52 protein-coding genes and 1 tRNA gene (2 of these 53 only partly in view) are annotated in these 56,649 nt (G+C 71.3%); 29 read left to right on the top strand and 24 right to left on the bottom strand.

What is annotated here, in order from left to right; translation table 11 throughout:
• Window positions 1-9: the start of a phosphotransferase family protein gene (locus tag OG538_RS29225; RefSeq protein ID WP_406098439.1), read on the bottom strand. Its footprint begins 1,020 nt before the window's first position; 9 of the gene's 1,029 nt are visible here — the first part of the coding sequence; its start codon is at window positions 7-9; its stop codon lies off the left edge, out of view.
• A gap of 169 nt (window positions 10-178) precedes the next feature.
• On the opposite strand from OG538_RS29225, the gene OG538_RS29230 reads away from it, so the two are divergent.
• The gene (locus tag OG538_RS29230; protein WP_406098440.1) at window positions 179-1,468 is read left to right on the top strand and encodes a glucarate dehydratase family protein; all 1,290 of its coding nucleotides are present in this window, start codon (window positions 179-181) and stop codon (window positions 1,466-1,468) included.
• Window positions 1,469-1,532: 64 nt separating this feature from the next.
• On the opposite strand, the gene OG538_RS29235 is transcribed toward OG538_RS29230, so the two are convergent.
• The gene (locus tag OG538_RS29235; protein ID WP_406098441.1) at window positions 1,533-1,874 is read right to left on the bottom strand and encodes a winged helix-turn-helix transcriptional regulator; all 342 of its coding nucleotides are present in this window, start codon (window positions 1,872-1,874) and stop codon (window positions 1,533-1,535) included.
• 108 nt (window positions 1,875-1,982) lie between these two features.
• Here OG538_RS29235 and OG538_RS29240 point away from each other — a divergent pair, with 108 nt between their 5' ends.
• Window positions 1,983-2,621: an NADPH-dependent F420 reductase gene (locus OG538_RS29240; protein WP_406098442.1), complete on the top strand. Its 639-nt coding sequence runs from the start codon at window positions 1,983-1,985 to the stop codon at window positions 2,619-2,621.
• A 36-nt stretch (window positions 2,622-2,657) separates the two neighbouring features.
• The gene (locus tag OG538_RS29245) at window positions 2,658-3,602 is read left to right on the top strand and encodes an NADP-dependent oxidoreductase (protein ID WP_406098443.1); all 945 of its coding nucleotides are present in this window, start codon (window positions 2,658-2,660) and stop codon (window positions 3,600-3,602) included.
• A gap of 57 nt (window positions 3,603-3,659) precedes the next feature.
• Here the strand turns inward: OG538_RS29245 and OG538_RS29250 are convergent, their stop codons facing one another.
• Genes OG538_RS29250 through OG538_RS29265 form a run of 4 tightly spaced genes read right to left on the bottom strand, consistent with a single transcriptional unit; the run spans window position 3,660 to window position 5,861 of the window.
• Window positions 3,660-3,971: a DUF202 domain-containing protein gene (locus OG538_RS29250; RefSeq protein WP_406098444.1), complete on the bottom strand. Its 312-nt coding sequence runs from the start codon at window positions 3,969-3,971 to the stop codon at window positions 3,660-3,662.
• Window positions 3,968-4,363, bottom strand: a complete 396-nt coding sequence (locus tag OG538_RS29255) for a DUF202 domain-containing protein (RefSeq protein WP_359136038.1) — start codon at window positions 4,361-4,363, stop codon at window positions 3,968-3,970. Before OG538_RS29255 ends, OG538_RS29250 begins: the two co-directional genes overlap by 4 nt.
• 43 nt (window positions 4,364-4,406) lie before the next feature.
• On the bottom strand, window positions 4,407-4,919 hold the full coding sequence (locus OG538_RS29260; protein ID WP_406098445.1) for an NUDIX hydrolase: 513 nt from the start codon (window positions 4,917-4,919) through the stop codon (window positions 4,407-4,409).
• A gap of 48 nt (window positions 4,920-4,967) precedes the next feature.
• Complete coding sequence (locus OG538_RS29265) at window positions 4,968-5,861, bottom strand: DMT family transporter (protein ID WP_406098446.1); 894 nt, start codon at window positions 5,859-5,861, stop codon at window positions 4,968-4,970.
• A 218-nt stretch (window positions 5,862-6,079) separates the two neighbouring features.
• Between OG538_RS29265 and OG538_RS29270 the strand changes: the two genes are divergently transcribed.
• A complete protein-coding gene (locus OG538_RS29270) occupies window positions 6,080-7,735 on the top strand; it encodes an FAD-binding dehydrogenase (RefSeq protein WP_406098447.1) in 1,656 nt (551 codons plus the stop codon).
• Window positions 7,736-7,899: 164 nt separating this feature from the next.
• Window positions 7,900-9,144 carry an FUSC family protein gene (locus OG538_RS29275; RefSeq protein WP_406098448.1) on the top strand — a complete coding sequence of 415 codons (1,245 nt, stop codon included), beginning with the start codon at window positions 7,900-7,902 and terminating at the stop codon, window positions 9,142-9,144.
• A 12-nt stretch (window positions 9,145-9,156) separates the two neighbouring features.
• Here OG538_RS29275 and OG538_RS29280 read toward each other — a convergent pair whose 3' ends face one another.
• Window positions 9,157-9,588 carry an ASCH domain-containing protein gene (locus OG538_RS29280; protein WP_406098449.1) on the bottom strand — a complete coding sequence of 144 codons (432 nt, stop codon included), beginning with the start codon at window positions 9,586-9,588 and terminating at the stop codon, window positions 9,157-9,159.
• A 107-nt stretch (window positions 9,589-9,695) separates the two neighbouring features.
• Between OG538_RS29280 and OG538_RS29285 the strand changes: the two genes are divergently transcribed.
• Both OG538_RS29285 and OG538_RS29290 read left to right on the top strand, forming a co-directional pair.
• Window positions 9,696-10,460: a molybdopterin-dependent oxidoreductase gene (locus OG538_RS29285; protein WP_406098450.1), complete on the top strand. Its 765-nt coding sequence runs from the start codon at window positions 9,696-9,698 to the stop codon at window positions 10,458-10,460.
• Complete coding sequence (locus OG538_RS29290) at window positions 10,444-11,070, top strand: cytochrome b/b6 domain-containing protein (RefSeq protein ID WP_406098451.1); 627 nt, start codon at window positions 10,444-10,446, stop codon at window positions 11,068-11,070. Before OG538_RS29285 ends, OG538_RS29290 begins: the two co-directional genes overlap by 17 nt.
• A gap of 169 nt (window positions 11,071-11,239) precedes the next feature.
• On the opposite strand, the gene OG538_RS29295 is transcribed toward OG538_RS29290, so the two are convergent.
• Both OG538_RS29295 and OG538_RS29300 read right to left on the bottom strand, forming a co-directional pair.
• Window positions 11,240-12,637: a GntP family permease gene (locus OG538_RS29295; RefSeq protein ID WP_406098452.1), complete on the bottom strand. Its 1,398-nt coding sequence runs from the start codon at window positions 12,635-12,637 to the stop codon at window positions 11,240-11,242.
• A gap of 11 nt (window positions 12,638-12,648) precedes the next feature.
• Window positions 12,649-13,158 carry a gluconokinase gene (locus OG538_RS29300; RefSeq protein WP_406098453.1) on the bottom strand — a complete coding sequence of 170 codons (510 nt, stop codon included), beginning with the start codon at window positions 13,156-13,158 and terminating at the stop codon, window positions 12,649-12,651.
• Window positions 13,159-13,337: 179 nt separating this feature from the next.
• Between OG538_RS29300 and OG538_RS29305 the strand changes: the two genes are divergently transcribed.
• Complete coding sequence (locus OG538_RS29305) at window positions 13,338-14,039, top strand: FadR/GntR family transcriptional regulator (protein ID WP_406098454.1); 702 nt, start codon at window positions 13,338-13,340, stop codon at window positions 14,037-14,039.
• Window positions 14,040-14,049: 10 nt separating this feature from the next.
• Here the strand turns inward: OG538_RS29305 and OG538_RS29310 are convergent, their stop codons facing one another.
• Complete coding sequence (locus OG538_RS29310; protein ID WP_406098455.1) at window positions 14,050-14,763, bottom strand: TetR/AcrR family transcriptional regulator; 714 nt, start codon at window positions 14,761-14,763, stop codon at window positions 14,050-14,052.
• 52 nt (window positions 14,764-14,815) lie between these two features.
• Between OG538_RS29310 and OG538_RS29315 the strand changes: the two genes are divergently transcribed.
• The 4 genes from OG538_RS29315 to OG538_RS29330 all read left to right on the top strand — a co-directional run bounded on the left by OG538_RS29315 (window position 14,816) and on the right by OG538_RS29330 (window position 19,909).
• Complete coding sequence (locus tag OG538_RS29315; protein WP_406098456.1) at window positions 14,816-16,387, top strand: APC family permease; 1,572 nt, start codon at window positions 14,816-14,818, stop codon at window positions 16,385-16,387.
• Window positions 16,388-16,435: 48 nt separating this feature from the next.
• Complete coding sequence (locus OG538_RS29320) at window positions 16,436-18,073, top strand: amidohydrolase (protein WP_406098457.1); 1,638 nt, start codon at window positions 16,436-16,438, stop codon at window positions 18,071-18,073.
• A 121-nt stretch (window positions 18,074-18,194) separates the two neighbouring features.
• Window positions 18,195-19,280: an S-(hydroxymethyl)mycothiol dehydrogenase gene (locus tag OG538_RS29325; protein WP_406098458.1), complete on the top strand. Its 1,086-nt coding sequence runs from the start codon at window positions 18,195-18,197 to the stop codon at window positions 19,278-19,280.
• Entirely contained in the window at window positions 19,280-19,909 is a 630-nt protein-coding gene (locus tag OG538_RS29330) for an MBL fold metallo-hydrolase (RefSeq protein ID WP_406098459.1), read from the top strand. Before OG538_RS29325 ends, OG538_RS29330 begins: the two co-directional genes overlap by 1 nt.
• 12 nt (window positions 19,910-19,921) lie before the next feature.
• Here OG538_RS29330 and OG538_RS29335 read toward each other — a convergent pair whose 3' ends face one another.
• From OG538_RS29335 to OG538_RS29345, 3 genes are all read right to left on the bottom strand, one after another.
• Window positions 19,922-20,854, bottom strand: coding sequence for a pseudouridine synthase (locus tag OG538_RS29335; RefSeq protein WP_406098460.1), 933 nt, complete (start codon window positions 20,852-20,854; stop codon window positions 19,922-19,924).
• An 89-nt stretch (window positions 20,855-20,943) separates the two neighbouring features.
• A complete protein-coding gene (locus OG538_RS29340) occupies window positions 20,944-22,155 on the bottom strand; it encodes a hypothetical protein (RefSeq protein WP_406098461.1) in 1,212 nt (403 codons plus the stop codon).
• The gene (locus tag OG538_RS29345; RefSeq protein WP_406098462.1) at window positions 22,152-23,222 is read right to left on the bottom strand and encodes a hypothetical protein; all 1,071 of its coding nucleotides are present in this window, start codon (window positions 23,220-23,222) and stop codon (window positions 22,152-22,154) included. Before OG538_RS29345 ends, OG538_RS29340 begins: the two co-directional genes overlap by 4 nt.
• Before the next feature lie 218 nt (window positions 23,223-23,440).
• Between OG538_RS29345 and OG538_RS29350 the strand changes: the two genes are divergently transcribed.
• Window positions 23,441-24,508, top strand: coding sequence for a rhamnogalacturonan acetylesterase (locus OG538_RS29350; RefSeq protein ID WP_406098463.1), 1,068 nt, complete (start codon window positions 23,441-23,443; stop codon window positions 24,506-24,508).
• 46 nt (window positions 24,509-24,554) lie between these two features.
• Here OG538_RS29350 and OG538_RS29355 read toward each other — a convergent pair whose 3' ends face one another.
• Window positions 24,555-27,440, bottom strand: a complete 2,886-nt coding sequence (locus OG538_RS29355; RefSeq protein WP_406098464.1) for a glycoside hydrolase family 2 TIM barrel-domain containing protein — start codon at window positions 27,438-27,440, stop codon at window positions 24,555-24,557.
• Between the two features lie 212 nt (window positions 27,441-27,652).
• Window positions 27,653-27,737 (bottom strand) — tRNA-Leu (locus tag OG538_RS29360).
• Between the two features lie 181 nt (window positions 27,738-27,918).
• On the opposite strand from OG538_RS29360, the gene OG538_RS29365 reads away from it, so the two are divergent.
• The 3 genes from OG538_RS29365 (at window position 27,919) to OG538_RS29375 (ending at window position 30,542) form a co-directional block, all read left to right on the top strand.
• A complete protein-coding gene (locus tag OG538_RS29365) occupies window positions 27,919-29,253 on the top strand; it encodes a M20/M25/M40 family metallo-hydrolase (protein WP_406098465.1) in 1,335 nt (444 codons plus the stop codon).
• 143 nt (window positions 29,254-29,396) lie between these two features.
• The gene (gene chpH / locus OG538_RS29370; protein ID WP_123528131.1) at window positions 29,397-29,630 is read left to right on the top strand and encodes a chaplin ChpH; all 234 of its coding nucleotides are present in this window, start codon (window positions 29,397-29,399) and stop codon (window positions 29,628-29,630) included.
• A gap of 138 nt (window positions 29,631-29,768) precedes the next feature.
• Window positions 29,769-30,542: a chaplin gene (locus OG538_RS29375; RefSeq protein WP_406098466.1), complete on the top strand. Its 774-nt coding sequence runs from the start codon at window positions 29,769-29,771 to the stop codon at window positions 30,540-30,542.
• A gap of 58 nt (window positions 30,543-30,600) precedes the next feature.
• On the opposite strand, the gene OG538_RS29380 is transcribed toward OG538_RS29375, so the two are convergent.
• Entirely contained in the window at window positions 30,601-30,789 is a 189-nt protein-coding gene (locus OG538_RS29380; RefSeq protein WP_136328229.1) for a DUF5703 family protein, read from the bottom strand.
• Between the two features lie 47 nt (window positions 30,790-30,836).
• On the opposite strand from OG538_RS29380, the gene OG538_RS29385 reads away from it, so the two are divergent.
• Window positions 30,837-31,496 carry a hypothetical protein gene (locus OG538_RS29385; RefSeq protein ID WP_406098467.1) on the top strand — a complete coding sequence of 220 codons (660 nt, stop codon included), beginning with the start codon at window positions 30,837-30,839 and terminating at the stop codon, window positions 31,494-31,496.
• Between the two features lie 81 nt (window positions 31,497-31,577).
• On the opposite strand, the gene OG538_RS29390 is transcribed toward OG538_RS29385, so the two are convergent.
• Window positions 31,578-33,905: a helix-hairpin-helix domain-containing protein gene (locus OG538_RS29390; protein ID WP_406098468.1), complete on the bottom strand. Its 2,328-nt coding sequence runs from the start codon at window positions 33,903-33,905 to the stop codon at window positions 31,578-31,580.
• Complete coding sequence (locus OG538_RS29395; RefSeq protein WP_406098469.1) at window positions 33,902-34,885, bottom strand: aldo/keto reductase; 984 nt, start codon at window positions 34,883-34,885, stop codon at window positions 33,902-33,904. Before OG538_RS29395 ends, OG538_RS29390 begins: the two co-directional genes overlap by 4 nt.
• 140 nt (window positions 34,886-35,025) lie before the next feature.
• Between OG538_RS29395 and OG538_RS29400 the strand changes: the two genes are divergently transcribed.
• Window positions 35,026-36,075, top strand: a complete 1,050-nt coding sequence (locus OG538_RS29400) for an LLM class F420-dependent oxidoreductase (protein WP_406098470.1) — start codon at window positions 35,026-35,028, stop codon at window positions 36,073-36,075.
• Window positions 36,076-36,418: 343 nt separating this feature from the next.
• Window positions 36,419-37,207: a ferritin-like domain-containing protein gene (locus OG538_RS29405; RefSeq protein ID WP_406098471.1), complete on the top strand. Its 789-nt coding sequence runs from the start codon at window positions 36,419-36,421 to the stop codon at window positions 37,205-37,207.
• Window positions 37,208-37,232: 25 nt separating this feature from the next.
• On the opposite strand, the gene corA is transcribed toward OG538_RS29405, so the two are convergent.
• Complete coding sequence (gene corA / locus OG538_RS29410) at window positions 37,233-38,228, bottom strand: magnesium/cobalt transporter CorA (RefSeq protein ID WP_406098472.1); 996 nt, start codon at window positions 38,226-38,228, stop codon at window positions 37,233-37,235.
• A 60-nt stretch (window positions 38,229-38,288) separates the two neighbouring features.
• On the opposite strand from corA, the gene OG538_RS29415 reads away from it, so the two are divergent.
• The 5 genes from OG538_RS29415 to OG538_RS29435 all read left to right on the top strand — a co-directional run bounded on the left by OG538_RS29415 (window position 38,289) and on the right by OG538_RS29435 (window position 45,037).
• Window positions 38,289-39,011 carry a histidine phosphatase family protein gene (locus tag OG538_RS29415; protein ID WP_406098473.1) on the top strand — a complete coding sequence of 241 codons (723 nt, stop codon included), beginning with the start codon at window positions 38,289-38,291 and terminating at the stop codon, window positions 39,009-39,011.
• A gap of 105 nt (window positions 39,012-39,116) precedes the next feature.
• Complete coding sequence (locus OG538_RS29420; protein ID WP_311313320.1) at window positions 39,117-39,707, top strand: DUF3090 domain-containing protein; 591 nt, start codon at window positions 39,117-39,119, stop codon at window positions 39,705-39,707.
• Entirely contained in the window at window positions 39,671-40,510 is an 840-nt protein-coding gene (locus tag OG538_RS29425; RefSeq protein WP_406098474.1) for an SCO1664 family protein, read from the top strand. The genes OG538_RS29420 and OG538_RS29425 overlap by 37 nt, the downstream gene beginning before the upstream one ends.
• A 137-nt stretch (window positions 40,511-40,647) precedes the next feature.
• Complete coding sequence (gene mshC / locus OG538_RS29430) at window positions 40,648-41,877, top strand: cysteine--1-D-myo-inosityl 2-amino-2-deoxy-alpha-D-glucopyranoside ligase (RefSeq protein WP_406098475.1); 1,230 nt, start codon at window positions 40,648-40,650, stop codon at window positions 41,875-41,877.
• A 109-nt stretch (window positions 41,878-41,986) separates the two neighbouring features.
• On the top strand, window positions 41,987-45,037 hold the full coding sequence (locus tag OG538_RS29435; RefSeq protein ID WP_406098476.1) for an NPCBM/NEW2 domain-containing protein: 3,051 nt from the start codon (window positions 41,987-41,989) through the stop codon (window positions 45,035-45,037).
• A 63-nt stretch (window positions 45,038-45,100) separates the two neighbouring features.
• Here the strand turns inward: OG538_RS29435 and OG538_RS29440 are convergent, their stop codons facing one another.
• Window positions 45,101-46,162: a PAC2 family protein gene (locus OG538_RS29440; RefSeq protein ID WP_406098477.1), complete on the bottom strand. Its 1,062-nt coding sequence runs from the start codon at window positions 46,160-46,162 to the stop codon at window positions 45,101-45,103.
• A 257-nt stretch (window positions 46,163-46,419) separates the two neighbouring features.
• Here OG538_RS29440 and OG538_RS29445 point away from each other — a divergent pair, with 257 nt between their 5' ends.
• The 5 genes from OG538_RS29445 (at window position 46,420) to OG538_RS29465 (ending at window position 52,264) form a co-directional block, all read left to right on the top strand.
• Entirely contained in the window at window positions 46,420-47,757 is a 1,338-nt protein-coding gene (locus OG538_RS29445) for an L-fuconate dehydratase (RefSeq protein ID WP_406098478.1), read from the top strand.
• Window positions 47,754-48,533: an SDR family NAD(P)-dependent oxidoreductase gene (locus OG538_RS29450; RefSeq protein ID WP_406098479.1), complete on the top strand. Its 780-nt coding sequence runs from the start codon at window positions 47,754-47,756 to the stop codon at window positions 48,531-48,533. Before OG538_RS29445 ends, OG538_RS29450 begins: the two co-directional genes overlap by 4 nt.
• 118 nt (window positions 48,534-48,651) lie before the next feature.
• Entirely contained in the window at window positions 48,652-49,692 is a 1,041-nt protein-coding gene (locus OG538_RS29455; RefSeq protein WP_406098480.1) for a sugar ABC transporter substrate-binding protein, read from the top strand.
• Between the two features lie 2 nt (window positions 49,693-49,694).
• Window positions 49,695-51,215: a sugar ABC transporter ATP-binding protein gene (locus tag OG538_RS29460; protein ID WP_406098481.1), complete on the top strand. Its 1,521-nt coding sequence runs from the start codon at window positions 49,695-49,697 to the stop codon at window positions 51,213-51,215.
• Entirely contained in the window at window positions 51,212-52,264 is a 1,053-nt protein-coding gene (locus OG538_RS29465) for an ABC transporter permease (protein ID WP_406098482.1), read from the top strand. The genes OG538_RS29460 and OG538_RS29465 overlap by 4 nt, the downstream gene beginning before the upstream one ends.
• Before the next feature lie 83 nt (window positions 52,265-52,347).
• On the opposite strand, the gene OG538_RS29470 is transcribed toward OG538_RS29465, so the two are convergent.
• From OG538_RS29470 to OG538_RS29485, 4 genes are all read right to left on the bottom strand, one after another.
• Window positions 52,348-53,019 carry a FadR/GntR family transcriptional regulator gene (locus OG538_RS29470; RefSeq protein ID WP_356324333.1) on the bottom strand — a complete coding sequence of 224 codons (672 nt, stop codon included), beginning with the start codon at window positions 53,017-53,019 and terminating at the stop codon, window positions 52,348-52,350.
• A gap of 207 nt (window positions 53,020-53,226) precedes the next feature.
• The gene (locus OG538_RS29475) at window positions 53,227-54,840 is read right to left on the bottom strand and encodes an FAD-dependent oxidoreductase (RefSeq protein WP_406098483.1); all 1,614 of its coding nucleotides are present in this window, start codon (window positions 54,838-54,840) and stop codon (window positions 53,227-53,229) included.
• A 5-nt stretch (window positions 54,841-54,845) separates the two neighbouring features.
• Complete coding sequence (glpK, locus tag OG538_RS29480; protein WP_406098484.1) at window positions 54,846-56,387, bottom strand: glycerol kinase GlpK; 1,542 nt, start codon at window positions 56,385-56,387, stop codon at window positions 54,846-54,848.
• 56 nt (window positions 56,388-56,443) lie between these two features.
• On the bottom strand, window positions 56,444-56,649 hold the end of the coding sequence (locus OG538_RS29485) for an MIP/aquaporin family protein (protein ID WP_406098485.1). The gene runs 586 nt beyond the window's last position; the window shows 206 of its 792 coding nt (coding positions 587-792); the start codon falls outside the window, past its right edge — the gene reads right to left on this strand; the stop codon is at window positions 56,444-56,446.

Genomic DNA, 56,649 nt, shown 5'->3' on the forward strand with positions numbered 1-56,649 from the left:
TGGGCTCATCGTGCGCACCTCCGGGGTGGAAAAAGACCGACCGGCCTATGACGTCGGTGTTCATGATGCCGACCAGTCGGTATGTCGTCCAGTGAACTTCCGGAACGGAATGTGTGACTCCGGTCCGAATGGCGGGCGAGCCCTGGCGTTCAGTCGCATGGATGAATAGAGTTCACGTATGAATACAGACTGGCTGATCGACGAAGTCCGGCTCACCCCGATCCTCATCGCCGACCCCCCGCTCCTCAACACCCAGGGCGTCCATCAGCCATACACCCCCCGGCTCATCGTGGAAGTCGTCACCCGGGGCGGCGTGACCGGCATCGGGGAGACCTACGGCGACGGCAAGTACCTCGAACTGGCCGAGCCCCTCGCCACGGCCCTGGTCGGACGGCCGGTCAGCGATGTGAACGGCCTCTTCGCCCTCGCCGACGAGGTGTGCGGCGATTCACGCGCGGCCGACGAGCGGGTCGACGCGGGCGGACTGCGCGGCGTCCAGACCGCGGACAAGCTGCGTCTCTCCGTGGTCTCCGGCTTCGAGGTGGCCTGTCTGGACGCCCTGGGCAAGACCCTCGGCCTGCCCGTGCACGCACTGCTCGGCGGCAAGGTCCGCGACAGCGTCGAGTACAGCGCGTACCTCTTCTACCGCTGGGCCCAGCACCCGGACGGCGGCGAACGCGACGACTGGGGCGCGGCCGTCGATCCGGCCGGAGTCGTCGCCCAGGCCCGGCGCTTCGCCCGTGACTACGGTTTCTCCTCCTTCAAGCTCAAGGGCGGCGTCTTCCCGCCCGACGAGGAGATCGCCGCCGTACGCGCCCTGGCCGAGGCGTTCCCTGAGCAGCCGCTGCGCCTGGACCCCAACGGCGCCTGGTCCGTCGAGACCTCGCTGTACGTCGCCGAGCAGCTCAAGGACGTACTCGAATACCTGGAGGACCCGGCGAGCGGCACGGAGCTGATGGCCGCCGTAGCGGCCGGCACCGACGTACCACTGGCCACGAACATGTGCGTCACCACGCTCGCCGAGGTTCCGGAAGCCTTCGCCCGGGACGCCGTCCAGGTCGTCCTCTCCGACCACCACTACTGGGGCGGGCTCCACCGCACTCGCGAACTGGCCGGGATCTGCCGCACCTTCGGCGTCGGTCTCTCGATGCACTCCAACACCCACCTCGGGATCAGCCTCGCCGCGATGACGCACGTCGCCGCGACCGTGCCCAACCTCGACTACGCCTGCGACAGCCATTACCCGTGGCAGGCCGAGGACGTCATCACCGCCCGCCACGTCTTCGCCGGCGGCCGCCTCACCGTCTCGGACGCCCCTGGCCTCGGCGTCGAGCTCGACCGCGAGCGCCTCGCGGTGCTGCACCGCCGCTGGCTCGACGACGACGGCACGATGCGCGAGCGCGACGACGCCGCGGCCATGCGCAAGGCCGAGCCGGGATGGGCGACGCCCGCGATCCCGCGCTGGTGACGGCCGGCGGCCGAGCGGAGGGCCGGGACGACAGCGCCCGGCCCTCCGCGAGACCCCGCACCGTTCAGTCGTCCCAGCCCTGCGCCGCCGCGAAGGCATCGCCGTATTCGGCCGACCAGCGGCCCAGGGCCCCGATCGGTTCCAGCAGAGTCCGGCCGAGTTCCGTCAGCGCGTAGTCGACCCTCGGCGGCGCCTCCGCATACGCCCGCCGCTCCACCAGGCCGTACCCCTCCAGCCGGCGCAGTGTCTCGGTCAGCACCTTCGCGCTGATCCCGCCGATCCGCGCGCGGAGATCGCCCGGGCGGCGCGGCCCCTCGCTCAGCGCGTGGATGACCACGGCGTTCCACGTGTGCGCGAGCAGATCGAACCCGAGTCTGGCCCGGCAGTCCGCGAGCAGTCGTTCCACGGTTCCCCCTCCCACGGCGCCCGTTGGGCACCGAATGGTGAGCAACGGATCTTCTACCGTCCTGTCCATCGGCACGACGCTACGTCAATGACGGTGAAGGAGACGGACATGCGCATCGGCATTCTCGGTACGGGGAACATGGCGGACGCGCTCGGTACCCAGTGGATCCGGGCCGGGCATCAGGTCATGTTCGGCGGGCGCTCACCCGACCGGGCCCGCGCGTTGGGACGGCGCGCGGGAGGCGCTGCGGGAACCCTCGCGGACGCCGTCGCCTTCGGCCCGGTGATCCTTCTCGCGCTGCCCTTCGACGCGGTCGCCGGCGTCCTCACGGAGCTGGGCGCCCGGGACGGGACGCTGGGCGACCGCCTGCTGATCGACTGCACGAACGCGGTGGGGCCCGGGTTCGTCCTCACCACCGCGGGCGGCCCCGGTGCCGCCCGCACGATCGCCGACGTCACCGGAGCCCGCGTCGTCAAGGCGTTCAATCACCTGCCGGACGCGGTGTGGCGGCTCACCCCGCCCGCCTTCGCCGACGGCCCGGTCGCCGTGCCGCTGTGCGGGGACGACGAGGAGGCGCTGACGACCGTGGCGACCCTGGTGCGGGACCTGGGCTGCGTTCCCCTGACGGCCGGCGGACTCGACCGGGCCGCGTACCTGGAGGCGACCACGGCGTTCCTGATCGGGCTCTGGCACTCCGGCCACGACCCGCGCACCCTGCTGCCGCCCGTCGAAGCCGCCACGGCCTGACTTGCGCCTCCCCCGGCCTGCCTCGATGGTCGGAGGATGAAGGCGATCAGTTACAGCGGGTACGGCGGGGCCGACGTCCTGGAGTTCGGGGAGCGCCCCGACCCCAAGGTCGGCCCCGACACCGTCCTGGTGAAGGTAAGGGCCGCGGCGGTCAACCCGGTCGACCGTGTCGCGCGTGAGGGACACCTCGACGCCGTGCTGGATGCGGTCTTCCCGGTGATCCCCGGCTGGGACGTCTCCGGGGTCGTGGTCCAGCCCGGCATCGCCGTCGACGAGTTCGCCGTCGGTGACGAGGTCATCGGCTACGTGCGGGAGGACTTCCTCAGCCGGGGAACCTTCGCCGAGTACGTGGCCGCGCCCGTGCGCACCCTGGCCCGCAAGCCGCTGAGCCTCAGCTTCGAGGAGGCGGCGGGCCTGCCCCTGGCCGGTCTCACCGCCTACCAGGTGCTCTACCGCTCGCTGCGCATCCGCAACGGCGACACCGTCCTCGTCCATGCGGCGGCCGGCGGCGTCGGCTCGATGGCCGTGCAGATCGCCCGCCACACCGGATGCCGGGTCATCGGAACGGCGAGTGAGCGCAACCACGACCATCTGCGGCAACTCGGCGCGGAACCCGTGGCGTACGGGGACGGGCTCGCGGACCGGCTCCGGGCGCTGGCCCCGGACGGGATCGACGCCGCGTTCGACACCGTGGGCGGAGATGCGCTGCGGGTGTCCGCCGAGACGCTCGCGCCGGAAGGGCGCCTGGCGTCCATCGTGGACGACGAGGTGTTCTCGTACGGTGGCACCTACGCCTTCGTGCGGCCCGATGCCAAGGACCTGGCCCATCTGGCGGAACTGGCCGAGCGCGGCATCGTCTCGGTCCATGTGGACCGGGTGTTCCCGCTGGCCGAGGCCGCCGAGGCTCATCGGCTCAACGCGGAGGGCCGCACCCGCGGGAAGATCGTCGTCACCGTGGACTGGGAGGCACCGGAGGCCTGAGCGCCGGCGGCCGGGTCCCGGCCCGCAAGCCGCGGAAGCCTTACCCGGACTGCCCGTTCAGAACAGCATCGCGGCGGCGAACACCGCCAGCGCGACCGTGCACGCCGCGGCCGTCAGCGCCGCGCGGGGCCCGAGAGGCCGCGGGCGCGCGGTCCCCATGCCCTGCACCCGCCGGTTCGCGACCCGCAGGAAGCCCAGCCAGGCCAGCGCACTCAGTGACAGGGCGATGACCCCGGCCGGGGTGACGCCACCGTGCAGCGCCTGCTTGCCCGCCAGCAGCGCCACCACCGTGCAGGACAGCGTCGTACGCCGCCAGGCCAGCCTGGTCCGCTCGGGCTGCAGCCCCGGGTCGCGCTCCGGCGCGGTCACCGGCCCTCCCAGCCGAACAGGACCACCACCACCATGGCCACCGCCACCACCGCGACCGCCAGACTCAGCAGCGTCGGGAAGCGTGACACCGGCAGGTCCTCCCCGCGCCGCATCGCCCGCTCGCACCGCACCCAGTGGTTGACGGCCCGCAGCGCGCACAGCACACCGGCCGCCAGCAACGCGAGCGCCAGCCCCGCGCGGACGCCCCATGCCAGCTCGGGCAGGAACTGGTCGACCGCGAAACCGCCGCCGATCAGTGCGAGAGCCGTCCGGATCCAGGCGAGGAACGTCCGCTCATTGGCGAGCGAGAAGCGGTAGTCCGGAGTGTCGCCCTCTTCGCGGATCCGCTGCGGCGCGAACCACAGCCGCAGACCCTGCACAAATTCCTTCACGTACGGACCTTAACCGCCGCTTTGGCGCGTATCTCAGCCCGGTTCAGGATGCTGCCCGGTACGCCCGGAGCCGCCGGTAGCTTTCCAGACCGTCCGGCACCCACTGCCAGTCGCCGAGCCGCTGCTCCAGCTCCGCGTCCGTGAGGAACGTGTGCCAGGCGACCTCCTCCACCTGCGGCTTCACCGGCAGCTCGCACCGCACCCGGTAGACGTACGACCACCAACTGTGGCCGCCGCCCTCGTAGAGGAACCTGAACAGCGGTTCCGGACGGGGCAGGCCCGTGACGCCCAGCTCCTCCTCGGCCTCCCGCAGAGCCGCCTCGTCATAGGACTCACCGGCACCGACCACCCCGCCGACGAACATGTCGTAGTGGGACGGGAAGACCAGCTTGGTGGCGGTCCTGCGGTGCACGAAGATCCTGCCGTCGGCGTCCCGCGCCTCGATGAAGACGCAGCGGTGACGCAGGCCCCGCGCGGTGGCCTCACCGCGCGGCGCCTGCCCCACGACGACATCGTTCTCGTCGACGATGTCCAGGATCTCGTCAGAAGGTGTCATACCCCTCATCCAACAGCAGCCCGCGGACACCGAGGTGACGGACTGCCCTCAGTGAGGCTGGAGGCTCTGCGTTCGCCGTCCCCCCACCGGCCCCTCCGGCATCGCGGGGTGCAGGCCCAGCAGTACGATGCCGGCCACGATGGCCGCGAGTCCGGCCGCCTGCCAGGCCAGGGCGCCCGTATCGGTACGCACCTGGTCGCCCAGGAAACCGATCCCGCAGGCGATCCCGGCCAGCGGCTGGGCCGCCGTCAGGGCCGGCAGGGACATCCGCAGCGGGCCCGTCTCGAACGCGCTCTGTACGAGGATCAGCCCCGTCACCCCCAGCGCCAGCACCGCGTACGGCTGCCAGCTGGTGACGAGCGCCGCCCAGCCCCCGTCCGAGAGCCGCTCCCCGCTGACCCGGGTGAGGGCGTCCTGCAGCCCGTACAACAGACCCGCCGCCACCGCCAGCAGCGCGGGGGAGACCCCCGACCGCGACCGTTTGGCGAATGCCGTCAGCAGCAGGGCCAGGCCCACCACCACGCCGATCACCAGCCAGTGCCGCAGCGGACTGGACACCGCCTGACCGCCCTTCGGCTCGCCCGCCACCAGGAATGCGGCGACCCCGCCGGCCAGCAGCCAGAGTCCGGCCCAGCCCTGCCGGCCCAGCCGCTGTCCGGTGCGGTGACGGGACAGGGCCATCGCGAAGAGCAGATTGGTGGCCAGCAGCGGTTCGACGACGGAGACCTCGCCCTTGCCCAGGGCCAGGGCGCCCAGCACCATGCCGCAGACCATCAGTCCGATCCCGGCCAGCCAGCTGCGCACCCGCATCAGGTCCAGCAGCAGCCGGGGCGAGAGGTAGTCGCTCCTCGGGGCGTGGCTGGCGGCGGCCTGCTGCAGCACGAAGCCGAACCCCAGGCAGCAGGCGGCGCTCACGGCGAGCACGAGGACCAGCACCGACACGCTTCTCCACCCCAAGTCAGGCCGGAAGAGGGTGATTTGTTTCGACGATAGCGCCTGGGGGCCGCCGGTGCGGCCGCAGCGCGGCCGACCGGGCGGTTGACGCGGGGACGGCCGGTGCCGAAGATCTGACGCACGAGTAACTTCGCGAGCGGCCGCCCGGGTGACGTGCGGTCTCTCCGCCGGACCGCGGCCCGGTCGCCCCGACAAGGATGGAACCCATGGCGTACGACGCTGATGTGATCGTGATCGGGGCGGGACTCGCGGGGCTGGTCGCCACCGCGGAGCTCGTCGACGCGGGCCGGTCGGTCATCCTGCTCGACCAGGAACCCGACCAGTCGCTCGGGGGCCAGGCGCACTGGTCCTTCGGCGGCCTCTTCCTCGTCGACTCGCCCGAACAGCGGCGCATGCGGATCAAGGACAGCCATGAGCTGGCCCTCCAGGACTGGCTCGGCACGGCGGGCTTCGACCGCAAGGAGGACCACTGGCCACGGAAGTGGGCCGAGGCGTACGTCGACTTCGCCGCCGGTGAGAAGCGCTCCTGGCTGCACGCCCAGGGGATGCGGTTCTTCCCCGTGGTCGGCTGGGCCGAGCGCGGCGGCTACGACGCCAACGGCCACGGCAACTCCGTACCCCGCTTCCACATCACCTGGGGAACCGGCCCCGGCGTCGTCGCCCCCTTCGAGCGCCGGGTGCGCGAGGGCGTCGCCAAGGGGCTCGTCAGCTTCCGCTTCCGTCACCGCGTCACCGGCCTCGGCCGTACCGGGGGCGCCGTCGACACGGTGAGCGGCGAGATCCTGGCACCCAGCGACGCGGCCCGCGGCACCGCGAGCAGCCGGGACGCGGACGGCACCTTCGAGCTCAGGGCCCAGGCGGTGATCGTCACCTCCGGCGGCATCGGAGGCAACCACGACCTGGTACGCAAGCAGTGGCCCGAGCGGCTCGGCACCCCGCCCGCGAAGATGCTCTCCGGCGTTCCCGCCCACGTCGACGGGCTGATGCTCGGCATCACCGAGGAGGCGGGCGCCCACCACATCAACCGCGACCGGATGTGGCACTACACCGAAGGCATCGAGAACTGGAACCCGATCTGGGCCAAGCACGGCATCCGGATCCTGCCCGGCCCGTCCTCCCTGTGGCTGGACGCCCGCGGCAAGCGGCTGCCCGTCCCGCTCTTCCCCGGCTTCGACACGCTCGGCACCCTCGAACACATCATGCGCAGTGGCCACGACTACACCTGGTTCGTCCTGGACCAGAAGATCATCGGCAAGGAGTTCGCCCTCTCCGGCTCCGAGCAGAATCCCGATCTGACCGGTAAGTCCGTCCGGGGCGTGATCGGGCGGGCCCGGGCGGACGTGCCGGGACCGGTGAAGGCGTTCATGGACCAGGGCGCGGACTTCGTCGTCGAGAAGGACCTCGGCGCCCTGGTCCGCGGCATGAACGCCCTCACCGGCGAATCCCTCATCGACGAGGACGACCTGCGCCGGGAGATCACGGCCCGTGACCGGGAGATCGCCAACCCGTTCACCAAGGACCTCCAGATCACCGCGATCAGGGGCGCCCGCACCTACCTCGGCGACAAGCTCATCCGTACGGCCACGCCGCACCGCATCCTCGACCCCAAGGCCGGTCCGCTGATCGCCGTCCGGCTGAACATCCTCACCCGCAAGTCGCTCGGAGGGCTGGAGACGGACCTGTCCTCCCGGGTCCTCACCGCCGACGGCAGCCCACTGGCCGGGGTGTACGCGGCCGGCGAGGCGGCCGGGTTCGGCGGCGGCGGGGTGCACGGCTACCGCTCCCTGGAGGGCACCTTCCTCGGCGGCTGCATCTTCTCCGGCCGGTCGGCGGGCCGGGCCGCCGCCGAGGCGGTCGGCTGAGGCTGTCCCCTCCCCGGTCCGCAGGACGGGGACGGGGGCGGCCCCCGTTCGGATCAGGCGGGGCGGTCGGCCGGGCGTCGTCATTCGGTGCCTGAGCGCGTCCGTCCGGTGGGGTTCGGGGCGAGGAACCGTGCAGGGGCGTCGAATGCGGGCATGGGAAGGAGATGCCAGGAGTAGCCGAGCCCGTGATCAAACTCGTCCGGCGCACCACCGAACCCGTGGGGGCCCAGACCCTGCGTTCCACGGGGGCGGCGGTGATCGCCTATGCCGTGGCGACGGCGACGCTGTCCCAGCCCGCGCCGCTGACGGCCCCGCTCACCGCACTGCTCGTCGTCCAGGTCACCCTCTACGCCACCCTCACCACGGGGATCCGGCGCGTGAACTCCGTGATCGTCGGCGTGCTCATCGCGAGTGGGTTCAGTTCCCTGGTGGGACTGTCCTGGTGGAGCCTCGGGCTGACGATCTTCACCTCGCTGATCATCGGCCGGCTGGTCCGGGTGAACGAGTTCGTCCCCGAGGTGGCGATCAGCGCCATGCTGGTGCTCGGCGTCGCGCAGGTCGCCGACACCGCGTGGGAACGCGTCTTCGAGACGTTGATCGGGGCGGGCGTCGGGCTGCTGTTCAACCTGCTGTTCGCCCCGCCCGTGTGGGTGCAGTCGGCGGGGACGTCGATCGACGGTCTGGCCCGGGAGATGGGGGAACTCTTCCGCGACCTGGGAGATGACCTGAGCGGCCGGGTCACCGTCGAACGGGCGGCCGAACGGCTGCACCGGGCCCGCCGCGTCGACCACGACATCGTGGCGGTCGACGCCTCGCTGCGGCAGGCCGAGGAGAGCCTGATGCTCAACCCGCGTGTGCGGCAGGGGCTGCTCTACCGAGTCGTCCTGCGGACCGGCCTCGACACCCTGGAGATCTGCGCCGTGGTCCTGCGGGTGCTGGCCAGGACGCTGACCGACCTGGCCAAGGAGCGGGTCGACGAAGCGCTCTTTCCCGCAGAGGTGGCCTCCGGGCTCACCGAACTGTTCGGGCAGATGGCCGGTGCCATCGAGAGCTTCTCGCTGCTGATCACCACCCCGGTCGCCGCCAGTGCGGAGGACGCCGAGACGCGGCTGGCCGAGGCGCTGGCGACGAGCCGTGCGACCCGCGACCGGGTGGCGGACATGCTGCTGGCGGCGGTCCAGGAACACCCCAGGAAATGGCAGCTGCACGGGGCCCTGCTCGCGGAGGTCGACCGCATCCTGGACGAGCTCGACATCGAGAAACGCACGGAGCGCCTCGGCAAGGAGCTGGACCGCCGCTCGGGCGAGATGCACGAACGCCACCCCCGCCTGCTCGCGGTCAGGCGTCGCCTGGGCCTCACGGGAGAAGAGGGCCGGGGCCGGGCCGCGGCCGACGACGGCGGGATCTGAGGGCGGGGACCGTCACGCGGGTTCGATGAGTTCCACCACCCGGAACCGTTCCGCCACGACCAGTGTGTCGTCGTCGACCGTGAACTCGGGGTCGCCGAGCGCCTCCCGCATCTCGTCGCTGTGCCAGAAGCGCTCGTGGCCCGCCCGCCACCCGGCCACCGAGGTGTCGCCCTCTCCCTCGTCGAGCACATGCTGGATGTCGACGTCACCGAGCCGCAGGATCCGCACCTCGGTGATCTCCAGCACCGCGACCTCCCGCCCGTCCGAGTCGATCAGGGCGGACCGCTCACCCACGGGCGGCGGCTCCTCCTTCTCCACCTGGTACTCCACGAGCAGTCCGGTGGTGGACACCTTCCGGCCGTCGAGCACCGCGCGCACGAGCCGATCGCGCAGCGGACCGGGGAAGACGAGGATGAAGGGCTTGAGGGCTTCACGGTTCGGCATGGCGCAAGTCTGGCATCCGCGGTCCGCGGGCGGGCAGAATCTGACGGGACGGTGACGGAAGGCCGTCGCCCCTGGCGTCCGGCGCCCCGGAGTGCTCGAATCGCTGCGTGAACAGTTCCCCTTCCGACGCGGAGCCGGACAAGGAGCCGCCGGGCCCCGATCCGGACGGCACCGGCACCCCCGTGGGCCGCCGGCTGGTGCTGACGATGCTGGGCCTCGGCGCCGCCGGGCTCGTCGCCGCCCCCGTACTGCAACGGACCCTGGAGACCGGCCTGGGCGCGCTCTCCGACAAGGACCCCACCGGACTCACCGGTCTGCTGCCCAACGGCGGTGGCTTCCGCTACTACTCCGTCGCCTCGTCCGTACCGAAGAAGAGCTCTGCCGACTACCGGCTGACCGTCGACGGTCTGGTCGACCGCCCGGCCGCCTACACCCTGGACGCCCTGAAGCGGATGGAGCAGACCCGCATGGTGCGGGACGTCCAGTGCGTCACCGGCTGGCGGGTGCCCGAGACCCCCTTCGAGGGTGTACGGCTCTCCGCGCTGCTGGACGCGGCGGGCGTCCGGGCCGGGGCGAAGGCCGTCCGTTTCACCTGCTTCGACGGCACCTACAGCGAGAGCCTCACCCTCGACCAGGCCCGCCGGGCCGATGTGCTGGTCGCCCTGCGGATGCAGGACCGGCCGGTTTCCCACTCCCACGGCGGCCCGGTCCGGCTCTACGTGGCCCCCATGTACTTCTACAAGTCGGCGAAATGGCTCTCCGGGATCACCGTCACGGACTCCGTACGCCCCGGTTACTGGGAGAAGCTCGGATATGACGTCGACGCCTGGGTCGGCCGGTCCAACGGCCGCGACGATGCCCCCACCACCTGAAGCGGCCGGCCGGGTACGGCGTTTCAGCGGTCCGGTGCGCTGGGTGCACCGCACCACGGCCGGGCTGATGCTCACGTGCGTGGTGTCGGCGGCCTGTCTGTACGTGCCGCAGCTCGCCGAACTCGTCGGGCGCCGCCATCTCGTGGTCACCGTGCACGAGTGGTCCGGGCTGCTCGTTCCCGTACCGCTGCTGGCCGGGCTCGCCTCGCGGTCCCTGCGGGCCGACCTGGGCCGGCTCAACCGCTTCGGGCCGCACGACCGGCAGTGGCTGCGGGCGGTACGCCGCCGTGACCACCGCCCCGCGTCCCGCCCGGCCGGGAAGTTCAACGCCGGACAGAAGCTGTATGCGGCGTGGATCGCGGGAGCGGTGCTCGTCATGACGGGCACCGGCCTGCTGATGTGGTTCACCGGTCTTGCCCCGCTGATGTGGCGGAGCGGTGCGACGTTCGTCCACGACTGGCTGGCGCTCGCCATCGGCATCGTGCTGGGCGGACACATCGCGAGGGCGCTCGCCGACCCGGAGGCACGCCGTGGCATGCGCACCGGGTCGGTCGAGCGCCGGTGGGCGCTTCGCGAGCACCCGCTGTGGCGGGAGCCGGGGGACGGCTAGGGCGTGTTTCGAAAGTCCCGCCTGCCCGGCGACGCCTGGCACGCTCGCCGCGTTGTCGGGATCACCCCGATACACCCGGTATCGGGGCGACCCTCCGCCTTGCGATCGCACGCACCAGACGTCGCCGGGCCCGCCCTCCGGGCGGACGGCGCTACTTTCGAAACAGGCCCTAGAGGATCAGGGACAGCAGCATGATGAAGGCCAGCGAGACCACGGAGATGATGGTCTCCATCACCGACCACGTCTTCACCGTCTGCCCGACGTCCATCCCGAAGTACTCCTTCACCAGCCAGAACCCCGCGTCGTTGACGTGGCTGAAGAAGAGCGAGCCCGCACCGACGGCGAGGACCAGCAGGGCGGCGTGCGAGGTCGACATGTCGGCCGCCAGCGGGGCGACCAGACCGGCCGCCGAGATGGTGGCCACGGTTGCCGAACCTGTCGCGAGGCGGATGCCCACGGCGATCAGCCAGCCGAGAAGCAGCGCCGGGATCGACCAGTTCTCGGAGAACTCCAGGATCATCTGACCCACACCGGCGTCGATCAGCGTCTGCTTGAAGCCGCCGCCCGCGCCCACGATGAGCAGCACACCGGCGATCGGCGCGAGGGACTTCTCCACGGTGGAGGAGAGCCGGCTCTTGGTGAAACCGGCCGCCCGGCCCAGCGTGAACATGCCCACGATGACAGCCGCGAGCAGGGCGATGAGAGGCGAGCCGATCACGTCGGTGACCCGCTGGAGACCCTGCTCCGGGTCGTCCACCACGATGTCGACGAGTGCCTTGACCAGCATCAGGACGACGGGCAGCAGAATCGTCGCCAGGGTGGCGCCGAAGCTCGGACGGCGGTCCAGGTCCTCGGACGGGCGCTGCGGGATCATCTTCTCCGGCGCCTTGATGTCCACCCAGCGGGCGGCGTAGCGGGAGAAGACGGGACCGGCGATGATCACTGTCGGGATCGCGATCAGGACACCGAGGGCCAGTGTGACGCCCAGGTTGGCGCCGAGAGCGTCGATCGCGACCAGCGGGCCGGGGTGCGGCGGGATGAGCCCGTGCATCACCGAGAGCCCGGCCAGGGCCGGAATGCCGATCCGCATAAGGGAGTAGTTGCCGCGCTTGGCGACGAGCAGCACGACCGGGATCATCAGCACGATCCCGACCTCGAAGAACAGCGGCAGCCCGATGATCGAGGCGATCAGGACCATCGCCCACGGCATGGCCCGGTTGCTCGTCCGCGCGAGGATCGTGTCGACGATCTGGTCCGCGCCGCCGGAGTCGGCGAGCAGCTTCCCGAGGATCGCGCCGAGCGCGATGAGGACGCCGACACCCGCGACGGTCGAGCCGAGGCCCGTGGTGAAGCTCGCTATCGTCTTCGCCGGTGCGGCGCCGGCGAACGAACCGAGCGCCAGCGAGCCGATGGTCAGCGCGAGGAACGCGTGCATCTTGAACTTGGTGATGAGCAGAACGATGACGGCGATGCCCGCCAGAACGGCGATGCCCAACTGCGCGTTGCCGGCCGAAGTGATCGGTTCGACGGCGTCCGCTGCCAGCGTCTCGACGCTGAGACTGGTCACGGTGATGATCCTTAGGTATCGAGCCGGCGCAACGCGGCGACGGCTCGCTGGGTGATTTCCTCGGGGGTGCCGGACACGTCCACGGCGACGCCCGCCTCGTCGTCCTCCAGGGGCTGGAGGGTGGCGAACTGCGAGTCGAGGAGCGCGGTCGGCATGAAGTGGCCCTTGCGGGCCGCCATCCGTTCCTCGATGAGCGAGCGGTCGCCGCTCAGGTGAAGGAAGACGACACCGGGGGCCTCGCTGCGCAGCCGGTCGCGGTAGGCGCGCTTCAGCGCCGAGCTGCTGACCACGCCGCCGAGCCCCGCCCGGCCGTGTGCCCACTGCCCGATCGCGTCGAGCCAGGGCCACCGGTCCGCATCGTCCAGCGGGACGCCGGCCGACATCTTGGCGATGTTCGCCGGGGGATGGAAGTCGTCGCCCTCGGCGTACGGAACGCCCAGTTCGGCGGCGAGCAGGGGACCGATCGTGGTCTTGCCGGTCCCTGCGACGCCCATCACCACGACGACGTGGGGGGTGCTCATTACGGTGCCTCGCTGTCTTCTTCGATGTCGCCCTCGACATCGGTCCGTCGCGCTACTGAAACCCATACGTACGACTTATTCAAGATGGTGTGACATAAACGTCGTACTTTTTGTTCCGGCGAGACACCGCAGGGGCTTCCCGCAGCGGTCGCCTCCGGGTGCCCCCGTACTCTTGGCCCATGACCACACAGGGCCAGGGGCTGCATACACATGTGCTGGACGCCCTGGGTCTGGAGATCGCCGCGGGTGAGCACCGGCCCGGCCAGATCCTGCGTACCGATGAACTGGCCCAGCGCTTCGACGTCTCCCGCACCGTGGTGCGCGAAGTGATCCGGGTCCTCGAGTCCATGCACCTGGTCGAGTCCCGGCGCCGTGTCGGCGTGACCGTACGTCCGACCGAGACGTGGAACGTCTACGACCCACAGGTCATCCGGTGGCGGCTGGCCGGCGCCGACCGCCCGCGGCAACTGCGTTCGCTGACCGTCCTGCGCTCGGCGATCGAACCCGTCGCCGCCTCGCTCGCCGCCCGCAACGCCACTGCCGAACAGTGCGCCGAGCTCACCGAACAGGCCCTCGGCATGGTCGCCACCTCGCGCGGCCAGCAGCTTGAGGGGTACCTGGAACACGACATCGCGTTCCACCGGATCGTCCTCAACGCCTCCGGCAACGAGATGTTCGCGCGCCTGGGTGACGTGGTCGCCGAGGTCCTCGCGGGACGCACCCATCACCAGGTGATGTTCGAGGACCCCGACCCGGCGGCCGTCACCCTCCACGTCCGGCTCGCCGAAGCGGTGCGCGAGGGCGACGCGGCGGCGGCGGAGCGGCTGACGAAGGAGATCGCGGTCGGCGCCCTGCACGAACTGGACGTGCTGGCGCCCTGATCCGGCTCGTCTATGACCTGACGTGCTGCAGTCGCGCGGCAGCCGCGGCGAGCACCATCTCCAGCGCCGCCGGATAGCCGCTACGGCTCATCTCCGCGACGAGTACCGCCGCGGTCGCCGCGATGTTGGGGTGCGTGTCGGCGGGCTGCCGGGCGTAGACATCGGGCCAGGCCTGCACCTCCATGGCCCTGGCCTGCTCCGGGAGCGCCAGCGTGGAGGCGTCCAGCGCCGCGAACGACAGGGTCTGGTCGACGAAGACGTGGTAGACCCGAACCGCCTCGGCGTCCGGGAACCCCGCCCCCCGCAGCACCCCGAGGATCGCCTCCACCGACCGGATCTCGTGAGTACGGCCGGTCACCCGCGCGCAGGTCAGCAGTGCCGCTTGGGGGTGGGCCAGATAGTCCGCGTGCATCCGCAGCCCCAGCGACCGCAGGTCGGCCCGCCAGTCACCCGTCGGCCGCCAGCTGCGCAGCGTCCGCCCGATCAACTCGTCGGCCACCGCCAGCAACAGCTCGTCCGTGTCGCGGAAGTACCGGTAGAGCGCGCTCGGATCGCACCCCAGGGCGGCGCCCAGCCGGCGCACGGTGAGCGCCGCCGCCCCGTGCTCCGCGATCAGCCGGAGCGCCGTCTCCACGATCAACTGCTCCGAGAGGACCGTGCCCTGCTTGGTGGGGCGTCGGCGGCGCCGCTCGCCCTCCGCCACCACCCGCTCGCTCGCGTTCATGCCGGGCACCTTATGACAACGGCGTTGACGCAGGGAACCCCCAGGGAGTTCGATGTGCCGCCATCGGGGCCGAAAAGTGCCCCTCGGTGAAGGAGCGACCGTGACGTCCTCTCGTACTCCCAACGGCGACGAACCACCCGGACCGGCCCAGGCACCCGACGCCCTGCGCAGAAGCCTCGGCGTCGTGGACGGGTTCGCCATCGCGGCCTCGTCGACCGCGGCGACCACCAGCATCGGCATCGGGCTCGGCGTCACCGCGGGCGCGGTCGGCCTGCACCTGCCGATCATCATGCTGCTGGCCTTCCTGCCGATCCTGGGCATCGCCGGCGCGTACTCCCGGCTCAACCGGGTCGAGCCGAACATGGGCAGCGGCTACGTCTGGGTCGGCCGCTCGCTGAGCCCCTGGCTCGGCTTCCTCGTCGGCTGGATCGGCATCGTCTCCACGATCGTCTTCCTCGCCTACACCACCACCGTCACAGGCTCCGCCCTGCTCCAACTCGCGGGTGAGAGCGGACTGCATGAGCTCTCCGGGATCAGGCTCGACCCCGATTCCACCGCCCAGTCGACCGCGCTCGGCATCGTCGTACTCGTCGCCGTCACCTTCACCGCGGTCACCGGCCTGCGGTCGGCCGCCAACCTCCAGAAGTACCTTCTCGTCTTCGAGTACGTCGTCCTGCTCGGCTTCTGCGGATACGGACTGTTCGCCGGCACACACCCCTTCAGCCTCGACTGGATCAACCCCTTCACGATCCCCTCAGTGGAGCAGCTCGCGCAGGGGCTCCTGCTCTCCGTCTTCTGCTTCTGGGGATTCGAGTCCACCTTCAGCGTCACCGAGGAGATCCGGGACCCCCAGGACGCCTCCAAAGCCGGGCTCATCACGCTGTTCACGATGCTGGGCCTGTTCCTGCTCGGCTCCTTCGCGTTCCAGCGCGTCCTGTCGCTCGACGAGCTGACCGGCCACGGCGCCCAGGGGCTCACCTACTTCGGTGACCGGCTGGCCGACCAGCCGCTCGCCGCGCTTCCGTTGATCGCCCTCACCCTCTCTGCGGTCGCCTCCCTGCAGTCCGGGGTGATCCCGACAGTGCGCGGCATGTTCGCGATGGGCCGCGACCGCACGCTCGGACCCCTCTGGACGAAGGTCAGCCCGCGGTACGGAACGCCCGCGGCGGGCACCGTGGTCGTCGGCTGCGTGGCCGCCGCCATCGCCGTGCTCTCGCTCGTCCTGCCGAAGGTCGGCGACCTGATCCTGGCGTCCGTGAACGCGATCGGCGTCGTCGTCGCGCTCTACTACGCCCTCACCGCGCTGGCCGCGGCGGCGCGCTTTCGCGGCGCGTTCCGGGAGAGCCGATCCCTGGCCGTGCGGGCGGTCGTGCTCCCCGTCGCCAGCGCCGGCGTCCTGCTCGCGCTCGGCGGCTACCTCTGCTGGACCTTCGCCACCTCGGCCGACCACTTCGAGGTCAGTCCCGACAACGGCTGGTTCATGCTCCTCTGCCCGGCGGTCATGCTGCTGACCGGTGTCGTCGCGGCGGGCTGGGCCAAATGGGCCAGGAAGTCCCCCTACTTCGTCACCGGCCTCTCCGTGGCGCCGGACGCGCTCGCGGAGCCCGTCCCCGGCCCGGCCTGACACCCACCCACATCCAGCCCCACCCCCGCCCGACGGAACGGAACCACCATGCCCCGCACCCCCGCCGATCTCGTCTTCACCGGCGGCCCCGTCCACACGATGGACGCCGCCCGCACCCGCGCGACCACGGTCGCCGTCACCGGCGACCGGATCACCGCCGCCGGCCACGACGAGGTACGCGAACTCATAGGCCCCCGGACCGAGGTCGTGGACCTCGCCGGACGCCTCCTGCTTCCCGGCTTCCAGGACGCCCACATCCACCCGGTCACCGCCGGGCAGGAACTCGCGCAGTGCAACCTGACGGACGCGCAGGACGCCACCGCCACCATCGCCGCCGTACGGGCCTACGCCGACGCGAACCCGGACCGCGAGTGGATCACCGGCGGCGGCTGGTCCATGGACGCCTTCGAGGGCGGCGTCCCCACCCGGCAACAGCTCGACACCGCCGTACCGGACCGCCCCGCCTACCTGGTCAACCGCGACCACCACGGCGCCTGGGTCAACAGCCGGGCCCTCGCCCTCGCCGGGATCACCGCGCAGACCCCCGATCCGGGCGACGGCCGCATCGAACGCGACAGCCGTGGCGAACCCATCGGCCTCCTCCAGGAGGGCGCCATGGACCTGGTGGCCCGCCACGCCCCGCGCTCCACCGCCGCCGACCGGCTCGCCGGCCTGCTCCGTGCCCAGCGCCTGCTCCACGCGCACGGCATCACCGCCTGGCAGGACGCCATCGTCGGGGTCTACGGCTCGATGGACGACGTGTCCGACGCCTACCTGACGGCGGATCGCGACGGTTCACTCACCGCCCGCGTCACGGGAGCCCTGTGGTGGGACCGCGAACGCGGTACCGAGCAGATCCCCGGACTCGTCGCCCGCCGCGAGGCGCTGACCGGCAGGAACTTCCGCGCCGGATCGGTGAAGATCATGCAGGACGGGGTCGCCGAGACCGGCACCGCCGCCCTCCTCGCCCCGTATCTCGACGTCTGCGGCTGCGCCACCGCCAACAGCGGCACCAGCTTCGTCGACCCCGCCGAACTGAGCCGGTACGTCACCGAACTGGACGCCCTCGGCTTCCAGACCCACTTCCACGCCCTGGGCGACCGCGCGGTGCGCGAGGCCCTGGACGCCGTCGAGGCCGCCCGCGCCGCCAACGGGCGCACCGACACCCGGCCCCACCTCGCCCACCTCCAGATCGTCCACCCCGACGACATCCCCCGCTTCCGTTCCCTCGGAGCCACCGCCAACATCCAGCCGCTCTGGGCCGCCCACGAACCTCAGATGGACGAGCTGACCATCCCCTTCCTCGGCGACGAACGGGCCGCGCTCCAGTACCCGTTCGCCGCACTGCTGCGCTCGGGCGCGACCGTGGCCGCGGGCTCGGACTGGCCCGTCAGCAGCGCCGATCCGCTGCACGGCATCCACACCGCGGTCAACCGTGTCGCGCCCGGTGGCGACGGTCCGGTCTTCCTCCCCGCGCAGCGCATCTCCCTGACCGAGGCGCTGACCGCGTACACGGCGGGTTCGGCGTACGTGAACCACCTGGACGACACGGGCAGCATCCGGGCCGGAGCCCTGGCCGACCTGGTGGTCCTGGACCGTGATCCCTACGCCGCGCCGCCGGAGGGGATCGCCGACGCACGGGTCCTGGCGACGTACGTGGGCGGCCGCCGGGTGTACGGGGACTGACCCGGCAACGTGCCGCGGCCGCACGGTGGTGCGCCCGCGGCGCGCTCCCGCGGCTCCCTCGCACCGCGTACGGTTGTTCGTGATCGATCTCAGGAAAAGTCGCAAAAGGGAGACCACGGGAATGGCGCAGCACGTACAAGGGGTCATCGCACCGGGGAAGAACGAGCCGGTACGGGTCGAGACGATCGTGATTCCGGACCCCGGCCCCGGTGAGGCCGTGGTGAAGATCCAGGCGTGCGGCGTCTGCCACACCGACCTGCACTACAAGCAGGGCGGCATCAACGACGAGTTCCCGTTCCTCCTCGGCCACGAGGCCGCGGGCGTCGTGGAGTCCGTGGGCGACGGCGTCACCGACGTCGAGCCGGGGGACTTCGTCGTCCTCAACTGGCGTGCCGTGTGCGGACAGTGCCGGGCCTGTCTGCGCGGCCGCCCGTGGTACTGCTTCGACACGCACAACGCCAAGCAGAAGATGACCCTCCTGGACGGCACCGAGCTCTCCCCGGCCCTCGGCATCGGCGCCTTCGCCGAGAAGACCCTCGTCGCCGCCGGCCAGTGCACCAAGGTCGACCCCGAGGTCTCCCCGGCCGTCGCCGGACTCCTCGGGTGCGGCGTGATGGCCGGCATCGGCGCCGCCATCAACACCGGCCAGGTCGGCCGAGGCGACTCGGTCGCGGTCATCGGCTGCGGCGGTGTCGGTGACGCGGCGATCGCGGGCGCACGACTGGCCGGCGCGGCGAAGATCATCGCCGTGGACATCGACGACCGCAAGCTGGAGACGGCGAAGGAGATGGGTGCCACGCACACCGTCAACTCCCGCTCCAACGACCCGGTCGAGGCCATCCGCTCGCTCACCGGTGGCAACGGCGCCGACGTCGTCATCGAGGCGGTCGGCCGCCCGGAGACGTACAAGCAGGCCTTCTACGCCCGCGATCTCGCCGGAACCGTCGTCCTGGTGGGCGTCCCCACCCCGGAGATGCAGCTCGAACTGCCGCTCCTGGACGTATTCGGCCGCGGCGGCTCGCTCAAGTCGTCCTGGTACGGCGACTGCCTGCCCTCACGCGACTTCCCGATGCTCATCGACCTGCACCAGCAGGGCCGGATCGATCTCGGCGCGTTCGTCACCGAGACCATCGGCCTCGGCGACATCGAGCAGGCCTTCGCCCGGATGCACGACGGTGACGTCCTGCGCTCGGTGGTGGTCTTCTGATGACCGCCCGCATCGACCACCTCGTCACCTCCGGCACGTTCGCCCTCGACGGGGGTGAGTGGGACGTCGACAACAACGTCTGGATCGTCGGCGACGACACCGAGGCCGTCGTCATCGACGCCGCCCACGACGCCGCCGCCATCGAGGCCGCACTCGGCGGGCGTACGCTGCGCGCCATCATCTGCACCCACGCGCACAACGACCACATCGACGCGGCCCCCGCACTCGCCGACGCCACCGGCGCACCGGTTCTGCTCCACCCCGACGACCTGCCGCTGTGGAGGCAGACCCACCCCGACCGCGCCCCGGACGGCGAACTGGCCGACGGCCAGGAGCTGCGGATCGCCGGGACGACCCTGAAGGTCCTGCACACCCCGGGCCACGCCCCGGGAGCCGTCTGCCTGTATGCCCCCGAGCTGTCCACCGTCTTCACCGGTGACACGCTCTTCCAGGGCGGCCCCGGCGCCACCGGGCGGTCCTTCTCGCACTTCCCGACGATCGTCGCCTCGATCAGGGACCGGCTGCTTGCCCTGGAACCGGACACCGCCGTCCGCACCGGGCACGGTGACTCCACCACCATCGGCGCGGAGGCCCCGCACCTGGACGAGTGGATCACCCGCGGCCACTGAAGCCCCGTTGCGTCACTCCGGCCACGCGGAGAGCCGCAGCCCGCTCTCGAAGCGGTGCGGCTCTCCCGTGACCGGATCGGTGAACTCCAGAACCCTGGCCACCAGTTGCAGCGGGTGCGCGAAGTCGTCCGGCGCGCCTTCCGCCTCGACGACGGGATAGACGGGGTCGTGGACGAGCGGCAGCCCGAGGCTGTTCATATGGACCCGCAGCTGATGCGTGCGTCCGGTGGCGGGCAGCAGCCGGTACCGGCCGAGCCCGCCCCGGTGTTCCAACAGCTCGATCCGGCTCTCGCTGTTCGGCTCGCCGGGCTCCTCGCGGGCCGCGATCACCCCGCGCTCCTTCACGATGCGGCTGCGCACGGTGCGAGGGAGGACCAGCGCGGGGTCGTACGGTGCCACCGCCTCGTACTCCTTGCGCACCAGGCGGTCGCGGAACAGCGTCTGATAGGAGCCGCGTTCCTCCGGCCGTACGACGAGGAGGACGAGCCCCGCGGTCAGCCGGTCCAGCCGGTGGGCGGGCTGCAGCAGCGGCAGCCCCAGCTCGCGGCGGAGGCGGGCGACCGCCGTTTCGGTGATGTGCCGGCCGCGCGGCGTCGTCGCCAGGAAGTGCGGCTTGTCCGCGATGACCAGATGTTCGTCCCGGTGCACCACCCCGACCGGGAAGGGCACGGGCTCCTCCGGCGCGAAGTCCCGGTGGAACCAGAGGTACCGGCCCGCCGCGTACGGCTCGTCGCCCGTCACGGGACCCTGGACGGAGACGAACCGGCCCCCGGCGAGCATCGCGTCGACCCGCTCCGCGCCGATCGCGTCGGCGAACCGTGCCAGCAGATGATCACGGACCGTCGGCCACCGGCCGTCCGGATCCTCCGGGAGCCGCACCCGCACCGGATCGACCCCCTCGCGCTGGGGCAACGGCGACTGCGGAGGCTTCGCGCGGCCCCTCATCGGGGGCCGCCGGACGCCCTGGTGCTGGTTCTCATGGTGCCGGGCATTTTTCCACAGCCACGGAGGACCACGGCTACGGCCGGTACGGCTCAGCCCTTGGGGAACGTCAGCTTCAGGGGCCCGCAGCCGATGCGTTCGGCCTCCGCAGCGGCGTAGTCCGGCAGCAGATCACGGGCGAGCGTGAAGTCCCCGTCGCCCGTCCCGCGCAGCTGCTCCACCACGAAGACCACCGGACCGGTCTGGCAGACCGCCCGGAACACCGCCCGGTTCCCGCCCGTCCTTCCGTATCCCGTGGTGCCCTTGACGGGCGCACCGGAGCGGAGCACGTCCCAGGAGTAGATCTCGGTCAGCGCCGGGTCCACCACCGTCGTCAGTCGCAGCGAGGCCTCCCGGAACGAGCTGCCCGCCTCGCAGACCCGGGCGGGGCCGCCCTCGCCACCGACACGGGTCTGCCGCAGCTCCTTGCGGTACGCCGCGGGAAGGGCGAAGCCCTTGATACCGCAGAAGGCGTTCGCCTCGGCGTCCTGCCAGGTCACCGGGGCAGGCAGCTGGTGCGGTGCCCGGTAACGCCCGGAGCAGTCGAAGGACCGGATGACCCCGTTGGCCGCCTCGACCAGAGCGTCGGCCAGAGCGGCGCGGTCCTCCCGTTCGTACTCCGACGAGATGTCCTGGTCCGCCCGGCCCATGCCGATGTCCACGACGGTCGGCCCGCTGAACTCGCTGCGTCCCGTGCAACTCTGCGGCAGCGCGAGCCAGCCGCGCGAACCGGACGTCATGCCGGGCAGCCCGTTGCCGAGCGGGACCATGCCGGCCGCGAGGAACTCCTGCGGCCATCGCTGTCCGTCGGTGCCCCTGAGGCCGTCCAGCCGGTGCACCTTCAGGGTCACCTGCCGGCGCGCCCGGTCGTCCCGGTAACTGGTGATGCGGCACTGGCCGAACGACAGCCCGTCGCCCTGCGGATCGGTCCGCAGGGTCTGCTCCTCGACCTCGGTCCTGCGGTCGCCGAACAACTCCGACATGGTGGAGTCACCGAGCGAGTCCCAGCAGGGCGCGGGCCCGAACAACGGGAGCGTGTCCGTATGCCAGGCCACCGCTCCGGCCCCCACGAGTGCCCCGGCCAGCGCTGCCGCGGTCACGGCCCGGGTCGTACGGCTGCGCAGCAGGCGCCGGATGAGGGAGGGCCTGGCCGCTTCGGGAGCGGGGCCGCGGGGGTGGGCGCTCTCGGCGACCGTGCCGCCGGCGACGGCGGCTTCCGGTCCGGCCCCGGTCCGGGTGTTCACCACGGACTCGTCCTCACTCACGCGCCCTCACCGCCCGTGCATCCGATGCGCTTGCCGACCGACTCGGCGAAACGGTCGAACACCCGCCGGTCGTCGGGACGGCCGCGGCCCTTGAGGCCGGTGTCGACGTGTCCGTAGAACACCGTCGGCCGTCCGGCGCAGTCGGTACGCAGCAGCCCCTGGGCGGACCCTTCCGGGAGACCGTCGAACAGCGCGACCATGCGCGGTCGGCGGGCCATCACGTACTGCGCGGACGGCTCGTCGGGCATCCGCAGCGTCTTCCACACCACGGAACACGTCTGCAGTCCCGCGGTGACCGTGCCCACCTGCTGCTCGTAACGCGAACCCTCGCCGAAGTCGAAGGTCATCCCCGGGATCCGGCACAGCGGTGACTGTGCCCTTTCCCCGTCCTCGGCCACGGTCACCACCGGAGAGGTCGTCCGCAGCGGCCGGCCGGGTGCGCACCCCGCCTTCTCCATCGTGGTGCCCGCGGCGTCGAGCAGCATCCGGCCGACCTCCTCGACACTGCCGATCGTGAACGGCACGGCCACCTTGCCCAGATGACCGTCGCCCGTGCTCTCGCTCCGGATCGTCACGACGGACGGCCTGCCGCCCTCCGCGTCGCACGCCTCGGGCAGCACCAGCATGGCCCTGTCTGCGGCGACCAGACCGTCGAGCCCGTCGGGCAGGGGAGAGGCCGCGCCGTTGAAGTACTGGGCTATCCAGGCCCGGCGCTCCTTGGCTCCGGCGGGGACGGGGCCGTACTCCAGGGTGATCCGCTCCTCGAATGTGAGCGGCTCGTCCGAGTCGTCGTCCTCGACCTCCGAGGTCACGGCCAGTGAGCAGGAGGCGTGGGCCCGGCCGGCCGAGGGCGGGGCGGATTCGGTGGCCTTCCGCTCGGACCCGGACTTGCCGAGGGCTTCGTCACCGAGGAAGGAGGGGCCGCTGTTCTGCTCCCAGGCACCCCAGCAGTAGTTGTCCCGGAAGGGCCAACTGTCCGTCGCCCACAAGACGGTGCCGGACACGAGCACCGCGCCGGCCACCACCCCGGCGAGGACCGTGGTCCGCCGCCTGCCGCCGCTGCCCATGCCATTCCCCCTTGCGCACCATGAAGATCACAGCGAAACGCCGATGCTACGTCGTCACCAGCCGTGGCCGGCCGGGGGGTTGAGGAGCGGAACCAGGGGAAGGTGCGCACAACTTCCCCTGATGAAAGGATTCAACGCGCGAGTGGCCGGGGTAGAAAGCGCTTGCGCGATGTACGGGACCGCCCGTACCGCACCCGCATCCCCGAAGGAGCCCCGCCGTGCCCCCTGCGCGCAGAACCGCCCCGGCCCTCCTGGTCGCCCTGGCGGCCGTAACCGCCTTCGCCGCGCCCGCTCACGCCCGAGCGGCGCCGGCGGGCGTGACCCACGGCGCGCCCGCCCCCGCCGGCTGCACCGGAACGGCCCCCGTGGTCTGTCACTTCGACGTGGGCCCCGGCACCTACCGCGTCACCGCGCGCATCGGCGGCGCCGTCGAAGGGCGCACCACGGTCACCGCAGAGACGCGGCGCACCATGCTCGGTGAGACGCCGACCGCCGCCGGGCAGCAGGTGATCCGTACCTTCACGGTCAACGTGCGCGAGCCCGAGGGCGAGCCCACCGGGGCGACCGGCAGCCCCGGTCTCGACCTCACCTTCGCCGGCCCTGCCCCGGCCCTCGCAGGCCTGCGGGTGGCGCCGGCGACGCGGATCCCGCAGCTCTTCCTGATCGGCGACTCGACGGTCTGCGACCAGCTCGGCAGCCCGTACACCGGGTGGGGGCAGGAGCTTCCGCAGTATCTCCGAGCGGGCGTATCCGTGACCAACTACGCGGACTCCGGCGAGAGTTCGCAGACCTACCTCGATCAGCCCCAACTCTTTGCCACCGTCCGCCCACTGATCCGCCGGGGCGACACCGTGCTCATCCAGCTCGCCCACAACGACAAGCAGACGACCGAGGCGGACTACCGCGCCAACCTCACCACGATGATCGGGGCGATCCGTGCCGAGGGCGGACGGCCCGTGCTGGTCACCCCGATCGTCCGCCGCTGGTTCAACGCCGACGGCACACTGGACAACGGCACCGCGCTCCTGGTCAACGGCCTCGGTGTCGACCTGCCCGCGCAGATCCGCCTCCTCGCCGCCCGGCACGACGTGCCGCTCGTCGACCTGACGGCCCTCACCCGGCATCGGGTCGAGGAGCTGGGCCCGGACGGCTCCAAGGCGCTCTACCTCACCGACGAGAAGCGCGACAACACGCACACCTCCGAGCGTGGCGCCACGGAGTACGCCGGCATGGTCCGCGACGCGCTGCGCGACCAGCACCTGCTGCCGGGGCGCCTGTTCCGTTGACCCACACCCCGCCCTGCCCCGGACGGAGCCGGGGCAGGGCGGGGAATCAGCCCAACTCCGAGAAGACGAACGAGAACTCCGCCGGCGCCGCGTTCAGCCGGTGCTCCGGCAGCACGCCCGGCCCGCAGGACTGCGAGCCGATGCCCTGCACCGCGTGGTCCAGGTTGACCCAGACGTGGTCCCCGGCCACCAGATCCGGCACGTGCTCCGCCGCGTCCAGCTGTTCACTCGTCCAGCGCCGCGCGGTGAACCAGAACGGCGTGCCACCCTCCGCCCGCAGCCCCGCCCCGCCGGTGTCCGTCAGCTCCACCCAGCGGACGTCCACCCGGGCGCCGTTCTCCTGCGGCCTGACGTAGGGGGTCTGGAGCGCGTCCACCTCCCTCTGCCACTGCCCGAGCATCGCGGCGGCCCGGGTGTCCGGGTACGCCTCACCCGGCCCGCCGCCGTACCACCGCGCACCGCCGTATCCGGCGGGCAGCCCGAACCGGATGCCGAGCCGGGGCAGCGGCACCCGCCAGTCGCCCTCCGGCACCACGGACACCGTCAGCCCGATCCGGTCCCCGGCGGCCGTCCACCGGTACGTGGTCCGCAGCCCCACGTCCCAGCCCGCCGGGGCCACCCGGGTCCGCACGGTCAGCGCGTCCCCGTCCGTCTCGACCGCGTCGACGCGGTGCCGCATCCGGTGCAGCCCCCACTCCCGCCAGCGCAGCCCGTACCGCTCGTCCGGCTGCCACGGAGCCCCGTTGTCGTTGTCGGTGGGCGCACGCCACACGTCCAGCCGCAGCCCCTCCAGCGGAACCTCCCCGATCCGCACCGGAGCCCCGGTCGCCGCGTCGAAGACGCCCGGTCCGAGCGTGATCACGCCGTCCGACCGCACAGGCCGCTCACCGGCCGCCGGCGGCGGGGTGGCGGGCGCACCCGTCTCCACCTGGCCCCAGGCCACCACGTGCCCGCGCTCGCCCCACGCGGTGTCCTCGGCGAGCACCGCCCGTACCGTCCACAGACCGTCGCCCGCGGTGTCCGGAGTCACCTCGGCCGATGCGCCGGGCGCGAGCTCCGGCACGGCCAGGGTGCCCGAAGCCACGACGGTTCCGTCCACCTCCCGCGACCAGACGAAATCGAGGTGTTCCAGCCCGGCGAAGTCGTATCCGTTGGTGACCGAGAACGCACCGGCCACGGCGCCCGGGCCGATCCGCACCGGCTCGATGACCTTCTTGTACTCGACGAGTCCCGGGGAGGGAGTGCGGTCCGGGAAGAGGAGGCCGTCGCAGACGAAGTTGCCGTCGTGCAGCTCCTCGCCGAAGTCCCCGCCGTAGGCGAATCCGTACTCGGGATGGGTGAAGCCGTGGTCGATCCACTCCCAGACGAAACCGCCCTGGCACCGCTCGTACCGCTCGAAGAGCCGCTGGTACTCGCTCAGGCCGCCCGGCCCGTTGCCCATGGCGTGCCCGTACTCGCACATGACGAACGGCATCGCGCGGCGCCGGGCGTCGAGCTCCGCGTCGGTCAGCGGGTCCTCCGCCCGCTTGCCGATGAGTTCGACCTCGGCGTGCGTGGGATACATCCGTGAGTACAGGTCGACGTCCTTGCACGAGAGGTCCCCCTCGTAGTGCAGCAGCCGCTCCGGATCCCGCCCCCTGATCCACTCGGCCATCGCGGTCAGGCCGCGGCCCGAGCCGCACTCGTTGCCCAGCGACCAGATGATCACCGAGGCGTGGTTCTTGTCGCGCTCGACCATGCGGGCCGCCCGGTCGAGCAGTGCGGGGGTCCACCGCTCGTCGTCGACCGGGTTGCCCCGCCAATCCAGGTCGACGAAGCCGTGTGTCTCCAGATCGCACTCGTCGATCACCCACAGCCCGAGCTCGTCGCACAGGTCGAGGAACGCGGGGTGCGGCGGATAGTGGCTGGTCCGCACGGCGTTGATGTTGTGCCGCTTCATCAGCACCAGGTCGCGCCGCATCGTCCCCGCGTCGACAGCCCGGCCCGTCTCCGGGTGGAACTCGTGCCGGTTCACCCCGCGGAACAGCAGCCGCCGGCCGTTGACCTTGATGACGCCGTCCTCCACGGCGACCGTGCGGAAGCCGATCCGCAGGGGCGTCCGCTCGCCGTCCGTGACCAGCTCGGCGTCGTACAGCCGGGGTGTCTCGGCGGTCCACGGCTCGACCGGCAGCGTCACGGACTCGCCCGCGGCGACGTCGACACCCAGCTCGGGCACCAGGACCCGGCCCTGAGCGCCCTCGCACTCCACCCGCAGCGTTCCGGAGCCCTCGTGGTGGTCGTAGCCCGCATGCACGAAGAAGTCCCGGGCGGCGCCCCGCGGGCGGTGCAGCAGGGTGACCTCGCGGAAGATGCCCGGCAGCCACCACTGGTCCTGATCCTCCAGGTAGCTCCCCGACGACCAGGCGTGCACGCGTACGGCGAGGACGTTCTCGCCGGGGTTCAGCAAGTCACCCACGGCGAACTCGTGCGGCAGCCGGGACCCCTTGAACTCGCCCAGCTCCCGCCCGTTGAGCCAGACCCGGGCGCAGGACTCCACCCCTTCGAACCGGAGCACGAACGCGCCGTCCTGCGGCCGGTCCGCAGAAAGAGTGAACGTCCGCAGATGGTCGCCCGTCGGGTTCTCGGAGGGCACCCGCGGCGGATCGACGGGGAAGGGATAGACGACGTTCGTGTACGCGGGAGCGCCACCGGCCCCCTGGAGCACCCAGTGACCGGGCACCGAGACCGTCCCCCATGCCGAGGCGTCGAACCCCGGCCGGGCGAACGACTCGTCCTGGGTGCCGGCCCCGGGCGAGAGCCGGAACGCCCACTCGCCGTTCAGGGACATCCGCCAGGCATCGGACGTCGCGAACCAGGACCGCGGTGCGAGTCCGCCCGAACCCGGGCTCGGGTCCTCGTACCAGGGCAGCGTGTCGGTGTCGGTGCGGCTCATGGTTCTCCTCGCTCGGAATCACCCTTCTGGGAGGCGACGTTAGCCAGGAATGAACCGTTTCAACAAGGGGTCGTGGAGGGTGGGGCACCCGGCGGGGCCGGTGATCGGGTCGAGGGGGTGCCGGTGCGTTCCGGCGCGTGAGCCGGTGCCCGTCGGGTTCCGTGCAACGCAAAGTGCCGGTCAGGATCTCTCCTGACCGGCACTCTGCTCTGTGTCCGAGGGGGGACTTGAACCCCCACGCCCGATAAAGGGCACTAGCACCTCAAGCTAGCGCGTCTGCCATTCCGCCACCCGGACTAGGTGTCTGTCTCGCGGGCCCGGCCCGTTCCGACGTGGAAAACCATAGCAAACATTGGGAGGTGCTCGATCACCCCCGGTCGGCGTGACGGGCGTGTGACGGGAGGCGGGCGGCCTTGGGTACGTGGGCCGGGCGCGGGAGGATGAGGGGGAGCACCACAGCGACAGTGGAGGAACCAGCGTGAGTGAGACCAAAGCGGGCAGGACCGGCTCGGGTGTGAGCGCCGAGAGCGAGGTCGTCGACCTCTGTCGTGACCTGATCCGGATCGACACCAGCAACTACGGGGACCACTCGGGACCGGGCGAGCGGGCCGCCGCCGAGTACGTTGCGGAGAAGCTCGCGGAGGTCGGGCTGGAACCGCAGATCTTCGAGTCCCACAAGGGCCGCGCCTCCACGGTGGCGCGGATCGAGGGCGAGGACCCGTCCAAGCCGGCGCTGCTGATCCACGGGCACACCGACGTCGTTCCGGCCAACGCGCACGACTGGACGCACCACCCCTTCTCGGGGGAGATCGCGGACGGCTGCGTGTGGGGCCGGGGCGCGGTCGACATGAAGGACATGGACGCGATGACCCTGGCGGTCGTGCGCGAGCGCATGCGCAGCGGCCGCAAGCCCCCGCGCGACATCGTGCTCGCCTTCCTCGCGGACGAGGAGGCGGGCGGTACGTACGGGGCCCGGTATCTCGTCGACAAGCACCCGGACCTGTTCGAGGGCGTCACCGAGGCCATCGGGGAGGTCGGCGGCTTCTCCTTCACGGTCAACGAGAACCTGCGGCTCTACCTCGTGGAGACCGCGCAGAAGGGCATGCACTGGATGCGGCTGACCGTGGACGGCACGGCCGGCCACGGTTCGATGACCAATGACGACAACGCGATCACCGAGCTGTGCGAGGCCGTCGGGCGGCTCGGGCGGCACAACTGGCCGGTGCGGGTGACCAAGACCGTGCGCTCCTTCCTGGACGAGCTGTCCGACGCGCTCGGCACTCCGCTCGACCCGGAGGACATGGACGCCACACTGGCCAAGCTGGGCGGGATCGCCAAGATGGTCGGCGCGACCCTGCGCAACTCCGCGGCCCCCACCATGCTCGGTGCGGGCTACAAGGTGAACGTGATCCCGGGGCAGGCGACCGCGCACGTCGACGGCCGCTTCCTGCCGGGGTACGAGCAGGAGTTCCTGGCCGACCTCGACAGGATCCTCGGCCCGAGGGTCAAGCGTGAGGACGTGCACGGCGACAAGGCGCTGGAGACCGACTTCGACGGCTCGCTCGTGGACGCGATGCAGATCGCGCTCAAGGCCGAGGACCCGATCGCGCGAGCGGTCCCGTACATGCTCTCCGGTGGTACGGACGCCAAGTCCTTCGATGATCTGGGCATTCGCTGCTTCGGATTCGCCCCGCTCAAGCTTCCGCCGGAACTCGATTTCGCGGGCATGTTCCACGGTGTGGACGAGCGCGTCCCGGTCGAGGGGCTGAAGTTCGGTGCGCGGGTTCTCGACCGTTTCATCGACCACAGCTGACGCCTCGCTCTCGTAATCGCCAGCCTGTACGTATCTAACCGGAACGAGTGAAAGGGGTGGATCGCTCGTAGCCCCATTACTTCTTCCTCGTTACAGGTGGTGCGGTCCGCGGCTGGGACCGCATTTGCCAACTAGGAGGAATAATGATCAAGAAGATCGTCGCCGCTGCGGCTGTCACCGGTGGTCTGGTGCTCGCGGGTGCCGGCATGGCCGTCGCCGACTCGGGCGCCCAGGGTGCCGCCATCGGCAGCCCCGGCGTGCTCTCGGGCAACGTCGTTCAGGTTCCCGTCCACGTTCCCGTGAACGTGTGCGGCAACACGATCTCCGTGATCGGGCTGCTGAACCCGGCCTTCGGCAACACCTGCGTCAACGCCTGACGTTGTGCGTCAACCCGTAAGGGTTTGAGCCCGCTCGGCCCCGGAACGCACTCCATGTGCTCCGGGGCCGTCGGGTCCTTTGCCCCCGCACGGTCAAGTCCGGGGGTATTCCGGAAGGTAGAAGGCAGGAATCAACCTATGCGACAGGTCACGCGTAAAGGCCTGATCACCATGGCGGCTGCGGGCGGCGTGCTCGCGCTCAGTGGCGGTTACGCGCACGCCGACGCGGGAGCGGCCGGCGGCGCATCGAATTCCCCGGGGGTGCTTTCTGGGAATTCGGTACAGATCCCCGTCGAGGTGCCGGTCAACGTCTGCGGCAACTCCGTGAACGTCGTGGGACTGCTCAACCCGGCGATGGGCAACGCCTGCGGGAACGGCTCGCACGGTGCGGCCGCGGGCCATCACGGTTCGACCGCCGGGTCCTCGGGCAGCCACGCCTCGGACAATGGGCGGGCTTCGGACGACCGCGGTCAGGGGATGCGGGCGGGCACCGGGAAGCACCGGGCCGCCGGCAGCGACAACGGGGGCGGGGCGACCGCGGAGGGGGTCGCGAAGGGGTCGCCGGGCCTGCTCTCGGGCAACCAGATCCAGGTGCCCATCGACATTCCCGTGAACGCCTGTGGGAACAGCGTCACCATCGGTGGCCTGCTGAACCCCACCTCCGGCAACACGTGCGAGAACGACAGCACGCCGCCGGTCGTCCCGGAGACTCCCGTCACCCACGTGACACCGCCGACGCCCGGGCCGCGCACCATCCCGAACGCGCCCGAGCCGCAGACCCTGCCGGCGAGCACGCCGCAGCTCGCGCACACCGGGGCGGGCGGGCTCGACCTGCTCATCCCGGCGAGCGCGGGACTGCTGCTGGCCGGTGCCGGCACGGTGCTTTACCGCCGCGCCAAGGCCGCCGCCTGACGGCAGCAGGCAGCACGGCGAAGGGAACGGGCCCCGCGACAGCGGGGCCCGTTCCGTTTCACCAGGTGGCCCGTAGCTGGCGGATGATCCGCCGCCGCAGCCGCACCCGGCGGCTGCCGTCCAGGCGCAGCGTCAGTCGGTCCAACTCCCAGTGCCCGTACTCGGCATGGTCGGTCAACAGGCGGGCCGTCTCCTTCCGGGACACCCCGCGCGGCACGTACACGTCGACAAATTCGTATTCCGGCATCGCATCTATTGTGCGGGCAGAGCCCGTGTACGGATAGCGTCTGCCCTATGTCTGATGCTGCGCAGCCCACCGCTGCCGAGGTACGCGCCGCCGCCGATGCGGTGAAAGCCGCGATCGACCACCACCTCGCGGCGGTCGAACGCCGGTCCGGGGACGACGACCCCGCTGTCTACGACGCGTTCAACGCACTGGCCGCTGCGGCGGAGGTCTACGACGAACTCCTCTACGACCGCCATGACGAGGTCACCCCCTTCGAGATCCCGGGGGTGGAGGACTCCCTGCCGCCGTACAGCGGCCCGGAGGAGCCGAACGCGCTCAGTGTGCTGATCCGCCGCGACTACGCCGTGGTGGAGCCACAGCGGCTGCTCGCTCAGGCCCAGCGCCTCGCCGATGTGGATCCCGAGGACCGCGGCGGCGAGAGTGCGGCCGTGGTCGGCAGCAGTGTCCATGCGGCGCTGGGGGTGATCTTCGGGGAGTACGAGGCGGACGAGATCGCCTCCCGGCACACCGAGTTCGGTCTGGAGGAGGGCGATTCCACGCTCTGGGTCGCGGCCGCGGACGAGCTGCCGGAGCCGGGGGAGTGGCTCGGCGCCCCGTTCGACGACGCGGACCCGCAACTGGTGGTCTGCCGCTTCGACGTCAGTGCCGTCTTCGACGAGGACGGCCTGGACGAGGAACTGCACGGTCTGACGCGGGACCGGACCTGACCCCGGCGGCTCGCCGACCCTGACGGTGTCGTACCGAGGGGCCGGGCAGACGCGCGACGCGGCTGCCCGGAACCTCGGGCGTCAGCCGTCGGACGCCTCCAGCAGCGCGCGCAGCCGGGTCGTGCGCTCCTGGGCTGGGGACTGGGCCACGGCACGGGGCAGCGCCTGGTCGACGCCGTGCACCACGGACAGATGCTGCTCTCCCCGGCTGAACGCGGTGTAGACCCAGGGGCGGCTCAGCCCCTGAGCCGCGTCACCCGGCAGGACGACGACGACCGCGGGCCAGCGCATCCCCGCCGCCTGGTGCGCACTCAGCGCCCAGGCGTGCCGGACGGAGGCGGCCACCCGCTCCTGCGGTACGACGACGGGGCTCCCCGCACAGTCCAGGTGCAGGCCCTCGGCATCGGCCGAGACGACCGTGCCGGGCACGGTCCTGCCCGGTGCGGGGACGTGCGCCACCCTGTCCCCGGGATCGAAACCGCCGAAGCGGCCGGGGCCCGGGTTGAGCCGCTGCTTGAGCGCGTCGTTCAACGCCCGGGTGCCCGCCGAGCCGCCGTGCCCGACGGTGATGACCTGGGTGTCCGAGGACGGCACCCCGATGGCGCGCGGTACGGAGTCGGCGACCAGCTGCACCGTGCGGTGCACGGCCTCGCCCGCGTCCCGCACGGGGACGATCACGACCTCCTTGCCCGGCGCCTCCACCTGGTTCAGCTCCCCGATGCCGATGCCGGACACCAGCTCACCGATCGGCCCCGGGTCCGGGGTGCGGGAGACGACCTGCGGGCAGGCGTGGGCGGCCAGCACATCGGCGAACACCCGTCCCGCACCGGCCGACCCCAGTACGCCCGGGTCGCCGCTGAGCACCAGACGGGTGCCGTCGGCGAGGGACTCCACCAGCATCGCGCCGGTCTCGACGTCCAGCTGCGGGGCGTCCAGCACGACGAGCAGGTCGAGGGCGAGCGCCCCCTCCTCGTCCCGCCCGGGGCCCTCCGCGCCCGAGAGCAGCCCGGCGAGCGTGACAGCCGGCACTGGGTCGTCGCCCGGGGTGCCCAGGACACGGGCCAGCCGCAGCCGGCCGTCCATGCTGTGGGTGGCGCCCACGGCCCGCAGACCGAGGGCGCCGGCGGCGGCGATCAGTGCGGCGGGTTCGGCCCGTGCCGCCTCGCCGCCCGTGTGCGCGACGAGGCCGTGGGCCGCGGCCGCGCGGATCAGTTCGGCTGCCGAGGGGGAGGGGGCCGCAGCGGCGGCGTCCGACCAGTCGGCGTCCTTCTCGCAGGCGTTGACCAGCCGGGCGAGCCCGTCGGCGAGGCTCTCCTCCGCCAGCGCGTACCGGTCGAGGCCGAGGAGGACCTGCACCGGCTCCTGATCGGCCGCCGGCTCCGCGTCTTCGTCGCCCGCCTCGCCGGATTCCGCGTCGGTCTCCTCGTCCGCCGGACCGTCCTGGAACACCAGGACGACGCCTTCGGCGATGGCGTGCTGCACCGCGGCGTCCGGGTCGGCCACGGCCCGCCCGGCGAGCGCGGTGCGTACCTGGTCCGCATCCAGCGCGGTGTGGCCCTGCAGCGCGGCACGCTCCAGCAGCCAGCCCACCAGGGCCGCGGTGCGCCGCTCGTCGTCGGGTCCGCATCCGGCGCCCAGCAGTGCCCGGGCGAAGCCGTCGGCCTGCTCCGGGCCGACGCCAGGAACGGACAGCAGCTGCCAGGGGTCCTCCCGCAGGGCCTGAGCCGCCTGCGCGCCCAGGGTGGCCGTCGCAGGGCCTGCCAGAGCCTCCGGAACCCCTCCCTCGGTCAGCACGGCCGCCGCGGCCGCCACGGCCTCCGGCGACGCGCCCTGGGGCGTGTGGACGGGCTCGGGAGCCCGCTCGCGCACCGCGGCCGGGGCGGGGACGCTCCGGCGGGCGGGGGAGGGGGCCGGGGAGTCGAAGAACGTGGCGCTGGGCTTCTCACCGCTCTCCACCGCCCGCACGGCGGCCAGCAGATCGGCCGCGGGGCCGCTCAGCTTCGCACCTGCGGCGATGGGGCCCTCCTTCTCGGCCTTCCGCTTCTCGATCCGTTCCCGAAGCTCGCGCTGGGCTGCCAGCTCCGCCTCCGCTTCGGAGGGGGCTGCGGAAGCGGCGGCCTCGCCCCCGGCGCTTCCGTCCGCGCCCGCGACGGCGTCCTGCGAGGCGGCCGCAGAGGTGTCAGGACCATCCACCGTGCCCGCGTCGGAGGTTGCGGCCGTCGCCTCGCCGGAGGCGGACCCCGCGTCCGGGGTTTCTCCCGTGCCCGCGTCGGAGGCCGTGCCCTCGTCGGCGGCTTCCGCTGCGGCCCCCTCGGCGGGCGAGGGCGCGGTGGCGGGCCCGTCCGCGGCGACGTCGTCGTCGTCGGTGGCCGAGGGGCCGGGGGATTCCCCCCGGGGAAGCGCAGTCACAGCGTGCTCCAGTCCTGATCGGGATAGCGGTGCACGGGCGCCGACACATCGTCGAGCGCCTGGCAGATCTCGTCAGGAAGACTAAGCGCCTCCACTGACAATGCCTCGGTGAGCTGCTGCGCGTTGCGCGCGCCGACGATCGGGGCCACCACTCCCGGCCGGTCCCGCACCCAGGCCAGCGCCACCTGCAGCGCCGTGGTGGACAGTCCCTCGGCGGCCGTCGCCACGGCGTGGACGATGCGGCTCGCCGGGTCGTCGAGATATGGCTCGACGAAGGGGGCCAGCAGCTCGGAGGCGCCGCGCGAGTCCGCCGGGGTGCCCGTGCGGTACTTCCCGGTGAGCACGCCCCGGCCCAGGGGCGAGGACGGCAGCAGCCCCACCCCGAGGTCGAGCGCGGCCGGCAGCACTTCGCGTTCCACGCCCCGTTGCAGCAGCGAGTACTCCATCTGCGTACTGGCCAGCCGGGTCCGCACCCCGGGGGAGGCGAGCTGCCAGGTCGCGGCCTTGGCCAGCTGCCAGCCGCAGAAGTTGGAGACCCCCGCATACCGGGCGCGTCCGCTGGAGACCGCGATGTCCAGCGCCTGGAGCGTCTCGTCCAGCGGGGTCATGGGGTCGAAGGCGTGCACCTGCCACAGATCCACGTAGTCCGTACCGAGCCGTGCCAGCGAGGCGTCCAGGGCGGCCAGCAGATGCCCGCGGGAGCCGTTGAACCTGCGGTACGGGTCGGCCACGCTGCCGGCCTTGGTCGCGATGACCAGATCGTGCCGCGGCACCAGGCCCCCCACGAGCTGCCCGAGCAGATACTCGGCCTCCCCGCCGCCGTACACGTCCGCCGTGTCGACCAGGGTGCCGCCCACCTCCCAGAAGGCCTTCAGCTGCTCGGCAGCGTCGTGCTCGTCGGTGTCCCGGCCCCAGGTGAGGGTGCCGAGCCCGATCCGGGACACTCGAAGGCCGGTGCGGCCGAGATGCCTCTGCTCCATGGGCGCTGAGATTACTGGCCGGAGCTCCACACGTCGCAGGCCTGTGGACAACCGGGGCCCGGGTGGCCCCTGCCGCATCGCCTTCGCGCGCGCTAGAGTCCGGAACACAGGGACGTTACTGATCAGTAAGGGGAGCGGCTATGCGGCTCGGCATCAATCTCGGTTACTGGGGTGCGGGAATGGACGGCGACAACCTCGCCGTCGCGCAGGAGGCCGACCGGCTCGGCTACGACGTCTGCTGGGCGGCCGAGGCGTACGGCTCCGACGTGCCGACCGTGCTGTCCTGGGTCGCCGCACAGACGGAGTCCATCGACGTCGGTTCCGCGATCATGCAGATCCCGGCCCGGCAGCCCGCCATGACGGCCATGACCGCGGCCACCCTGGACTCCCTCTCCGGCGGCCGCTTCCGCCTCGGCCTCGGAGTGTCCGGACCGCAGGTCTCCGAGGGCTGGTACGGCGTCAAGTTCGACAAGCCGCTGGCCCGCACCCGGGAGTACGTCGAGATCGTCCGCAAGGCGATGGCCCGGGAGCGGCTCTCGTACGAGGGGCAGCACTGGACGCTCCCGCTGCCCGGTGGTCCGGGCAAGCCGATCAAGCTGACCGTGCACCCCGAACGTGAGCACATCCCGCTCTACATCGCCGCGATCGGACCCAAGAACCTGGAGCAGACCGGCGAGATCGCCGACGGCGCCCTGCTCATCTTCCCGTCCGCGGACCACCTCGAGGACACCGCGATGACGTATCTGCGGGCGGGGCGCGAGAAGGCCGGAAAGACGATGGACGGCTTCGACGTCTGCCCGACGCTGCCTCTCGCCGTGGGCGACGACATCAAGGGCCTGGCCGACATGTTCCGGCCGTACACGGCGCTGTACGTCGGCGGAATGGGCAGTGCCAAGCAGAACTTCTACAACCAGCTCGCCCAGCGCATGGGGTACGAGAAGGAAGCGGCCGAGATCCAGGAGAAGTACCTGTCGGGCGACAAGGCCGGTGCGTCCGCCGCCGTACCGCATCAGCTGATCGACCAGACCACGCTCCTGGGGTCGGTGGAGCGGATCGCCGACCGGATGCAGGCCTACGCGGCGGCGGGCGTCACGACCCTGACCCTGGCCCCCGCGGGCTTCACGCTCGACGAGCGGATCGCCGCTCTGCGGGCCGGCACGGACGCGCTGGAGCGGTCCGGGCTCGCCTAGGCGTACTGATCAGGACCCCCGCGCTGACAAGGCTCGTGATCAACATGGATCAGGGCGGGCTCCGGGAGCCCGGCCTGATCCGTGGGAGGCCCCAGTTCTCCTGGTCTCTCTGGGCAGTACTACGGCCGTGGTGGGGGCTCGGGGGTCCTCCCCGCCACGGCCGTCATGGGGAACAACGCCGGCGGGGCAGCCGGGTTACGGGTGGTGAGGAAACGGTTCGCCGGGGCGGGGCCGCCGAGGGGCGGGTCCCCCGTTCGGCCCAGTGGGAGATCGCTCCTGTTGCCCGGCGGGGCCGGGCGCACTTGACTGTCGCTCGGCGGATGCCGGCACGGAGGTGGCAGTGATGCTCTCGGCAAAGAACCTGTTCCAGGAGATTCTCGACGACGACGAGTCGTTCCGGCTGTTCTGCTCCATCGCGGCGAGCGGGGAATCCCAGGGAGGCTGGGAGAACGGCCGCATCGCGGCCCTCGTGCCCGCGAGCCAGCGCGCTCTCGCGCCGAAGATCGCCCGGCACGGTGCCGACGAGGACAAGCACGGCCGGATCTTCAACGCCCTGCTGCGCAAGCGCGGGCTGACGGCCGTCCCGGTCCCGGACGAGACCGACTACACGATGCTGCTGGAGAAGCACGGCATCGGGCTCGCCCACGAGCAGCTGGGGCGCGAGGAGCGGCTCACCGAGCGCGACATCATCACGTACCTCGCCCACAGCCGCGTGACCGAACAGCGTGCGTCCGAACAGATGCAGCTGCTGCGGAAGTACTTCGCCGACCACCCCGACCTGGGCCGCGCGGTCAGGATGATCTCGAACGACGAGGACAACCACCTCGCGTACTGCCACGAGGAGCTTCTCCGCTTCGCCGCGGCCGGGCACGGCCGGACGATCCAGCACATCCTGCGCGAGTGCGCCCTCGCCGAGATCCGCGTGTACCGCGACGTCAGTCTGGCGGTGATGGACCACATGGGCCGCGTCCTGGGCTGGTCCCGGGCGAAGGCCGCGCTGCTGGCGGCGGGGATCCACGCCGTCCACGCGTACGAGCGGCTGTACGGCTGGCGGCGCATGGTCAGCCTGGCGCCGCCCGAGCGGCGGGACGCGCTGGGTGGGCCGGCCGTACCGGCACCCGAGTTCGCCTGACGGGGACGGCCCCGCCCCCGGCCGGTCAGAGCCAGCCGCGGCGCTTGAACTGGCGGTACAGACCGACGACCGCGCCCGCCATCAGCAGCAGGACCGCCGGATACGCCCAGATCCACCGCAGCTCCGGCATGTGCTCGAAGTTCATGCCGTAGATCCCCGCGACCATGGTCGGCACGGCGGCCATCGCCGCCCAGGCCGAGATCTTGCGCATGTCGTCGTTCTGCCGCACCCCCATCTGCGCGAGATGCGCCGACAGGATGTCGGACAGCAGCCGGTCCAGCCCCTCCACCTGCTCGTTGGCGCGCGTCAGGTGGTCCTGGACGTCCCGGAAGAACGGCTGCGAGTGCTCGTGGACGAACGGCACCCCCGCGCTCGCCAGCCGGGCCATCGGCGCGGCCAGGGGAACCGTCGCCCGGCGGAATTCCAGCACCTGCCGCTTGAAGGTGTAGATGCGGGCCGCCGTGTTCTTGGAGTCGCCCGTTCCGGTCGGGGCGAAGACCTGTGTCTCCAGCTCCTCCAGGTCGACCTGGAGCTCACCCGCGACATCGATGTAGTGGTCCACGATCGCGTCGCTGATCGCGTACAGGACCGCCGTGGGCCCGTGCTTGAGCACATCGGCCTCGGCCTCCAGACGACGGCGGACCGCGGCCAGCGGCGCCCCCTCACCGTGCCGGACCGTCACCACGAACGAGTCGCCTATGAACACCATCAGTTCGTCCGCGCTGACCGTGTCGCTCTCGTGCTCGTACACGATCGGTTTGATCACCGCGAACAGTGAGTCGTCGTACACCTCCAGCTTCGGCCGCTGGTGCGCCGCCAGAGCGTCCTCCACCGCCAGCGGATGCAGGCCGAACTCGCTGCTGACCAGCTCGAACTCCTTCTCCGTGGGCTCGTGCAGGCCAATCCACAAGAACGCGTCGCCGCTGGCCCGCGCCTCGTCCAGGGCGTCGGAGAAGTCGGAGGGGCCGTCGGTGCGGCGTCCGTCCCGGTAGATGGCGCAGTCCACAATCACGGCGCGCATTCTGCCCTGCTCGGGTCCCCGACGCACGTTTTGCGGGGGGCGCGGCCTACGCTGGCCGGTATGCCGACCCTGATCCTCGTCCGTCACGGACGCTCCACCGCCAACACGTCCGGGGTGCTCGCCGGCCGCACCCCCGGTGTCGCGCTCGACGAACGCGGCACCGAGCAGGCCGCCGCACTCCCCGGACGGCTGGTCGCCCTTCCCCTCGTCGCCGCCGTCAGCAGCCCTCTGCAACGCTGCCGCGAGACGCTCGCGCCGCTGCTGGACGCCCGGCCCGAGCTGCCGCTGCACACCGAGGAGCGGATCAGCGAGTGCGACTACGGGGACTGGTCGGGGCGCAAGCTCGCGGAGCTCACAGAGGATCCGCTGATGGCGGTCGTGCAGCAGCACCCGTCCGCCGCCGCGTTCCCGGGCGGCGAGTCGATGCGGGCCATGCAGGCACGCGCCGTCGACGCCGTACGGGACTGGAACGCGAGGATCGAGGCGGAGCACGGCGAGAACGCCGTCTACCTGATGTGTTCCCACGGGGACATCATCAAGTCCCTCGTCGCCGACGCCCTCGGCATGCATCTGGACCTCTTCCAGCGCGTACACGCCGACCCGTGCTCCGTCACCGCGATCCGCTACACCAGGCTGCGCCCCTTCCTGCTGCGGCTCGGCGACACGGGCGACCTGGCCTCGCTGACCCCCCGGGAGCCGGGGCCGGACGCGAGTGCCGGGACGGGGGCGGCCGCCGCCGGCGAAGGGGACGCGGCGGTCGGGGGCGGCGCTGGGGCGCCGTGATCGCTTCGCGCAGTAGGGTGGACGCGCCGTAGGCCCCTCAGGGCGTGGACTCTCCCGAGCCCCGGCCGACCCTCATATGCCGTCAATTTTCAAGGGAGACAGGACGTGTCCCGTCAGGTGTTCCTCTACGACCCCCCGGACCGTTTCGTGGCCGGTACGGTCGGGCTGCCTGGACGTCGTACGTTCTTCCTGCAGGCATCCTCAGGCGGACGTGTCACCAGCGTGGCCCTGGAGAAGACCCAAGTCGCCGCGCTCGCCGAGCGGGTCGACGAACTGCTGGACGAAGTGGTGCGGCGCACCGGCGGGAACTCCCCGGTGCCCGCCGTGGCCCCGATGGACGTGACCGACACCGCTCCGCTCGACATCCCCGTCGAGGAGGAGTTCCGGGTCGGCACCATGGCCCTGGCCTGGGACGGCGAGGAACAGCGCATGATCGTCGAGGCGCAGGCGCTGGTCGAACTGGACGCGGACTCCGTCGAGGACCTCGCCGAGGCCGAGGAGCGGCTGCTCCAGGACGAGGAGAACGGCCCGCCGATGCTCCGGGTCCGGCTCAGCGGAGCGCAGGCCAGGGCGTTCGCCAAGCGCGCCCTGGACGTCGTGAACGCCGGCCGCCCCCCGTGCCCCCTGTGCAGCCTGCCGCTCGATCCGGAAGGACACGTATGCCCGCGCCAGAACGGATACCGCCGCGGAGCATGACCGAGGACGGGCTGATCACCCTGCTCGGCAAGGGGCGGCTCACGGTCCTCGGACAGGTCCGCGGGGCATCCAACGCGGTGCTCTACTGCTCGGTCGCGTACGAGGGTGAGCAGGCGCACTGCGTCTACAAGCCGGTAGCGGGCGAGCAGCCCCTGTGGGACTTCCCCGACGGCACCCTCGCCCAGCGCGAGGTGGCCGCCTACGAGGTCTCCGAGGTGACGGGGTGGGGCCTGGTGCCCCCGACCGTGCTGCGGGACGGGCCGTACGGCCAGGGCATGTGCCAGCTCTGGATCGAGGCCGCGCCGCAGGACGAGGACGCCCCCGGCCTGCTCGCGCTCGTCGAGGACGAGGAGCCGGGCGACGGCTGGAAGCCCGTGGCCCTCGCCGAGGTGGGGGAGGGGAAGACGGCCCTGCTGGTGCACGCGGACGATCCACGGCTGCGCCGGCTCGCGGTCCTCGACGCCGTGATCAACAACGGCGACCGCAAGGGTGGCCATCTGCTGCCCTCGCCCGACGGCCGCCTGTACGGCATCGACCACGGTGTGACCTTCAACGCGGACGACAAGCTGCGCACCCTTCTGTGGGGCTGGGCCGGGGAGCCGCTGACGGCGGAGGCCGTCGGGGTGCTGGACCGCCTGGCCGCGGAACTGGAGCCGGGGGCCGCTCTGGTCACCCGGCTGGGGGAACTGATCACCGGCGCCGAGATCGACGCCCTGCGGGCCAGGGTGGCGGCCCTGCGGGACACGGGGCTGCACCGTGAGCCGAGCGGCGAGTGGCCCGCCATCCCGTGGCCACCGGTGTGATCCAGCCGCTGTGACCGCCGTGGGGCCCCGGAGCCGGCGGGGAATGCATCTTCCGGGCTGGGACGCAAGAGTGCCTGTTCGGTCAGGATGCCCCCTCCGGTTCGTATCCGGAAGCCGCGTCCGGTTACGCTCGTGGCATGCATGCCTGGCCCGCTTCTGAGGTCCCCGCCCTGCCTGGCAAGGGCCGCGACCTTCGGATCCACGACACCGCGACCGGCGGACGGATCACCCTTGACCCCGGTCCCGTCGCCCGCATCTATGTCTGCGGCATCACGCCGTACGACGCGACCCACATGGGTCATGCGGCGACCTACAACGCGTTCGACCTCGTTCAGCGCGTGTGGCTCGACACCAAGCGGCAGGTTCACTATGTCCAGAACGTGACCGACGTGGACGACCCGTTGCTGGAGCGGGCCGTGCGCGACGGGCAGGACTGGACCGAGCTCGCCGAGCGCGAGACGGCCCTGTTCCGTGAGGACATGACTGCCCTGCGCATGCTCCCGCCGCAGCACTACATCGGAGCCGTCGAGGCGATACCCGGCATCGTGCCGCTCGTCGAACGGCTGCGGGACGCGGGTGCCGCCTACGAACTCGACGGCGACGTGTACTTCTCCGTCGACACGGACCCGCACTTCGGCGAGGTCTCCAACCTCGACGCCGAGGCGATGCGGCTGCTCTCCGCCGAACGCGGCGGAGACCCGGACCGTCCGGGCAAGAAGAACCCGCTCGACCCGATGCTCTGGATGGCCGCCCGCGAGGGCGAGCCGAGCTGGGACGGTGCCTCGCTCGGTGCCGGCCGGCCCGGCTGGCACATCGAGTGCGTGGCCATCGCCCTGGACCACCTCGGCATGGGCTTCGACATCCAGGGGGGCGGCTCCGACCTCGCGTTCCCGCACCACGAGATGGGTGCGTCGCACGCCCAGGTGCTGACCGGCGAGCACCCGTTCGCCAAGGCGTACGTGCACGCCGGCATGGTCGCCCTGGACGGCGAGAAGATGTCCAAGTCCCGGGGCAACCTGGTCTTCGTCTCGGCGCTGCGCCGCGACGGCGTGGACCCGGCGGCGATCCGCCTCGCCCTGCTCTCGCACCACTACCGCTCCGACTGGGAGTGGACCGACCAGGTGCTCGCCGACGCCGTGGCGCGGCTCGCCCGGTGGCGCGCCGCCGTCTCCCGGCCCGACGGGCTGTCCGCCGACGCCGTGGTCCAGGAGGTCCGCGAGGCCCTCGCCGACGACCTCGACGCCCCGACGGCGCTGGCTGCCGTGGACCGCTGGGCCGAGCGGCAGACCGCCGAGGGCGGGACGGACGAGGGGGCGCCGGGAATCGTCTCTCGCACCGTCGACGCCCTGCTCGGTGTCGCTCTGTAACTGCCCGCGGGATCACATCCGTTCACCGGCCCCGAACTTCTTGATGAAGTTCGGGGCCGGTTCCGTTTTGTCCATGGTCAAATGCTCGATGCTGCGCTAAAAGCGCTCTATGCAATCATCAACGCGCATCAGAGGGGCAGTAGTCGCCACGCTGCTGGGGCTGCTCACCGCGCTGGCGGGACCGGGCAGCGCGCGGGCGGCGGACCCGGCCGGACCCGCCGGCACGACGGTCGGCGATCTCACCGGTTTTACGGCCGACGGGCCCGTGTACCGGCTGAGCGCCGGGGCCGCCAAGGCCCGCGTCAGCTTCGTGTCCGACGAGAGCTTCCGCATCGAACTCGCCCCGGACGGCACCTTCGAGGACCCCGCGGGTGACGCCATCGTGCTGCCGCAGGGCACCCCGCCCCGCACCCGGTGGAAGGAGCGGAGTGACCGCTACGACCTCTCCACCGGCGACGTCACCCTGCGTGTCTACAAGTCGCCCCTGCGGTTCGCCCTGTACCGCGCCGACGGCAGTCAGGTCTGGTCCGAGGCGAAGGGGCTGAGCTGGGACGGCGAGAAGACCACGCAGACCCTGGCCCGCGGCGCCGACGAGCAGTTCTACGGCGCCGGCATGCAGAACGGACGCGGCAACACCTCGCACCGGGACAAGACCGTCGAGGTCGGCGTCGACTACGACTGGGACGACGGCGGGCATCCCAACTCGGTGCCGTTCTACCTCTCGACGGCCGGCTACGGGGTCTTCCGCAACACCTTCGCACCGGGTACCTACGCCTTCACCGATCCGGTGACCACCACCGAGCAGGAGCAGCGCTTCGACGCCTACTACTTCGCGGGCGACAACGCCAAGGACGTCATAGGCCAGTACACGAAGCTCACGGGCAAGCCGTTCATGCCGCCGGTGTACGGACTGGAGATGGGCGACTCCGACTGCTACCTGCACAACGCCAACCGCGGTGAGCGCCGCACCCTGGACGCGCTGAAGGTCGCCGACGGCTACGTCGAGAACGACATGCCCAACGGCTGGATGCTCGTCAACGACGGCTACGGCTGCGGATACGAGGACCTCGCGGCGACCGCCAAGGGCCTGAAGGACCGCGACATGCAGCTCGGGCTGTGGACCGAGGACGGCATCGACAAGATCGCCGACCAGGTCAAGGCCGGTCAGCGGGTCGCCAAGCTGGACGTGGCCTGGGTCGGCGAGGGCTACAAGTTCGCACTGGACGGCTGCAAGGACGCGTACAAGGGCATCGAGGACAACAGCGACGCCCGCGGCTTCACCTACGCCCCCGAGAGCTGGTCCGGCGCGCAGCGCTGCGGTGTCCAGTGGTCCGGTGACCAGTACGGCACCTGGGACTACATCCGCTGGCAGATCCCGACCTACGCGGGCGCCACGATGTCCGGCCTCGCCTACACCACGGGCGACGTCGACGGCATCTTCGGCGGCAGCGCCAAGACGTACACCCGTGACCTCCAGTGGAAGATGTTCCTGGGCACCACGATGACGATGGACGGCTGGGCGGCCAGCGACAAGCAGCCCTTCCGCTACGGCGAGCCCTACACCTCCATCAACCGCGACTACCTCAAGCTCAAGGAGTCGCTGTTGCCCTACCAGTACTCCTACGCCCACGAGGCGACGAAGACCGGCGTCGGCATGGTCCGCCCGCTGGCCCTGGAGTACCCGGACGACCCGAAGGCGGGGACGGACGCGGCGAAGTACGAGTTCATGTCCGGTGAGGACTTCCTCGTCGCCCCCGTCTACCAGGACAGCACCGAGCGCGTCGGCATCTATCTGCCGAAGGGCACCTGGACCGACTACTGGAGCGGCCGGACGTACGAGGGACCGGTCACGGTCGACGACTACAGCGCCCCGCTCGACACCCTGCCGCTGTTCGTCAAGGGCGGTGCCGCCGTGCCGATGTGGCCCGGCATCCGCTCGTACAAGGACCGCACCGCCACCTCTCCGCTGGCCTGGGACATCTACCCGCAGGGCCGTTCCTCCTTCACGCTGTACGAGGACGACGGCGTGACCCGGCAGCACCGCGACGGCGCGTACGCCACCCAGACGGCCGACGTCCGGGCACCGGCCAGGGGTGCGGGCGATGTCACCGTGAACATCGGGGAGAGCGAGGGCGAGTTCACCGGGAAACAGACCACCCGCCCGTACGAGTTCAGCGTGCACACGGGTTCCGCGCCGAGCGCGGTGAAGCTCGCCGGCAAGCTGCCCCGGCTGGACTCGGCCGCCGCGTACGCCTCGGCCACGCAGGGCTGGTGGTACGACCGAGACGACCGCGGTGGAGTGGTCAAGATCAAGACCGTACCGCTGTCCACCGGCAAGAAGTTCTCCGTGAAGCTGGAGAACACCAGCGCGGTCGGCGGGCGCGACGCCGCCGCGGCCGCCGCCCTCTCCGCCCCCCGGGGGCAGGAGATCGGCGCGGGCGCCACGGGTACCGTGGCCGTCGACGTCACCGCCGGCACGGCCGACGTGACGGACGCCGTGATCTCGCTCGACGTCCCCGAGGGCTGGCAGGCCACGCCGGCCGCGGCCGTGGACCGGATCCCGGCGGGCACCACCCGGCGCGTCGAGGTGCAGGTCACCCCGGCGAAGGACGCCGAGGCGGGGGAGGCCCGGGTCACCGCGCTCACGCGCTACCGGGCGGCGGGCGAGTCCCGCACGGCGCTCCAGCGCTTCGCCACCGCCGTGATGCCGGCGCCGCCGACCGGTGACGCATGGGCGAGCGACCTGAAGTGGCTCACCTCGGCCAACGGGTACGGACCCGCGGAGCGCGACCGCAGCAACGGCGAATCGGGCGCCGCCGACGGACACCCCCTGACCCTGGCCGGGAAGGTGTACGAGAAGGGGATCGGCACCCATGCCGACTCCGACATCGAGGTCTATCTGGGCGGGCACTGCTCGAAGTTCACCGCTGACGCCGGGATCGACGACGAGATCAACGGCTACGGCGAGGTGGCGTTCTCCGTAGAGGCGGACGGCAAGGTGCTGTGGACCTCGCCGAAGGTGACCGGGGCGTCGGCGACCGTGCCGGTCGATGTGCCGCTCGACGGCGCGCGGCATGTGCGTCTGAAGGTCACGGACACCAACGGGTCCAAGACCGGTGACCACGGGGACTGGGGCGCCGCGCGCTTCGTCTGTTCCTGAGTGGCCGCGACGCAGCAGGGGAGCCGGGCGGGTTCGCACCCGTCCGGCTCCCCGCTGCCCGGATCAGTCCTCCGACGAATCCTCGGAGGAGTCGTCGGGCGGTTGCGGTGGGCCGTCGGCCGGCCCGGGACTCTCACCGGAACCGCTGCCGGTGCCGCCCACCGGCCCGGGGCCGGTCTCCGGCCGGGACGGCTTCGGCGGCCTGGTCCGGCCGCTCGACGGGTCCCGCAGGTACGAGCCCTCACCGCTGTCCGTCGCATGCCCTCCCGGCGCCTGACCGGGACCGGGATCCCGGCGCCGGAGATAGCGCTCGAACTCCCGGGCGATGGCCTCACCGCTCGCCTCGGGCAGCTCCGCGGTGTCCCGGGCCTCCTCCAGCGTCTGCACGTACTCCGCCACTTCGCTGTCCTCGGCGGCCAGTTGGTCGACCCCGACCTGCCAGGCGCGTGCGTCCTCGGGCAGTTCACCCAGCGGAATGCGCAGCCCGATGAGGTCCTCCAGGCGGTTCAGCAGCGCCAGGGTGGCCTTGGGGTTGGGTGGCTGCGAGACATAGTGCGGCACCGCCGCCCACAGGCTCACCGCGGGCACGCCCGCGTGCGTGCACGCCTCCTGGAGGATGCCGACGATGCCGGTCGGCCCCTCGTACTTGGTCTCTTCCAGGTCCATGGTCCGTGCCAGATCCGGGTCGGACGTGACACCGCTGACCGGCACCGGCCGGGTGTGCGGGGTGTCGCCGAGCAGTGCACCCAGCACCACGACCATCTCGACGCCCAGTTCATGGGCGAAGCCCAGGATCTCGTTGCAGAACGAGCGCCAGCGCATCGACGGCTCGATGCCCCGGACCAGGACGAGGTCGCGGGGCTTGTCGCCACCGATGCGGACGACGGAGAGCCGGGTGGTCGGCCAGGTGATCTTGCGCACCCCGCCATCCAGCCAGACCGTCGGGCGGTTGACCTGGAAGTCGTAGTAGTCCTCGGCGTCCAGCGCCGCGAAGACCTCGCCCTTCCACTCCCGGTCCAGGTGCGCGACCGCCGTGGACGCGGCGTCACCTGCGTCGTTCCACCCCTCGAACGCGGCCACCATGACCGGGTCGATCAGCTCGGGAACCCCCTCGAGCTCGATCACCCAGGCCTCCTTCCGAAGTTCCCTTGCGTACGGAACAACCTTACGGCTTCCGGCCACTCCAGCCGCAGCCCTTGCGCACGGTGGGGTGAACCGGGGCCGCCGAGGCGCACCACCGGCCGAAACAGCACCTCGGTCGGGCGATACATCCGAGCTGTGTGGGGTCAATTCGCGCTCGGCTCTGGACGTTGGCCCCTTCAGGGCGCTATACATCGGATGACCAGAGCAGAGGTCCGATGTTATTTCCCCTGGGGGCGCACATGAGTCAGACCGTCACGGATTTCGAGGTCCACGACATCCGTTTTCCGACCTCGGAACAACTGGACGGCTCGGACGCCATGAACCCCGACCCCGACTACTCGGCCGCTTATGTCGTCCTGCGTACCGACGCCGCGGACGGCGAGGGCGAAGCCTTCGAGGGGCATGGCTTCTGTTTCACCATCGGACGCGGCAACGAGGTCATGGCGGCCGCCATCGAGGCACTGCGGCCCTACCTGATCGGTCGTCCGGTACCCCGGACCGCGGCCGACCTCGGCGAGCTGTACCGGGACCTCACCCACGATTCGCAGCTGCGCTGGCTCGGCCCCGAGAAGGGCGTGATGCACATGGCGGCCGGAGCGGTCGTCAACGCCGGCTGGGACCTGGCGGCCAAGCACGCGGGCAGACCCGTCTGGCAGTTCCTGGCCGAGATGACCCCGGAGGAGCTCGTCTCACTCGTCGACTTCCGCTACCTCACCGACGCCCTCACCCCCGAGGAGGCGCTCGCGATCCTGCGCTCCGCCGAGCCGGGCCGGGCCGGGCGCGCCGAGCGGCTGCGCGCCGAGGGATACCCGGCCTACACCACGTCGCCCGGCTGGCTCGGCTACTCCGACGACAAGCTGGTCCGACTGGCGAAGGAGGCCGTCGCCGACGGCTTCACCCAGATCAAGCTCAAGGTCGGCGGTGACATCGGCGACGATGTCCGCCGGCTCGCCCTCGCCCGGGAGGCCGTCGGCACCGGTGTACGGATCGCGGTCGACGCCAACCAGCGCTGGGACGTCCCCGACGCGGTGGAGTGGATGACCGCGCTCGCGCCGTACGACCCGCACTGGATCGAGGAGCCGACCAGCCCCGACGACGTCCTCGGCCACGCCGCCGTACGCGCCGGCCAGCCGGTCAAGGTCGCCACCGGCGAACACGTCGCCAACCGCGTCGTGTTCAAACAGTTGCTCCAGGCCGGAGCCGTGGACTTCGTCCAGATCGACGCGGCCCGTGTCGCCGGCGTCAACGAGAACCTGGCCATCCTGTTGCTCGCCGCCAAGTTCGGCGTGCCCGTCTGTCCGCACGCGGGCGGCGTCGGACTGTGCGAGCTGGTCCAGCACCTCTCGATGTTCGACTACGTGGCGGTCTCGGGTACCTGGGAGGACCGGGTGATCGAGTACGTCGACCACCTGCACGAACACTTCGTCGACCCCACCGTGATCGAGTCCGGCCGCTACACCGCTCCGGTGGCGCCGGGCTTCTCCGCCCGGATGCACCCCGAGTCGATCGCCGCACACCGCTATCCGCAGGGCCCCGTATGGCAGGCCCGCCGTACCGATGAGGAGGACGGCCGATGACCGGCACACGTGAGTTCGAGGGGATGAACGCCCTGGTGACGGGCGGCGCCTCCGGCATCGGAGCCGCCGTCGCGACCATGCTGCTGGCGCGCGGGGCACGGGTCGCGATTCTCGACCGGGAGACCGCGGGCGCCCCCGACGGTGTACTCGCCCTCGAGGCGGACGTCTCCGACGACGACGCCGTGCGCGAGGCGGTCGGCCGGGCCGCCGCCGAACTGGGCTCCCTGCACACGCTCGTGTCGAACGCGGGCATCGGCTCCATCGGCACCGTCGAGGACAACGACGACGACGAGTGGGCCCGGGTCCTGGACATCAACGTCCTCGGCATGGTCCGCACCGCCCGGCACGCGCTGCCGCACCTGCGCAGGGCCGCGGCCGAGCGTCCGGGTGTCGTATCGATCACCCAGACCTGCTCGATCGCCGCGACCGCGGGGCTGCCCCAGCGCGCCCTGTACAGCGCGAGCAAGGGCGCGGTCCTCTCCCTGACCCTGGCCATGGCAGCCGACCACGTCCGGGAGGGCATCCGCGTCAACTGCGTCAACCCGGGCACCGCGGACACCCCGTGGATCGGCCGGCTGCTCGGCCGGGCGCAGGACCCGGCAGCCGAACGTGCGGCCCTCAACGCCCGGCAGCCGCTGGGCCGGCTGGTCTCCGCCGACGAGGTGGCTGCCGCCATCCTCTACCTCGCCGGCCCCGCCGCGGCCTCCGTGACGGGCACGGCGCTGGCCGTCGACGGCGGAATGCAGGGCCTGCGCCTGCGCCCCGCCGACAGCTGACCGGGGACGCGGTCCGGACTCGGACGGCCGGCACCGCACCTCTCGCAGCATCCGCACCACGCACGCCCGCAAAGCCATGATCCTTCGAGCCGGTACTCCACAAAGGAACGGGACACCAATGAGAGTGCGTACGACGAGTGCGGCGGCCTGCGCCGTACTGCTGGCCGTCACTGCCCTCGCGGGCTGCAACCGCGAATCATCGGACGACGGTGCGGGTGGCGGCAAGGTCGGCATCGACCTGCCGCGCAGTGACAGCGACTTCTGGAACTCCTACCAGAACTACGTGGAGAAGGGGGTGAAGGGCGGCGAGGTCAAGGCACTGCCGCTGACCAACTCGCAGAACGACATCGGCAAGCTGGTCGCCAACGTGCAGACCTTCACCGACCAGGGCGCCAAGGCCGTGGTGATGGCCCCCCAGGACACCGGGGCGATAGCCGAGTCGCTCAACACGCTGAACGAGAAGAAGATCCCCGTCATCAGTGTCGACACCCGTCCCGACAAGGGCGACATCTACATGGTGGTGCGGGCCGACAACAAGGCCTACGGGACGAACGCCTGCAAGTACCTGGGCGAGCAGCTGAAGGGCAAGGGCAAGGTCGTCGAGTTCCAGGGTGACCTGGCCTCGATCAACGGCCGCGACCGGTCCGAGGCCTTCAAGGCCTGTATGGACAAGGACTTCCCGGACATCAAGGTGTTCGAGCTGGCCACCGACTGGAAGGGCGACGTCGCCTCCGCGAAGCTCCAGTCCACCCTGGCCGCGCACCCCGACATCAACGGCATCTACATGCAGGCCGGCGGTGTCTTCCTGCAGCCCACCCTGGCGCTGCTGGAGCAGAAGAAGCTGCTGAAGCCGGCCGGTGACCCGGGCCACATCACGATCATCTCCAACGACGGGATCCCGGAGGAGTTCGACGCCATCAAGGCCGGGAAGATCGACGCGACGATCTCCCAGCCGGCCGACCTGTACGCGAAGTACGCGCTGTACTACGCCAGGGCGGCCCTGGACGGCAAGACCTTCAAGGAAGGTCCCACCGACCACGACTCGAACATCATCAAGATCCCGAACGGCTTCGAGGACCAGCTCCCCGCTCCCCTCGTGACGAAGGACAACGTCGACGACCCGAAGCTGTGGGCCAACCAGCTGGAGAAGAAGAGCTAGTCATGGACCAGGCACCACCACCTGCCGTACAGGCGGAAGGCGTCGTCAAGCGCTTCGGGCCGACCGTGGCGCTCGACGGGGTGAAGCTCACGGTGCGGCCCGGTGAGTCGCACGCACTCGTCGGACGCAATGGCGCGGGCAAGTCGACGCTGGTCAGCGTACTGACCGGACTCCACAGGGCGGACGCGGGCACGGTCATGTTCGGCGGGGAGCCCGCCCCCGTCTTCGGGGACACCACGGCCTGGCAGTCGAGGGTCGCCTGCGTCTACCAGAAGTCGATGGTCGTCCCCGACCTGACCGTCGCCGAGAACCTCTTCCTCAACCGGTTCGACGACAAGTCCCGCTGGATCAGCTGGGGGAGGCTGCGCAGACGCGCGGAGCAGCTCCTCGCCGACTACGGAGTCCAGGTCGACCCGAACACCCGGGCGCGGGATCTCGCCGTCGAGCAGCGGCAGTTCGTCGAGATCGCCCGCGCGCTGTCCTTCGGCGCGCGGCTGATCATCCTCGACGAGCCGACCGCGCAACTCGACGCCCGCGGCATCGGCCGGCTCTTCGACAAGCTGCGCGAGCTGCAGGAGCAGGGAGTGGCGTTCCTCTTCATCTCCCACCACCTGCAGGAGGTCTACGAGCTGTGCACGGCGGTCACCGTCTACCGTGACGCCCGCCACGTGCTGACCGCCCCGGTCGCCGACGTCACGAAGACGGAGCTGGTGGCGGCCATGACGGGTGAGAAGTCCGGCGGCGCCGTCGCCTGGCACGCGGCAGCCACCGCCACCCCGCCCGAGGCGTCGGCGGAGCCCGTCCTGCGGACCGAAGGGCTCACCCTGGAAGGGCGGTTCGAACCGCTGGACCTCCAGGTGCGCCCCGGTGAGGTCCTCGGTCTCGCCGGCTCCGCCGCCAGCGGCAACACAGCCCTGGGCGAAGTGCTGGCGGGCATGCGGAAGGCGGGCGGCGGGACGGTCCGGGTACGCGGACAGGCCGTCCGCTCGGGCAGTGTGCCGCACGCCCTGGCCGCCGGGATCGGCTACATCCCCGAGGACCGGCACGACCAGGGCCTCGTCCTGGAGCGCAGCGTCGCCGAGAACGCCACGCTCACGGTCACCGACCAGCTCGGCCCGTGGGGGACCGTACTGCCGTCCCGTACACGGGAGTTCGCCCGGGGCATGATCGAATCGCTGGACATCAAGACCCAGGGGCCCGAGCAGCCCGTCTCCGGGCTCTCCGGCGGCAACCAGCAGAAGGTGGTGGTCGCCCGCGCACTGGCCCGCAGGCCCAGCGTGCTGGTGGCGGTCCGGCCCACCGCGGGCGTGGACATCAAGTCCAAGGACTCGCTTCTCGGGGTCGTACGGCGGGTCGCCGACGAGGGCAACGCCGCAGTCGTCGTCTCGGACGAGCTGGATGATCTGCGGGTCTGTGACCGGGTCCTCGTCCTGTTCCACGGGCGGATCGTCGCAACATTCGCAAGCGGGTGGCCGGACGGGGAACTCGTCGCCGCCATGGAAGGTGTGGGGGAAAGGGAATGACCGGCACGATACGGCCGTCCACGGCCGAGGACGTCAACGGGGCGCTGAAGGGCGGTGCGGGTGACGACAGCCCGCTGAGCCGGCTCAAGCTGATCCGGTGGAGCGACTTCTCCCTGGTACCGGTGATCCTGGTGCTGATGCTGATCGGCTTCATCGTCTCGCCGGTCTTCCTCACATCCGACAACCTGATCAGCGTCGTCCAGCAGTCCTCCGAACTGAGCCTGCTGGTCCTGGGCCAGGCGCTGATCCTCATCTGCGGCCGGATGGACCTCTCGCTGGAGTCGACCATCGGCATCGCGCCGGTCGTCGCCATGTGGCTGGTGCTGCCCTCCGAGGGAGGCCGCTTCGCCGGCCTCGGAGTGCTCCCCACCTGGTCGGCGATCCCGCTCTGTCTGCTGGTCGGGCTCGCGATCGGGGCCGTCAACGGTTTCCTGATGCTGAAACTCCGGGTCAACGGCTTCATCGCCACGCTGGGCATGCTGACGATGCTGCGCGGCCTCCACATCGGCATCACCGAGGGCAAGTCCATCACCGACGTCCCGGAGTCCTTCCGCTACCTCGGCAAGACGTCGTGGTTCGGCGCACCGGCCGCGGTCTGGATCTGCCTGCTCCTCTTCGCCATCGGCGGCGCAACCCTCGCCTGGCTGCGCCACGGGCGCTCGCTGTACGCCATCGGCGGCAACCCGGAAGCGGCACGCGCCGCGGGCATCCGCGTCGACCGGGTCACCTGGATCGTGCTCGCCGTCGGCGGTCTGCTGGCGGCGTTCGCCGGCATCCTCTACACCGGCCACTACGGGGCGGTCGCCGCGACCCAGGGCGACGGCTGGATCTTCCAGGTGTTCGCCGCGGCAGTGATCGGCGGCATCAGCCTCAAGGGCGGTCGCGGCACGCTGTTCGGTGCGCTGACCGGCGTCCTGACGCTGCAGCTGGTCGTCAACGTCATGACGCTCGGCGGCGTCCCGGCGCTGTGGAACCAGTTCCTCAACGGCGCGATCATCATCGTCGCCCTGGTCATCTCCCGCTTCGCCAGCGGCGAGAAGCAGGACTGACCCTCTCGGTCCCCTCACGCCGGACGGGCTGTTCCAGCCCGTCCGGCGTCCGAGGGCCGGGGTCCGGGGCAACGCCCCCGGGTTTACAGCGTCGACCGAAGCCACTGCTCCACGCTCGCCACATGCACGGTCGCCCAGGCGCGCGCCGCCTCCGCGTCGCGGTCCCGCAGCGCCGAGACGATCGCCCGGTGCTCGTGGAGCGTGCGGCTCACCGCGTCCTCCTGGGTCAGACCGCGCCAGACCCTTGCCCGGGTCGTCGGGCCGGACAGTCCGTCGAGCAGCGAGCAGAGCACCGAGTTGCCGGACGACTGCACGATGCCGCGATGGAACTCCAGGTCGCAGGCCACCAGCTCCTCGACCGAGGGGCGCTCGCCCAGGGCATCCAGCTGGGCGCTCAGCGCGTCCAGCTGCTCCTCGCTGATCCGGCTCGCCGCCATCGCGGTCGCGGCCGGCTCCAGGATCCGGCGGACCGCCAGGAACTCCAGCACCGTGTCGTCGCGGTGGAAGTCCACCACGAAGCTCAGCGCCTCCAGCAGCAGCTGCGGATCGAGACTGGTGACGTAGGTGCCGTCGCCCTGGCGCACATCGAGAATGCGGATCAGCGACAGGGCGCGCACCGCCTCCCGCAGCGAGTTGCGGGACAGGCCGAGCTCCGCGGCGAGTTCGCTCTCCTTGGGGAGACGATCGCCGGGCCGTAGCGCACCAGAGACGATCATTCCCTTGATCTTCTCGATGGCCTCGTCAGTGACAGCCATGGGCGACCTCCAGACATCCGATGTATCGGACCATTATGCGTCCCCGCGGACAGCCGGAACGCCCATCGGGCCAACCCGGCGCCCCGCTCGCCCGCGCGACCCGCGCCGTTCGCCCGCTGTGTCCCACGGAGTCCGAAACCGCACCGGGTGAATCGGCGCACGAAAGAGGGGGCGACGCCCGGTCGGCGCCGCCCCCTCTCCGGTGGATCAGCTCTTGCGGGCGTCCAGCACCGACTCGACGCCGGCCCGGATCTCGTCCGTCGCCAGACCCCGGATCGTCAGCGTCGTCCTGCGCCGCAGCACGTCGTCCGCGGTCTCGGCCCACTCGTGGTCGCGCGCGTAGGCGACCTGCGCCCAGATCTCCGGCGCGTCGGGGTGGATGCGCTTCGCGAGCTCCGGGTTCTCGTTGGCGAGCCGGGCGATGTCGAAGGACAGCGAACCGTAGTGCGTGGCCAGGTGCCGTGCCGTGTCCGCCGCCATCCGCGGACCGGGGGTACCGCCGTCGATCAGGAGCCGGTGCGCCACCGCGTTCGGGTTGGCGATACCGGGCAGCGGAAGCTTCCTCGGCAGCCGTGCCATCGGCTCCATGTCCTCCGCGAGGGGGTGCCCGGGGAGCGCGGCCAGCTTGTTCATCACCGTACGGCCGATGTGGCGGAAGGTCGTCCACTTGCCGCCGGCGACCGACAGCATTCCGCCGCGGCCCTCCGTCACCACCGTCTCGCGCTTGGCCTTGGAAGTGTCACCGGGCCCGCCCGGCAGCACCCGCAGTCCCGCGAAGGAGTACGTGATCAGATCGCGTGACAACTGCTGGTCCTTGATCGAGAACGCCGCCTCGTCCAGGATCTGCGCGGTGTCCTTCTCGGTCACCGCGACGTCCGCCGGGTCGCCTTCGTACTCCTCGTCCGTCGTGCCGAGCAGCAGCATGTCCTCCCACGGCAGGGCGAACGTGATCCGGTACTTGTCGATGGGCGTGGCCAGCGCCGCCTTCCAGGGGCGGGTGCGCTTGAGCACCAGGTGCGCGCCCTTGGACAGACGTATCGAGGGCGCCGCGTTCGGGTCCTCCATCTTCCGCAGGTGGTCGACCCACGGCCCGGTGGCGTTCAGCACCAGCCGGGCGGTCACACCGAACTCGGTGCCGTCCGTACGGTCCTGAAGGTCGGCGCCCGTGACCCGGCCCCTGGTGAACCGCAGCCCCGTCACGGCCGCGTGGTTGAGGACGGTCGCCCCGGCCTCGACGGCCGCGCGGACCGTCATCAGCGCCATCCGCGCGTCGTTCATCTGGTCGTCGCCGTACACCGCGACGGCCTTCAGGTTGTCCGTACGCAGCTCGGGCACATCGCGCTGCGCCTTCGCCGGGCTGATCACATGCCCGACGCCGTCGCCGAAGGCGGACAACGCCGAGTACGCGAACACACCCGCGCCGAGCTTCGCCGCGCCGTGCGGACCGCCCTTGTACACGGGGAGGTAGAAGGTGAGTGGGTTGGCCAGGTGCGGGGCCACCTGACGCGATACCGCACGGCGCTCGAAGTGGTTCTCCGCCACCAGCTTCACCGCGCCGGTCTGCAAGTAGCGCAGACCCCCGTGCAGCAGTTTGGAGGAGGCGGAGGAGGTGGCGCCGGCGAAGTCGCCGGCGTCCACCAGGGCCACCCGCAGCCCGGACTGCGCGGCATGCCAGGCAGTGGAGATGCCCAGAATGCCGCCACCGATCACCAGGAGGTCGTACGTCGCCTTGGAGAGCTGCTCCCGGGTCTCGGCACGGCTCGGAAGGGAGCCGGAGGCCGGATGCGTCCCGAGGGCGGGGACGCTCTGCAGGGTGGTCATGTTGTCTACTCCTCGTCGTCCAGCCAGCCCATGGTCCGTTCCACGGCCTTGAGCCAGCTCTTGTACTCGCGGTCGCGGGTGTCCGCGTCCATGCGGGGGGTCCACTCGGCGGCCCGGCGCCAGTTGGCGCGCAGCGCGTCGGTGTCGGGCCAGAAGCCGACGGCCAGGCCGGCGGCATAGGCGGCGCCGAGGCAGGTGGTCTCGGCGACCATCGGCCGCACCACGGGTGCGTCCAGGAAGTCGGCGAGGGTCTGCATCAGCAGGTTGTTGGAGGTCATTCCGCCGTCGACCTTGAGTGCGGTCAGTTCGACGCCGGAGTCCTTGGTCATGGCGTCGCTGATCTCGCGGGTCTGCCAGGCGGTGGCCTCCAGCACGGCACGGGCGATGTGCGCCTTGGTGACGTAGCGGGTGAGGCCGGCGATGACACCGCGGGCGTCGGGGCGCCAGTACGGGGCGAACAGGCCGGAGAAGGCCGGCACGAAGTACGCGCCGCCGTTGTCCTCGACCGACGAGGCCAGGGTCTCGATCTCGGCCGCGGACTGGATCAGGCCCATCTGGTCGCGCATCCACTGCACCAGCGAACCCGTGACGGCGATCGAGCCCTCCAGGGCGTAGACCGGCTTCTTGTCGCCGATCTGGTAGCCGACCGTGGTCAGCAGCCCGTTGTAGGAGTTGACGGGCGTCTCGCCGGTGTTCATCAGCATGAAGGTGCCGGTGCCGTACGTGGACTTGGCCTCGCCCTCGGCGAAGCACGTCTGACCGAACAGCGCGGCCTGCTGGTCACCCAGCGCGGAGGCGACCGGCACGCCGTCGAGCACGCCGCCCCTGGCGTTGCCGTACACCTCGGCCGAGGACCGGATCTCGGGCAGCACGGCCGCCGGGATGCCCATGGAGGTGAGGATCTTGTCGTCCCACGCCATGGTGTGCAGGTTCATCAGGAGCGTGCGCGAGGCGTTGGTGACGTCGGTGACGTGCACGCCGCCCTCGGTGCCGCCGGTCAGGTTCCAGATGACCCAGGAGTCCATGGTGCCGAAGAGGATGTCGCCGCGCTCGGCGCGCTCGCGCAGCCCCTCGACGTTGTCGAGCAGCCAGCGGACCTTGGGGCCGGCGAAGTACGAGGCGAGCGGCAGCCCGGTCTCGCGGCGGAAGCGGTCCTGGCCCACGTTGCGTCCGAGCTCCTTGCAGAGCGCGTCGGTGCGGGTGTCCTGCCAGACGAGGGCGTTGTGGACGGGCTCACCGGTGTGCTTGTCCCAGAGCAGGGTGGTCTCGCGCTGGTTGGTGATGCCGATCGCCTTCACGTCGGCGGCGGTGATGCCGGCCTTGACGATGGCGCTCGCCACGACCTCCTGGACGTTCTCCCAGATCTCGGTCGCGTCGTGCTCGACCCAGCCCGGCTTCGGGAAGATCTGCTCGTGCTCCTTCTGGTCGACGGAGACGATCCGGCCGTCCTTGTCGAAGACGATGCAGCGGCTGGAGGTGGTGCCCTGGTCGATGGCCGCGATGAACGGCCCGGTGCCGTGGGTGCCGGTGGTGTGTGCGTCGGTCACGGTGTGCTCCCGGAAGTCTGTGTGGTCTTGGGGGTGACGGCTCTGGGCCCTGTGGCTCACGCGAAGGCGAGGTTGTAGAGCCCGCCCGCGATCGCGCCGCCGATGAGCGGTCCGACGACGGGGATCCAGGCGTAACCCCAGTCGGATCCGCCCTTGTTCGGCAGCGGAAGCAGCGCGTGCACGATACGCGGACCGAGGTCGCGAACCGGGTTGATCGCGTAGCCGGTCGGGCCGCCGAGCGAGAGACCGATGGAGACGACCA

Source organism: Streptomyces sp. NBC_01013 (genome assembly GCF_045162765.1).
In the GTDB taxonomy this organism is placed as follows: domain Bacteria; phylum Actinomycetota; class Actinomycetes; order Streptomycetales; family Streptomycetaceae; genus Streptomyces.

Excerpts from the sequence above, each read along its gene's own strand:
- chpH (WP_123528131.1), top strand. The coding sequence starts at position 29,397 with ATGATCAAGAAGATCGTCGCCGCTGCGGCTGTCACCGGTGGTCTGGTG.
- OG538_RS29245 (WP_406098443.1), top strand. The coding sequence starts at position 2,658 with ATGAAGGCGATCAGTTACAGCGGGTACGGCGGGGCCGACGTCCTGGAG.
- OG538_RS29320 (WP_406098457.1), top strand. The coding sequence starts at position 16,436 with ATGCCCCGCACCCCCGCCGATCTCGTCTTCACCGGCGGCCCCGTCCAC.
- OG538_RS29230 (WP_406098440.1), top strand. The coding sequence starts at position 179 with ATGAATACAGACTGGCTGATCGACGAAGTCCGGCTCACCCCGATCCTC.
- OG538_RS29335 (WP_406098460.1), bottom strand. The coding sequence starts at position 20,854 with ATGAGGGGCCGCGCGAAGCCTCCGCAGTCGCCGTTGCCCCAGCGCGAG.
- corA (WP_406098472.1), bottom strand. The coding sequence starts at position 38,228 with ATGCGCGCCGTGATTGTGGACTGCGCCATCTACCGGGACGGACGCCGC.
- OG538_RS29465 (WP_406098482.1), top strand. The coding sequence starts at position 51,212 with ATGACCGGCACGATACGGCCGTCCACGGCCGAGGACGTCAACGGGGCG.
- OG538_RS29330 (WP_406098459.1), top strand. The coding sequence starts at position 19,280 with ATGACCGCCCGCATCGACCACCTCGTCACCTCCGGCACGTTCGCCCTC.
- OG538_RS29260 (WP_406098445.1), bottom strand. The coding sequence starts at position 4,919 with ATGACACCTTCTGACGAGATCCTGGACATCGTCGACGAGAACGATGTC.
- OG538_RS29275 (WP_406098448.1), top strand. The coding sequence starts at position 7,900 with ATGCCAGGAGTAGCCGAGCCCGTGATCAAACTCGTCCGGCGCACCACC.
- OG538_RS29325 (WP_406098458.1), top strand. The coding sequence starts at position 18,195 with ATGGCGCAGCACGTACAAGGGGTCATCGCACCGGGGAAGAACGAGCCG.
- OG538_RS29455 (WP_406098480.1), top strand. The coding sequence starts at position 48,652 with ATGAGAGTGCGTACGACGAGTGCGGCGGCCTGCGCCGTACTGCTGGCC.
- OG538_RS29270 (WP_406098447.1), top strand. The coding sequence starts at position 6,080 with ATGGCGTACGACGCTGATGTGATCGTGATCGGGGCGGGACTCGCGGGG.
- OG538_RS29280 (WP_406098449.1), bottom strand. The coding sequence starts at position 9,588 with ATGCCGAACCGTGAAGCCCTCAAGCCCTTCATCCTCGTCTTCCCCGGT.
- OG538_RS29435 (WP_406098476.1), top strand. The coding sequence starts at position 41,987 with ATGCAATCATCAACGCGCATCAGAGGGGCAGTAGTCGCCACGCTGCTG.
- OG538_RS29395 (WP_406098469.1), bottom strand. The coding sequence starts at position 34,885 with ATGGAGCAGAGGCATCTCGGCCGCACCGGCCTTCGAGTGTCCCGGATC.
- OG538_RS29425 (WP_406098474.1), top strand. The coding sequence starts at position 39,671 with ATGCCCGCGCCAGAACGGATACCGCCGCGGAGCATGACCGAGGACGGG.
- OG538_RS29450 (WP_406098479.1), top strand. The coding sequence starts at position 47,754 with ATGACCGGCACACGTGAGTTCGAGGGGATGAACGCCCTGGTGACGGGC.
- OG538_RS29305 (WP_406098454.1), top strand. The coding sequence starts at position 13,338 with ATGACCACACAGGGCCAGGGGCTGCATACACATGTGCTGGACGCCCTG.
- OG538_RS29415 (WP_406098473.1), top strand. The coding sequence starts at position 38,289 with ATGCCGACCCTGATCCTCGTCCGTCACGGACGCTCCACCGCCAACACG.
- OG538_RS29345 (WP_406098462.1), bottom strand. The coding sequence starts at position 23,222 with ATGGGCAGCGGCGGCAGGCGGCGGACCACGGTCCTCGCCGGGGTGGTG.
- OG538_RS29375 (WP_406098466.1), top strand. The coding sequence starts at position 29,769 with ATGCGACAGGTCACGCGTAAAGGCCTGATCACCATGGCGGCTGCGGGC.
- OG538_RS29300 (WP_406098453.1), bottom strand. The coding sequence starts at position 13,158 with ATGAGCACCCCCCACGTCGTCGTGGTGATGGGCGTCGCAGGGACCGGC.
- OG538_RS29240 (WP_406098442.1), top strand. The coding sequence starts at position 1,983 with ATGCGCATCGGCATTCTCGGTACGGGGAACATGGCGGACGCGCTCGGT.
- OG538_RS29385 (WP_406098467.1), top strand. The coding sequence starts at position 30,837 with ATGTCTGATGCTGCGCAGCCCACCGCTGCCGAGGTACGCGCCGCCGCC.
- OG538_RS29470 (WP_356324333.1), bottom strand. The coding sequence starts at position 53,019 with ATGGCTGTCACTGACGAGGCCATCGAGAAGATCAAGGGAATGATCGTC.
- OG538_RS29460 (WP_406098481.1), top strand. The coding sequence starts at position 49,695 with ATGGACCAGGCACCACCACCTGCCGTACAGGCGGAAGGCGTCGTCAAG.
- OG538_RS29405 (WP_406098471.1), top strand. The coding sequence starts at position 36,419 with ATGCTCTCGGCAAAGAACCTGTTCCAGGAGATTCTCGACGACGACGAG.
- OG538_RS29445 (WP_406098478.1), top strand. The coding sequence starts at position 46,420 with ATGAGTCAGACCGTCACGGATTTCGAGGTCCACGACATCCGTTTTCCG.
- OG538_RS29380 (WP_136328229.1), bottom strand. The coding sequence starts at position 30,789 with ATGCCGGAATACGAATTTGTCGACGTGTACGTGCCGCGCGGGGTGTCC.
- OG538_RS29400 (WP_406098470.1), top strand. The coding sequence starts at position 35,026 with ATGCGGCTCGGCATCAATCTCGGTTACTGGGGTGCGGGAATGGACGGC.
- OG538_RS29315 (WP_406098456.1), top strand. The coding sequence starts at position 14,816 with ATGTGCCGCCATCGGGGCCGAAAAGTGCCCCTCGGTGAAGGAGCGACC.
- OG538_RS29355 (WP_406098464.1), bottom strand. The coding sequence starts at position 27,440 with ATGAGCCGCACCGACACCGACACGCTGCCCTGGTACGAGGACCCGAGC.
- mshC (WP_406098475.1), top strand. The coding sequence starts at position 40,648 with ATGCATGCCTGGCCCGCTTCTGAGGTCCCCGCCCTGCCTGGCAAGGGC.
- OG538_RS29475 (WP_406098483.1), bottom strand. The coding sequence starts at position 54,840 with ATGACCACCCTGCAGAGCGTCCCCGCCCTCGGGACGCATCCGGCCTCC.
- OG538_RS29310 (WP_406098455.1), bottom strand. The coding sequence starts at position 14,763 with ATGAACGCGAGCGAGCGGGTGGTGGCGGAGGGCGAGCGGCGCCGCCGA.
- OG538_RS29290 (WP_406098451.1), top strand. The coding sequence starts at position 10,444 with ATGCCCCCACCACCTGAAGCGGCCGGCCGGGTACGGCGTTTCAGCGGT.